This window comes from Metabacillus sp. B2-18, assembly GCF_021117275.1.
Taxonomy (GTDB): domain Bacteria; phylum Bacillota; class Bacilli; order Bacillales; family Bacillaceae; genus Metabacillus.
This window is the reverse complement of record NZ_CP088246.1, coordinates 57,672-115,342: the sequence shown is the minus strand read 5'-3', so window position 1 is coordinate 115,342 and position 57,671 is coordinate 57,672. Positions and strand designations below refer to the sequence as shown.

Annotated in this window: 49 protein-coding genes and 3 pseudogenes (1 of these 52 only partly in view); 31 read left to right on the top strand and 21 right to left on the bottom strand. The window is 32.3% G+C overall.

Annotation, left to right across the window (positions count from 1 at the left end):
- The 3 genes in view from LPC09_RS26170 to LPC09_RS26160 are tightly spaced (at most 2 nt apart) and all read left to right on the top strand, a layout consistent with a single transcriptional unit that may run on beyond the window.
- A protein-coding gene (locus LPC09_RS26170) for a FeoA family protein (RefSeq protein ID WP_098799026.1) crosses the window boundary here: on the top strand, positions 1–210 show its 3' portion. The gene continues 33 nt to the left of window position 1, outside the view; the window shows 210 of its 243 coding nt (coding positions 34–243); its start codon lies beyond the left edge, outside the window; its stop codon occupies positions 208–210.
- 1 nt (position 211) lies between these two features.
- Positions 212–928: a FeoB small GTPase domain-containing protein gene (locus LPC09_RS26165; protein WP_098799027.1), complete on the top strand. Its 717-nt coding sequence runs from the start codon at positions 212–214 to the stop codon at positions 926–928.
- A 2-nt stretch (positions 929–930) separates the two neighbouring features.
- Complete coding sequence (locus LPC09_RS26160) at positions 931–2,304, top strand: nucleoside recognition domain-containing protein (protein WP_098799028.1); 1,374 nt, start codon at positions 931–933, stop codon at positions 2,302–2,304.
- 67 nt (positions 2,305–2,371) lie between these two features.
- On the opposite strand, the pseudogene LPC09_RS26155 reads toward LPC09_RS26160, so the two are convergent.
- Positions 2,372–3,416 (bottom strand): annotated as a pseudogene (locus tag LPC09_RS26155) (flavin-containing monooxygenase).
- A 189-nt stretch (positions 3,417–3,605) separates the two neighbouring features.
- Between LPC09_RS26155 and LPC09_RS26150 the strand changes: the two are divergent.
- On the top strand, positions 3,606–4,526 hold the full coding sequence (locus LPC09_RS26150) for a cation diffusion facilitator family transporter (protein WP_098799029.1): 921 nt from the start codon (positions 3,606–3,608) through the stop codon (positions 4,524–4,526).
- A 28-nt stretch (positions 4,527–4,554) separates the two neighbouring features.
- Here the strand turns inward: LPC09_RS26150 and LPC09_RS26145 are convergent, their stop codons facing one another.
- A complete protein-coding gene (locus tag LPC09_RS26145; RefSeq protein ID WP_098799030.1) occupies positions 4,555–4,878 on the bottom strand; it encodes an ArsR/SmtB family transcription factor in 324 nt (107 codons plus the stop codon).
- A gap of 197 nt (positions 4,879–5,075) precedes the next feature.
- Between LPC09_RS26145 and LPC09_RS26140 the strand changes: the two genes are divergently transcribed.
- From LPC09_RS26140 to LPC09_RS26125, 4 genes are all read left to right on the top strand, one after another.
- The gene (locus tag LPC09_RS26140) at positions 5,076–5,636 is read left to right on the top strand and encodes a copper resistance CopC family protein (protein WP_098799031.1); all 561 of its coding nucleotides are present in this window, start codon (positions 5,076–5,078) and stop codon (positions 5,634–5,636) included.
- A 3-nt stretch (positions 5,637–5,639) separates the two neighbouring features.
- On the top strand, positions 5,640–6,719 hold the full coding sequence (locus tag LPC09_RS26135; RefSeq protein ID WP_098799032.1) for a copper resistance D family protein: 1,080 nt from the start codon (positions 5,640–5,642) through the stop codon (positions 6,717–6,719).
- Between the two features lie 70 nt (positions 6,720–6,789).
- On the top strand, positions 6,790–6,990 hold the full coding sequence (locus tag LPC09_RS26130) for a hypothetical protein (protein WP_098799033.1): 201 nt from the start codon (positions 6,790–6,792) through the stop codon (positions 6,988–6,990).
- A gap of 228 nt (positions 6,991–7,218) precedes the next feature.
- Positions 7,219–8,067, top strand: a complete 849-nt coding sequence (locus LPC09_RS26125; RefSeq protein WP_212138017.1) for a cation diffusion facilitator family transporter — start codon at positions 7,219–7,221, stop codon at positions 8,065–8,067.
- 17 nt (positions 8,068–8,084) lie between these two features.
- Here the strand turns inward: LPC09_RS26125 and LPC09_RS26120 are convergent, their stop codons facing one another.
- Positions 8,085–8,927 carry a COX15/CtaA family protein gene (locus tag LPC09_RS26120; protein WP_176551197.1) on the bottom strand — a complete coding sequence of 281 codons (843 nt, stop codon included), beginning with the start codon at positions 8,925–8,927 and terminating at the stop codon, positions 8,085–8,087.
- Positions 8,928–9,545: 618 nt separating this feature from the next.
- Between LPC09_RS26120 and LPC09_RS26115 the strand changes: the two genes are divergently transcribed.
- Positions 9,546–11,495 (top strand): lipoteichoic acid synthase, encoded by a 1,950-nt coding sequence (locus LPC09_RS26115; RefSeq protein ID WP_098799040.1) that lies wholly within the window; start codon positions 9,546–9,548, stop codon positions 11,493–11,495.
- A gap of 592 nt (positions 11,496–12,087) precedes the next feature.
- Here the strand turns inward: LPC09_RS26115 and yjcZ are convergent.
- Complete coding sequence (gene yjcZ / locus LPC09_RS26110) at positions 12,088–12,228, bottom strand: sporulation protein YjcZ (RefSeq protein WP_098799035.1); 141 nt, start codon at positions 12,226–12,228, stop codon at positions 12,088–12,090.
- A 105-nt stretch (positions 12,229–12,333) separates the two neighbouring features.
- On the bottom strand, positions 12,334–12,969 hold the full coding sequence (locus tag LPC09_RS26105) for a hypothetical protein (protein WP_098799036.1): 636 nt from the start codon (positions 12,967–12,969) through the stop codon (positions 12,334–12,336).
- Between the two features lie 748 nt (positions 12,970–13,717).
- On the opposite strand from LPC09_RS26105, the gene LPC09_RS26100 reads away from it, so the two are divergent.
- The 13 genes and pseudogenes from LPC09_RS26100 (at position 13,718) to LPC09_RS26040 (ending at position 29,074) form a co-directional block, all read left to right on the top strand.
- Positions 13,718–14,428 carry a ZIP family metal transporter gene (locus tag LPC09_RS26100; protein ID WP_098799037.1) on the top strand — a complete coding sequence of 237 codons (711 nt, stop codon included), beginning with the start codon at positions 13,718–13,720 and terminating at the stop codon, positions 14,426–14,428.
- Between the two features lie 627 nt (positions 14,429–15,055).
- On the top strand, positions 15,056–15,235 hold the full coding sequence (locus tag LPC09_RS26095) for a hypothetical protein (protein WP_098799038.1): 180 nt from the start codon (positions 15,056–15,058) through the stop codon (positions 15,233–15,235).
- Between the two features lie 1,262 nt (positions 15,236–16,497).
- Positions 16,498–16,677 carry a hypothetical protein gene (locus LPC09_RS26090; protein ID WP_098799779.1) on the top strand — a complete coding sequence of 60 codons (180 nt, stop codon included), beginning with the start codon at positions 16,498–16,500 and terminating at the stop codon, positions 16,675–16,677.
- A gap of 191 nt (positions 16,678–16,868) precedes the next feature.
- A complete protein-coding gene (locus LPC09_RS26085) occupies positions 16,869–17,078 on the top strand; it encodes a hypothetical protein (protein ID WP_098799778.1) in 210 nt (69 codons plus the stop codon).
- A 76-nt stretch (positions 17,079–17,154) separates the two neighbouring features.
- Positions 17,155–18,066 carry a YIEGIA family protein gene (locus LPC09_RS26080; RefSeq protein ID WP_098799777.1) on the top strand — a complete coding sequence of 304 codons (912 nt, stop codon included), beginning with the start codon at positions 17,155–17,157 and terminating at the stop codon, positions 18,064–18,066.
- A gap of 1 nt (position 18,067) precedes the next feature.
- The gene (locus tag LPC09_RS26075) at positions 18,068–18,274 is read left to right on the top strand and encodes a capping complex subunit for YIEGIA (RefSeq protein ID WP_098799776.1); all 207 of its coding nucleotides are present in this window, start codon (positions 18,068–18,070) and stop codon (positions 18,272–18,274) included.
- A gap of 44 nt (positions 18,275–18,318) precedes the next feature.
- Positions 18,319–18,471 (top strand): hypothetical protein, encoded by a 153-nt coding sequence (locus LPC09_RS26070; RefSeq protein WP_176551260.1) that lies wholly within the window; start codon positions 18,319–18,321, stop codon positions 18,469–18,471.
- Positions 18,472–19,341: 870 nt separating this feature from the next.
- Positions 19,342–20,751: an IS21 family transposase gene (istA, locus tag LPC09_RS26065; protein WP_231309851.1), complete on the top strand. Its 1,410-nt coding sequence runs from the start codon at positions 19,342–19,344 to the stop codon at positions 20,749–20,751.
- Positions 20,751–21,479 carry an IS21-like element helper ATPase IstB gene (istB, locus tag LPC09_RS26060; protein WP_176551080.1) on the top strand — a complete coding sequence of 243 codons (729 nt, stop codon included), beginning with the start codon at positions 20,751–20,753 and terminating at the stop codon, positions 21,477–21,479. Before istA (LPC09_RS26065) ends, istB (LPC09_RS26060) begins: the two co-directional genes overlap by 1 nt.
- Positions 21,480–22,567: 1,088 nt before the next feature.
- Positions 22,568–24,019, top strand: a complete 1,452-nt coding sequence (locus LPC09_RS26055; protein ID WP_212138016.1) for an IS1182 family transposase — start codon at positions 22,568–22,570, stop codon at positions 24,017–24,019.
- Between the two features lie 721 nt (positions 24,020–24,740).
- A complete protein-coding gene (locus LPC09_RS27455; RefSeq protein ID WP_212138015.1) occupies positions 24,741–25,952 on the top strand; it encodes a murein hydrolase activator EnvC family protein in 1,212 nt (403 codons plus the stop codon).
- Positions 25,953–27,519: 1,567 nt separating this feature from the next.
- Positions 27,520–27,930: pseudogene (locus LPC09_RS26045) on the top strand (BlaI/MecI/CopY family transcriptional regulator).
- 292 nt (positions 27,931–28,222) lie between these two features.
- The gene (locus LPC09_RS26040) at positions 28,223–29,074 is read left to right on the top strand and encodes a cytochrome c oxidase assembly protein (RefSeq protein ID WP_098796535.1); all 852 of its coding nucleotides are present in this window, start codon (positions 28,223–28,225) and stop codon (positions 29,072–29,074) included.
- Between the two features lie 715 nt (positions 29,075–29,789).
- Here the strand turns inward: LPC09_RS26040 and LPC09_RS26035 are convergent.
- From LPC09_RS26035 to LPC09_RS26015, 5 genes and pseudogenes are all read right to left on the bottom strand, one after another.
- Complete coding sequence (locus tag LPC09_RS26035) at positions 29,790–29,978, bottom strand: hypothetical protein (protein WP_098796534.1); 189 nt, start codon at positions 29,976–29,978, stop codon at positions 29,790–29,792.
- Positions 29,956–30,539: pseudogene (locus LPC09_RS26030) on the bottom strand (Na+/H+ antiporter NhaC family protein). The gene LPC09_RS26035 and the pseudogene LPC09_RS26030 overlap by 23 nt, the downstream one beginning before the upstream one ends.
- A 183-nt stretch (positions 30,540–30,722) precedes the next feature.
- Positions 30,723–30,869 carry a hypothetical protein gene (locus tag LPC09_RS26025; protein ID WP_176551032.1) on the bottom strand — a complete coding sequence of 49 codons (147 nt, stop codon included), beginning with the start codon at positions 30,867–30,869 and terminating at the stop codon, positions 30,723–30,725.
- A complete protein-coding gene (locus LPC09_RS26020) occupies positions 30,866–31,006 on the bottom strand; it encodes a hypothetical protein (RefSeq protein WP_176551031.1) in 141 nt (46 codons plus the stop codon). The genes LPC09_RS26025 and LPC09_RS26020 overlap by 4 nt, the downstream gene beginning before the upstream one ends.
- Positions 31,007–31,151: 145 nt before the next feature.
- On the bottom strand, positions 31,152–31,886 hold the full coding sequence (locus LPC09_RS26015; protein WP_098796532.1) for a YwmB family TATA-box binding protein: 735 nt from the start codon (positions 31,884–31,886) through the stop codon (positions 31,152–31,154).
- A gap of 379 nt (positions 31,887–32,265) precedes the next feature.
- Here LPC09_RS26015 and LPC09_RS27710 point away from each other — a divergent pair, with 379 nt between their 5' ends.
- A complete protein-coding gene (locus LPC09_RS27710; protein WP_098796531.1) occupies positions 32,266–32,538 on the top strand; it encodes a hypothetical protein in 273 nt (90 codons plus the stop codon).
- Positions 32,539–32,584: 46 nt separating this feature from the next.
- On the opposite strand, the gene istB (LPC09_RS26010) is transcribed toward LPC09_RS27710, so the two are convergent.
- Complete coding sequence (gene istB, locus LPC09_RS26010; protein WP_098799614.1) at positions 32,585–33,349, bottom strand: IS21-like element helper ATPase IstB; 765 nt, start codon at positions 33,347–33,349, stop codon at positions 32,585–32,587.
- Position 33,350: 1 nt separating this feature from the next.
- Entirely contained in the window at positions 33,351–34,913 is a 1,563-nt protein-coding gene (istA, locus tag LPC09_RS26005; protein WP_098799615.1) for an IS21 family transposase, read from the bottom strand.
- A 562-nt stretch (positions 34,914–35,475) separates the two neighbouring features.
- On the opposite strand from istA (LPC09_RS26005), the gene LPC09_RS26000 reads away from it, so the two are divergent.
- Together LPC09_RS26000 and LPC09_RS25995 are read left to right on the top strand one after the other, a co-directional pair.
- The gene (locus tag LPC09_RS26000) at positions 35,476–37,572 is read left to right on the top strand and encodes a heavy metal translocating P-type ATPase (RefSeq protein WP_098796530.1); all 2,097 of its coding nucleotides are present in this window, start codon (positions 35,476–35,478) and stop codon (positions 37,570–37,572) included.
- Positions 37,573–38,250: 678 nt separating this feature from the next.
- A complete protein-coding gene (locus tag LPC09_RS25995) occupies positions 38,251–39,123 on the top strand; it encodes a cation diffusion facilitator family transporter (protein WP_098796529.1) in 873 nt (290 codons plus the stop codon).
- A gap of 918 nt (positions 39,124–40,041) precedes the next feature.
- On the opposite strand, the gene LPC09_RS25990 is transcribed toward LPC09_RS25995, so the two are convergent.
- Together LPC09_RS25990 and LPC09_RS25985 are read right to left on the bottom strand one after the other, a co-directional pair.
- Positions 40,042–42,672 (bottom strand): heavy metal translocating P-type ATPase, encoded by a 2,631-nt coding sequence (locus LPC09_RS25990; protein WP_098796528.1) that lies wholly within the window; start codon positions 42,670–42,672, stop codon positions 40,042–40,044.
- Between the two features lie 5 nt (positions 42,673–42,677).
- A complete protein-coding gene (locus LPC09_RS25985) occupies positions 42,678–43,016 on the bottom strand; it encodes an ArsR/SmtB family transcription factor (RefSeq protein WP_098796527.1) in 339 nt (112 codons plus the stop codon).
- A gap of 1,471 nt (positions 43,017–44,487) precedes the next feature.
- Here LPC09_RS25985 and resB point away from each other — a divergent pair.
- Together resB and ccsB are read left to right on the top strand one after the other, a co-directional pair.
- Positions 44,488–46,122, top strand: coding sequence for a cytochrome c biogenesis protein ResB (gene resB / locus LPC09_RS25980; protein WP_098796526.1), 1,635 nt, complete (start codon positions 44,488–44,490; stop codon positions 46,120–46,122).
- 13 nt (positions 46,123–46,135) lie between these two features.
- Complete coding sequence (gene ccsB / locus LPC09_RS25975) at positions 46,136–47,311, top strand: c-type cytochrome biogenesis protein CcsB (protein WP_231309850.1); 1,176 nt, start codon at positions 46,136–46,138, stop codon at positions 47,309–47,311.
- Between the two features lie 164 nt (positions 47,312–47,475).
- On the opposite strand, the gene LPC09_RS25970 is transcribed toward ccsB, so the two are convergent.
- Complete coding sequence (locus LPC09_RS25970; RefSeq protein WP_082138369.1) at positions 47,476–47,856, bottom strand: ArsR/SmtB family transcription factor; 381 nt, start codon at positions 47,854–47,856, stop codon at positions 47,476–47,478.
- Positions 47,857–48,076: 220 nt separating this feature from the next.
- On the opposite strand from LPC09_RS25970, the gene LPC09_RS25965 reads away from it, so the two are divergent.
- The 4 genes from LPC09_RS25965 to LPC09_RS25950 all read left to right on the top strand — a co-directional run bounded on the left by LPC09_RS25965 (position 48,077) and on the right by LPC09_RS25950 (position 51,195).
- Entirely contained in the window at positions 48,077–48,310 is a 234-nt protein-coding gene (locus LPC09_RS25965) for a hypothetical protein (RefSeq protein WP_231309849.1), read from the top strand.
- Complete coding sequence (locus LPC09_RS25960; protein WP_231309848.1) at positions 48,291–48,740, top strand: class I SAM-dependent methyltransferase; 450 nt, start codon at positions 48,291–48,293, stop codon at positions 48,738–48,740. Before LPC09_RS25965 ends, LPC09_RS25960 begins: the two co-directional genes overlap by 20 nt.
- A 127-nt stretch (positions 48,741–48,867) precedes the next feature.
- A complete protein-coding gene (locus LPC09_RS25955) occupies positions 48,868–50,244 on the top strand; it encodes a phenylacetate--CoA ligase family protein (protein WP_098796763.1) in 1,377 nt (458 codons plus the stop codon).
- Positions 50,245–50,634: 390 nt separating this feature from the next.
- Entirely contained in the window at positions 50,635–51,195 is a 561-nt protein-coding gene (locus LPC09_RS25950) for a recombinase family protein (RefSeq protein ID WP_098796766.1), read from the top strand.
- Positions 51,196–51,438: 243 nt separating this feature from the next.
- On the opposite strand, the gene LPC09_RS25945 is transcribed toward LPC09_RS25950, so the two are convergent.
- The 6 genes from LPC09_RS25945 to LPC09_RS25920 form a co-directional block, all read right to left on the bottom strand.
- Positions 51,439–51,792 (bottom strand): hypothetical protein, encoded by a 354-nt coding sequence (locus LPC09_RS25945; protein WP_098796769.1) that lies wholly within the window; start codon positions 51,790–51,792, stop codon positions 51,439–51,441.
- A 356-nt stretch (positions 51,793–52,148) separates the two neighbouring features.
- Positions 52,149–53,297 carry a tyrosine recombinase XerS gene (gene xerS, locus LPC09_RS25940; RefSeq protein ID WP_396653920.1) on the bottom strand — a complete coding sequence of 383 codons (1,149 nt, stop codon included), beginning with the start codon at positions 53,295–53,297 and terminating at the stop codon, positions 52,149–52,151.
- Between the two features lie 83 nt (positions 53,298–53,380).
- The gene (hepT, locus tag LPC09_RS25935; RefSeq protein WP_098796774.1) at positions 53,381–53,785 is read right to left on the bottom strand and encodes a type VII toxin-antitoxin system HepT family RNase toxin; all 405 of its coding nucleotides are present in this window, start codon (positions 53,783–53,785) and stop codon (positions 53,381–53,383) included.
- A gap of 89 nt (positions 53,786–53,874) precedes the next feature.
- Entirely contained in the window at positions 53,875–54,609 is a 735-nt protein-coding gene (locus LPC09_RS25930) for a Fic family protein (protein ID WP_098796777.1), read from the bottom strand.
- 49 nt (positions 54,610–54,658) lie between these two features.
- Positions 54,659–54,805 carry a hypothetical protein gene (locus LPC09_RS25925; protein ID WP_231309847.1) on the bottom strand — a complete coding sequence of 49 codons (147 nt, stop codon included), beginning with the start codon at positions 54,803–54,805 and terminating at the stop codon, positions 54,659–54,661.
- A gap of 443 nt (positions 54,806–55,248) precedes the next feature.
- A complete protein-coding gene (locus LPC09_RS25920) occupies positions 55,249–57,291 on the bottom strand; it encodes a tetratricopeptide repeat protein (protein ID WP_098796780.1) in 2,043 nt (680 codons plus the stop codon).
- Positions 57,292–57,671 lie beyond the last annotated feature (380 nt).

The window sequence follows — 57,671 nt, the reverse complement described above, 5'->3', positions numbered from 1 at the left end:
GGGAAAAAAGGAAACTTTATTAAAATCACTTCGTTATTACTGGAAGGTGTTATGAGAAGGCGTTTATTAGATTTAGGGTTTGTCCCAGGGGCTATAGTTGAAGTGGTTAGAAAAAGTCCATTAGGTGATCCGATCGCATTTCGTGTTAGTCAAACAACGGTTGCTTTAAGAAAAGAGGAAAGTATGAAAATTAAAGGAGAGTTGATGTAGAATGGCTAATTCATATCGAATTGCTTTGGCTGGAAATCCTAATACTGGAAAGAGTACATTGTTTAATGCCTTAACTGGTCTAAGACAACATACAGGTAACTGGGCTGGTAAAACTGTTTCATTAGCTGAGGGAACAGTAAGACATAAAGATAAGACTTACAAAATGATTGATTTACCTGGAACTTATTCACTCTTTTCAAATTCAACTGATGAGGAAGTAGCTCGTAATTATATTGTATTTGAAAAACCCGATGTAACACTAGTCGTGCTAGATGCTACATCTTTAGAACGTAACTTTAATTTAGCGTTGCAAGTGTTAGAAATGACAACCAATGTGGTGATTTGTATTAACTTGATCGATGAAGCAGAGAAGAAAGGTATTAAAATAAATGAGCTTCTTTTAACAAAGCGACTTGGAGTTCCTGTTATCAAAATATCTGCTCGTAATAAGACTGGTTTCCCAATGCTTTTAGATACTCTTGATCGAATCGTCACTAGAAAAATTGAGTGTAATCCTGTACAGACATCTTATAACGAAGAGATTGAAGAGAAAATAAGTAAATTAGAATCAAAAGTTCGCAATTTAGTAGAAGACCAAATTTCATCTAGATGGTTAGCTCTAAGGTTATTGGACGGAGACGAAGCACTTCTTAATGAGTTAAATAAAAGAATGGAGTTAAATGGTGTAACGAACGAGAAGAGGGTAAAGGAGGCATAATAATGAATATTAAAGAGCTATATATAGAGGCTCAAGAATTATCAACACCAGAATTAAGAGATGAAATTGTTTCTAATTTATATAAAAGAAGCCATCAATTGTGTAACGAAGGTGTTTCCTATACAAAAACAAAAGGGGATGTTAGAACAGAAAAATTAGACTCCATTTTTACATCTCCGATTTGGGGTTTCCCAATAATGCTCATCATGTTAGGGGCTGTTTTTTACTTAACCATTGCTGGAGCCAATATACCATCCTCCCTGCTTGCTGAATTTTTTGGGTGGATAGAAGGATATCTAACAACATTTTTTCAGGCTATTCAAGCACCAGATTGGTTACACGGACTTCTCGTTTTAGGATTGTATCGGGGTTCTACATGGGTAATAAGTGTTATGCTTCCACCTATGGCGATTTTTTTTCCAACTTTTGCACTTTTAGAAAATTATGGTTACCTTCCGAGAGTCGCTTTTAATATGGACCGTTTATTTAAACATGTTGGTGCTCATGGTAAGCAATCGTTGACAATGGCTATGGGGTTTGGGTGTAATGCAGCGGCTGTAATGTCTTCTAGAATCATTGAGTCTCCGAGAGAAAGAATGCTTGCGATTCTGACAAATAATTTTGTTCCATGTAATGGAAGATGGGGTACCTTAATTGTATTAGCATCATTATTCATGGCAGCTAGTTTTACTGGAGGACTAAAATCTCTTGTCACGACAGGAGTCATTGTCGGTATTGTTATGTTTGGGATTGTCGTGACATTTTTTGTATCTTGGGTTTTATCAAAAACAGCACTAAAGGGTGTTCCAACGCATTACACTTTAGAATTGCCTTCATATCGTCGACCAAAGTTTTTTGATACTGTGATTCGGGCTTCTTTAACAAAATCATGGACTGTTTTAGTTAGAGCAGTTAAAGTTGCTGCCCCAGCAGCAGTATTAACATGGATCATTGCAAATATTTACATTGGAGATACTAGTATTTTAATGCATATGGTTGGCGTCTTTGATCCATTTGGTCAAATGTTGGGACTTGATGGTTACATTATATTAGCGTTTGTTCTTGGCTTACCTGCTAATGAAATCGTATTACCAATTTTACTAATGGGTTATCTTTCAACTGGTTCATTAACAGAAGTGGATAGTTTGGTGGATTTAAAACAAATTTTTGTTGATCAAGGTTGGACGTGGATAACTGCGTTAAACATGATGTTATTTTCACTACTTCATTATCCATGCGGTACAACATTATTAAATATTTATAAAGAAACAAAGAGTAAAAAATGGACATTACTTGCATTCTTAATTCCAACAGTGTTAGCCATATTAGTTCCATTTATTGTTTTTCAAATAGCACAGTTATTAGGTTGGGTTTAATAACAAATAGAAAAAAACTTTGAAGAGCAGTGAATTCATAAAATTTCACTGCTTTTCAACATATTCGTTACTTATTTATTAATATTTGTTTCATTAAATATTCAGCATCTGTTCCAACTCCTTGAAGGAGAGCAGAACCTCTTCTATACTGCCAAGGAAGTCTTAAAAAAAATAAACCAGCTATTGATGTAACACCTCTTTGATGTATTGGTTTCCCCTTATTATCAAAAATGTTAGGGGTTTTTATCCAATCATAATGTGATCTAAAACCAGTTGACCAAATAACATTTGCCACCTTTATTTTACTATTGTCTTCAAAAACTATTTGATCTTCCATTACAGCATTTGCTCTCGGCTTCAAACTAATTTTACCATTCTTTAGTAAAGACCTTAATTCAAAACCAAAAATGGGATCAGGTTGATGTTTTAGCATATTTCCTAATTTGCTATTTGTGTTTACACTTAATATGCCTAATTTATCAAACCACCAAAAAATACTATTACCACCAAAATTCTGTGGTAGGAACTTTAATTTATGTCCAACTGATAAATATACAGGTTTTTCTTTTGATAGTTCGACAGCGATCTGTGAACCTGAATTTCCTCCACCTACAACCAATACTGGTCCTTGTTTTAATTGTCTAGGGTTTTTATAGTTTGATGAATGGATTTGGAGCACATTCTTAGATAAAGAACTAGAGAACTCTGGAATGAACGGATGTTGAAAAGGTCCTGTTGCAATAACTATTTGATTAGCTTTATATTCTTTACGATTTGTTTCTATCAAAAAAATGTTATTCTCTCTTTCTACCTTCGTAATGTGCGTTATCTAATTGAACTGGGAGAGAAAAGGTTTTAGTATATCTTGATAAATAATCAGCGATATGATCTTTGGTGGGGTAGTGGGCTTGAATACCTTCCAGCTTCAATCCGGGTAAGGAACTATACACATTTGGAGTAAATAAAGTTAAGGAATCATAACGATTTCTCCAAACTTCTCCAATCGCATTCCCTTTGTCTAAGATAAGAAATTTTAAATTCGTTTGTTTTAAATAATATCCCATTGTTAATCCTGACTGACCTGCTCCAATAATGATCACATCATATATCATCATTTATTCTCCCCTTAAATAAAATAACTACTATTTTGATTTCCAAATTATAGCATAAACCCTTTATTTTTAGATAAAGGGACTAATAATATTTAATAAGTTTTGAAAAAATAAAAATAATGTTGCACTCATTAATCGCATCTGTAATAATATATATGTACATATATTCATATAAAAGGAGAGGGTTTTATGGGACACTCACATAGTCATGGTCACGGACATCATGGTCATCACCATCATACAAGCAATAAAACAGCTTTAAAATGGTCTTTTCTTATTATCACTACTTATATGATTGTTGAAGTAATTGGTGGGATAATGACAAATAGCTTGGCATTACTTTCCGATGCGGGTCATATGTTAAGTGATGCTGCTGCTCTGGGATTAAGTTTTTTAGCCATAACGTTCGGGGAAAAAGGAGCTTCACTTTCAAAAACTTTTGGGTATAAACGCTTTGAGATACTGGCTGCATTCATTAACGGAATTACACTCCTACTCATATCTCTTTATATATTTTGGGAAGCATATCAACGGATTCTAAATCCTCCAGAAGTTGTGAGTATGGGAATGCTAATCGTCTCTTCCATAGGGTTGGTTGTTAATATTGTGGCAGCTTTTATACTGATGAAGGGTGACAAGGATGAGAATTTAAATGTACGCAGTGCTTTCTTACATGTACTTGGAGACATGCTAGGATCGGTGGGGGCTATTGTAGCTGCGTTACTTATTATGTTTTTTGGATGGAACCTAGCAGATCCAATTGCAAGTATCATTGTAGCTGTACTTATTATCATTAGTGGATGGAGAGTTACAAAGGATGCATTTCATATATTAATGGAAGGTGTACCAGCAAATATTAATGTTGATAAAGTAAAAGATACATTATTGAAGATGGAAGAAGTCAACGATATTCATGATTTACACATTTGGTCAATTACATCTGATTTCCCAACATTAAGTTGTCATTTAGTCGTAGGTCCAGGAATTAGTCATCAAGAGCTCCTTGTAAAAGCCAAACAAATTTTGCATGATCAATTTCACTTGCACCATACAACGATCCAAATAGATGTTGAAGGATATCAATGTTCAGAGGGAGATCATTGTAATTAAAAATAACCGAGCCCTTTTAGGGTTCGGTTTAAATATGTCTTGCATGATCTATGGTCTGTTTTAAGACATGAATAACATGCTCATCATCGTGATAGTAGAACATAGTCGTGCCTTCTCTCCTGAATTTAACAAGTCGAACATTTTTTAAGAAACGAAGCTGGTGTGATACAGTTGATTGCAGTAATGATAACTTATCAGCAATTTCATTAACAGAATGTTCTCCCTCAAATAATAAATTAAGGATTCGAAGACGGGTTGGATCAGAGAGTGCCTTAAACGTTTGAGAAACAATAAATAATGTTTCTTCATCTAAATCAAAGTCTGGACTGGATTTCATATCATCTTCATTCATGAATTTAGCTCCTTATATTTTATATAGGCTATTATAGAAAAGATCTATGACATTAACAATAAATTTACGAATCATAAAAAAAGTTAAAGTTTATAAAATTGTAAGATTATATAACCTAAATAATAAGACAACAATTATATGATTAGTAAGAGTCTTTTTACGGTTACAAAATAGAAACAAGGAGATGTGAAAAAAACATGAAAAATATACTCTTTCTGTTCATGAGCTTTTTATTATTAATACCAAATTTAACATCAGCACATACAGCTCTTTCATCGTCTAATCCAAAAGAAGGCGAGACCATTTCAGGACCCTTAAACGAAATTACTCTAAACTTTGAGACTGAAATTGAACCTATTAGTACAATGAGTGTATTGAAGGGGGAAGAAGAAATTTCATTTCAACAAGTTGAAGTAACAGAACGCCAAATGATTGGTACATTATCAGCATCATTAGATAATGGATCATACGTAATTAATTGGAAAATCGTAGGTAAAGATGGTCATACAATTACTGGAGAAGTACCATTTAACGTTCAAAAAGTAGTAGAAGAAGAAGTACAAGAACAACCGACTGAGAACCAAGAGACTTTGGAGAAGCAAGAAGAATCCATAAAGGAAGAAGTTGATCAGTCTGAAAATGAATTACAAGAAACAAAGAATAAGCAATCAAATGGACTTTCTACAACACTCATAATTGCAGTTCTTGGATTGATATTAATCATTGGATTTACTTTAGTTTTTAGAAAGAAGAAATAAAAAATGAATTTTATTATTCCAATTACTGAATTATTTACGTATATATTATTCTCTATATTAGTGGGACATGTGGCTTTACAATTTATTCATAAAGATAAAAAGCCAACTACTAAATTTCCAAAATCAGCTTTACTCTTATCAACATTAGGAATTATCGTTTTTACATTTGGACCTGTATTACAGGTCATCCTCTACTTCGCAGATAGTGTGGGTTTAGGATTAACAACTTTTTCAGTTATTACGGATTTTCAAGTAGGTAATGCATGGATTTTTATAGGGTTCGTTTCAACGCTACTGTATATGACGATTCTTTTAGAAGGATCAAAGTTTCTTCAAGCAATTTGGTTACTTTTAATGATACTTGCAGTCGGTTATGCAAGTCATGTAGCATCATTAAACTTCTGGTATGGATTTATTTCTCATTCAATCCATTTTCTAATGGTAACGCTCTGGGTAGGAATATTAATTCATGTCGGTTGGTTTTCTAAAGACAAAAAAAATTGGTCCTCCTTTTTAAAATGGTTTACTCCATTAGCATATGGAATACTAATTTTTATCTTTGTTAGTGGATTAATATTGATGGTGAATGTTGTGGAATTAAAAGAATATGTTAATGCTTGGGTACTTCCATATGGGCAAATGCTTTTGTTAAAACATATTAGTATCATTCCTATTCTTATTTTTGCATTTATTAATAGCATCTTACTAAATAAATCAAAAAGTAACTCTGGATATGATCCGAGAACTTGGGTGAAAGCAGAAACAATCCTATTACTAATTACGTTCTTTTTTACTAGTGTATTAGGAAACTTATCACCTCCACACGATGTAAATTTTACTGTGAAATCAGAAGGAGCTGCTTCTTGGGTAGAATGGATACTTGGAAGAGAAATAGCTTCTCCACTCCAAACTGAGTTCTTAGCATCTATTCAAGGAATTGTATTAGTCGTCATGAGTATTTTATTCCTTGTACTAATCATTATTAGTTTTATTAAAAATGTGAAGCCGATTGTTTCTATTCTGTTCGCTACTTGTTTTATTTTAGCTATGTACTTTGGTCTTATGATGAATATAAATTTTTAATTACTATGCTGTATATCGATCAATAAAATAACTTGAGATTTCTTTTTGGCTTAAGGGGGAGTGATATTACATGAAACTTTTTAAAATAGTTATTCCAACGACAGTTGTAGTATTCGTATCGGCACTTTGGATACTTGAAAAGGATCATTCAACTGTTCCATTGTATATCCGTATATTAATTTCATTAGGTGGGGCACTATTGTCTGGCATTTTGACCTATTTTCTGATGAGACAGGATGCAGGTGACGTGGACCAAAATGCTAATAATTGAAGAAATACTGACTGATAGGGTCCCCTCTGAAAAGCCACTGAGTATTCAGTGGCTTTTGTCATTTATTATGGATTAATAGGAATTCCTAGCATGAGTTTAGTTTAATAGTTGTCGAATGTTTGAATCCTTTCCGATTAGGATAAAAGTTAAGAGAGATATTGTTATCGAAGATGGGCTATTTATTCAATTTAGTAAATTTATTTAATAATGAAAATAGGAGGTGTTAAATTGCCGAAAAAACATACTTCAACTCAGAACACAAAACTAGCCTTCTTTCTTAACTTAGCTTTTACAATCATTGAATATATTGGTGGATTTTTAACTAATAGTATGGCAATTCTATCTGATGCTACCCACGATTTGGGTGATAGTATATCATTGGGAACCTCTTGGTATCTTCAACGGATATCCAATAAAGAAAGTGATGGAAAATACAGCTTCGGATATAAGAGGTTTTCTACATTAGGGGCTTTAATAAGCGGAATCGTATTAACAATTGGGTCAATTATTATTTTGATTAAATCAGTTCCCAGGCTCTTTAACCCAACACATCCTGATGCTCAAGGTATGCTTTGGTTAGCATTATTAGGTGTTGCAATGAATGGCTTTGCAGCATGGAAATTGTATAAGGGAGATTCAATGAATGAAAGTGTTCTATCTTGGCATCTTCTAGAGGATTTACTTGGGTGGGTTGGAGTCCTTATAATCAGTATCGTTCTCATGTTTAAAGATATTCATATTCTAGATCCTATTTTATCCATTGTGATTTCCACTTTTGTATTAATTAATGTTATTCGTAAATTAATGAAAACAATGAAAGTTTTTCTGAATGCGGTACCAGATGGGATTAATCTAGAATCAATACAGAAGAAGATGATGGAGGTAGATAGAGTTAAAAAGGTTTCCCATCTCCACATATGGTCAATTGATGGGGAAGTTAATGCAATGTCAGTTCATCTTTATCTGAGTGAAAATATGTGCAGTAAGGAAAATGAGGAATTAAAGAATCAAATAAGGGATAGTGTATCTGACCTAAAGGTTACACATTCTATAATCGAAACTCATCTATTAAAGTGAGTAGAAAGGCTATTTACTCACTTTTTCATTTGATTAAAAAAACATATAGCTGTCATGTAACTAAGGAGTGCTAAAGTCAAAATTGTTAAAATCATGTGAACTGAAGAAGTGAAGGGACTTATCTGTTCTGATTTGGATATGAACCCACCTATTGTTGTAAGGAAGGTTAAAGAAATTAAGAGTGTTGCCTTCTTTTTAAAAACTTCCCATTTAAAAGTAAGAAAGACAGCATAACTTATGTAAAATAAAATAAGCAACCCTAAAATCCCATGTATGAAATAAGTAAGGTAAGAAAGATTGAATCTGTTCGTACTAATTTGAAAAATCTGTTGGCTAAGTTCAAAATGTTTAAACAAAGCACCAATTAAGATTTCAACTAAAAGAAAGAAGAATCCTTTTATTAATGGCTGTCTGATCACGTTAGTTTTCTTATCAAAGGATGATACATTTAAACCAACATGAAGAAAGATTAGTGAAATTAATAAGAACAAACTAAACATGACATCAAGTGTTGTAAAACCAGTTGGAGTTCCAAATAAAACATTCAATCCTCCAATCAATGACTGGATAAACAACAAAGATAATGTGAATAGAGAGAAGAGACGGATTGTCCTATTCTTTGATTTTTTCCATGCAATTATGAAGTTAATAAGGATAATAAATCCAAGTAACATTGTGAATAAGCGATGTGAATATTCGATAATAATATGATAATTAGTAATGTCAGGAATGAGTTGTCCATTGCAGAATGGATAATCTGTACCACAAGCATCTCCTGAATTAGTAGCAACGACTAAATTTCCTAATATTAGGGCTGCGATTGTAATAAAAATAGTGAATAGGGAGAATGTATTTTTCATAGCTGTCCTTTCGGTGTTAATGTATTTACATATGTTCATATATTAACAAAGATTGTTATTATGTTCTATAAAAATATAGAAATTTACCTCGTCTTATTAAAATATATCTAAAAGAATTAGATGCTTTACTTGTTCAAAAAATGACAATTTGGTGAAGGATTATTAATATTTGTTGAATGTCATATGATTATATGTTCAGATTTATTATAGAGTGCTATGGAGGTAAAAAATAATGATGAACATGTTTATAGTTACAAGTGGAACTATCTTTGTTATTTTAATTGCATATGTTTTGTTTCTGTTTTTATCTTACAGAAAAGGAAACCATAAATCTTCAAATAAGAAACAGTAATTTATACACTTTATCGTTTTTGATTGTATTAATAAACAAAAAGGGAGTTGTTCAAAAGTGCTATCTACTGTAATTGTTTATCTTGTATTATCTTTGTTATCTTTAGGAGTAATTTATATCTTCAAGAAAAAATCTGATAAAGAATTAAAGCAGCTTGACGAAAAATATAAAAACTAAACACTGTAATAAAAACATTAAAATATTTTCCAACTTACAGTTCAAAAATAAAAGGTTCAGTAATAATATTGTAAGAGGGTAGGTATGTGATGAGTAACTTGCGTCAAAAGAATCTAGATGTCTTTAATCATTTCTGGGGTTTTTTGTTTTTAGCTGTATTTTTTCTCTGGATAAAAACATTTATTATTCAATTAACACAGTTTGACTTAGGATTAGAAAATACAATTCAGCAGTTTTTATTATTTCTGAATCCATTAGGGTCTTCCATATTTTTATTAGGATTTTCTTTCTTATTTAAAGGGAGAAAAAAGTATTTAGGGCTTATTATCATTGATTTTCTGTTAACAATTCTTTTATATGCAAATACCTTATATTACCGTTTCTTTAATGACTTTATCACTTTACCTACGTTAATGCAGACACAGAATTTTGGGGATGTAAGTAGCAGTGTCCCTACATTAATAAAGCCATACGATATTCTATACTTTATTGATATTTTAGCTTTAATCATATTACTCTCTCTTCGCTTTGTAAAAATTGAAAAACGAGTAACAAGTAAACGGAAGGTTGCTGTTTTATATTCAGCTGCTCTAGTAATATCGATGATTAATTTAGTATTAGCTGAATCGGATCGACCACAATTACTAACAAGAGGATTTGACAGAAACTATATTGTGAAGTATTTGGGTATGTATAATTATACTCTCTATGATGCAGTCCAAAGTACAAAGGCATCGGCACAAAGAGTTTTAGCAGATAGTGACGAATTGACCGAAGTAATAAATTTTACAAAAGCGAATTATGCTGAACCAAATCCGAAATATTTTGGGGCAGGAAAAGGTATGAATGTAATCTACCTACACCTTGAGTCGATGCAAAACTTCCTGATTGACTACAAACTTAATGGTGAAGAAGTAACACCGTTCTTAAATTCATTAACTAATGAAGAAAATACTCTTTATTTTGATAATTTTTTTCACCAAACTGCTCAAGGTAAAACATCTGATGCAGAATTTATGGTGGAGAACTCTTTATATGGACTACCACAAGGTTCAGCTTTTACCACAAAAGGTTTAAATACGTACCAGGCTGCACCAGCTATTTTAGGTCAGCAAGGCTATACATCAGCTGTATTCCACCCGAATTCCGGGACCTTTTGGAACCGAAATGAAATATATAAATCGTTAGGATACAACAATTTTTTTGATGAAAGCTACTATCAAATAAAAGACGAAAACAAAGCAGATTACGGTTTAGAGGACAAGCCATTTTTTGACCAGTCAATTCAGTTCTTGGAATCATTACCTCAGCCATTCTATACAAAATTTATAACAGTATCACATCATTATCCTTATAATATGGATCAAGAAGAAGCTACAATCGCACCTCATACAACTGGTGATAGGTCAGTAGATAATTATTTTCAAACAGCTCGTTATGCAGATGAAGCATTAAAACAATTCTTTACGTATTTGAAGAAGTCTGGCTTATATGATAATTCCATCATTATTATGTATGGAGATCATTACGGTATTTCCCAAAATCACAATAAAGCGATGGAGAAAGTGATTGGAAAAGAAGTAACACCATTAGAAGGTGCAGGTTTACAAAGAGTACCATTATTTATACGTGTTCCTGGTATAGAGGGTGGTGTTCGTCATCAATATGGCGGACAAATTGATCTTCTTCCAACACTACTTCATTTATTGGGAATTGATACCAAAGAATATGTCCATTTTGGTACAGATCTATTATCTGAACAGCATAAACAAATTGTTCCTTTCCGAAATGGTGATTTCGTAAGTCCGTCCATCACTTTTGTTGATGGGAAATATTATGATTCTAATACTGGTACGGAACTAAAAGAGGCCCAGATCGATGAGGCTAAAAAGGTTCGAGAAAGTGTGGAGAACAAATTGTTATTATCAGATAAAGTAGTTAATGGGGATTTATTACGATTCCATATACCTGAAAATTTTACTCCTGTGGATCGATCAAAATATAATTATAACTACTATTCAAATAAAGCATTAGAATAGTAAAATATTTATTCATAAAGGCTTCTGAGGAACTTTTCCTTTGACAGCCTTTATTTAGTTTTTACCTTAGTGAGAGAGGGATAGATGCCAACATATCACTTGCTAAGTACGGTGCAACAATGGGAAGCGACTTGTGAACATATGATTTAGTATGTTAATAAATCAAGAGCATCAATATGAAAGGGAACAAATTCAACTCTCTTGAGGGATTGTGCAGAGATGTATACGTAAATGTTTAAATATTTAACTAGATGTACACATTCTAGCCAATTCACTTTCTCAATATTGTGCTTTTGGCTCTCAATTTTATTGACGACATGCATAACTTCCAGACGCATAATCACAACAATCAGCCCAAACTTGCTTAAATTGTACAAAAGAGTACCAAAAGTATTCTATCTAAAACAGTCTAGATATTGTATGAACATATCTTATGAGGGAAGATAAAGGATCTATATCAAGAATACCAGGGCATCATAAACTAAAAGTTTCTAACAAAGAGTTTTTAAAAAACTTTAATAGTACTTAATAAATTGAGAAACTTAAAACAAGTAAGGACACATCATTTAAGATAGTCCTTACTTGTTCAGGATTAACTAAACAAAGCAGCCCCAACAATTATTAATAAAATGAATAGAACACCTATTAGAGCGAATGCTCCACCGCTGCCAAAGCCACCATATCCTGCACCGTAGCCACCAAAGCCACCGTAATTACCATAACCAAAACCCATATGAATTCTCCTTTCCTTTCATTAGCAGGGTTAGTAATATCCTATTATGATGAAGTGGAAGTTGATTGGATTCATGTCTAACTTAAGTAAAAGTAGGGTATAGGATTACTTTTCATTTTTCAGAAAAAGGTCTTTCCCAGTATTTAGATAAGTAAGGGCTTTATCCATACTAAGTATCTCTTTTGGATTGACAACAGTAGTTTTCATTTCAATTTTTTCCTTTAAACGTATATTTTTTATAATTCGATTACTGTTATTATTTACACCGTTATCCGTACTACCTGTATAGTTAGACAAGTCTTCTTGATTTAAAAATTGTAATTTATATTCCTTAATTAGTTTGTTGGCAGTATCTTTATCTTCAACATATATGCTGATTTCATCGTTAATAGATATCAAGGATGCGTTTATACCAATAGAAAGATTATTTTCTAGTATTTTAAAATCAAGAGGATTTTTATAATGATCGTGAAATAATAGTTCCTCGACATAACTAATATCTTCTATGAGATTAACTTTTTTATTAGGGTGTAATTCCTTATATTCTGCCTTTTTATTGTTTATCCATTTGTTAAATTCATTTATATCTCTAACGTCACCTATGTGTTTCTCGTTAATATATATATGATAAATAGAATGCAACTTAGAATCTTTAGTGTCAGTTGCATAAATTTTATTTTCAGTTATTATCAGAATGAAAATAACTAACAATAGACATTTTAAATAGCTTGTCCTAAACAAAACCGTCCCTCCGCAAATTTCGACATTATGTATATTTTAACATATTAAAATTATTCTATTGAACTAAATCTTACTTAACAAAACTGTAACAAAGTAAGTGTATATTAGTAACATGGTAAATGAAGTGGAAATAAATAACAAAACTCCACAAAGGTGATTTGTTGGTATTGTAAAAGTAAGTAATAATATTATTATATTTATATATAGATCTTACTTTTTTAATGTTGTAAGCCAATTGAGTTCTTATGATTTAATCTGTAAAGTTTAAGATATTGAAGAACAATTAATAAAAGGTAAAAATAAATTTTTGCGAAACAGACCAATTTAGTAATAATGTAATTCCTGATTCAATTGTTATACCTAGATCCTAAATTTTTGAAAATTCTAAAGGAGAAGAAGTGACACAGCTTAATGGGTTTTAGTAAGTAAGCTCCTGGTGAACTTCAAAAGCAAGAGGATACTCTCAATTGCCGTAAATACAGGTGATTCTTATGGTGGGATGGAAAGCTGAATAAATATAAATGATAAAATTAAGTGTTGTCTAATAACAAAGGTGAACTTTACTACTTTTGTTATTAGCTTGTTTATTATTGGGGAAATTAGTTTATAGATAAATTACGTTGTCAGTAGTAATTATAAATTTAAATTTTGTACGAATGATCATTTAATCACTTTAATATAATATTTTCAGGTACTGCTTTTTCTTTGTAAATCTTATTTTTTATTAAACCTACTAGGAGTGAATTTAATGGAGAATTCTTCATTTTTACTAAGTGGATATATATTTATAGGAACCACTTTTGGTGCACTATTGAGCTACTTAATTCTCAAGATAGAAGGAATTAAAATACAGTATTTGTATTTATTATGTGGTGGAATAATTATAGGAATACTTATATTTGATTTAATACCTCATTCAATAAGTGAATACCGCTTAATAAGCATTTTATTAGGTTTATTAGTTGGTGTAATTGGGTGTAATATTATCCATCAAATGCTACATAATATTACTTCACAATCTGATAGGTCGAGATTATCTATTTTATTTGCGATCATGTTGCACACAATTCCAATTGGGATAGCAATAGGTTCTTCATTAACATCAGATCTTATTACTACATCACTATTAATGACATTGCTTATTCATCAAATTCCTGAAGGAATAGTATTAATGGTATCTTTCCGAAGAACTGGGCGGAATTTTGTTAGTTTCTTAGCTACATGTCTTTTATTATCACTCCTATTTTTTGTTTCATCGTTTATTGGAAGTAAGATAGTATTTACATATAAATTAATGGGTATTCTACTAGGGGTGGCAATCGGTTTCTTAGGTTTTACTGCAATTAAAGAGTTTATTATCGATGCAAGGAAAGGAATAAGTAACATGCCGTTTGTTATTTTATCTGTATCAGGAGCAAGTTTAGTGTTGCTTTTACATCAATTGTTTAGTTTTCATTAGTAATAAAAAGTTTGAAGTGGATGAGTTAACCAAATTTCATAAACAATAATTGGGGATTTTATATAAAAACTGTGATAAATTATGACGGTTTATTTTTTTGTGAAAATTTCATAAATAGATAAGAGGTAAATTAAATGAGGTGGGTACTTTATCAAGAGTATTGAATTTCTTTTGTAGCAAACCTAGTAACTGAGTATTGCGAAGGAAGGGGTACTCCATTTATTTTTATTTTATATAAGGGTATTAGCTATTTTATAAGAAAATTCCGTTTTACAACATCTTATTTTCAACTTTGCTCTAGTATTTAAAATAATAAGATAATATTTATAAAGGCATAGTTTATATGCTTTATTCTATTTTCCTTCTCTTAGACGTTAAGATTATCTTCTCATTCCCCTTAATCTTTTAGCAATGGTTGGAACTAATTATAAATTGCTTTTAAGATTGGTGTAAACCTCCCGATGAATAAACACTTCTAGATGATATATACAGTACTAGAAAATGTATAATTCTTAAGAAGAATAACATAATATTAACGCATTCTAAATTAAGAAGATATATAAGGAGAGATTTATGATTCTCTTTTTACTTTGAATATCTCTGATTATTATCGGAAGTGTTTTGACAATGTCTACATCAAAATGGTTAATGGTAGAAGAGATTTTTAGTGAAAAAGACCGTTCGAAAAAGTTAGAACTAATCATAAATGAGATTTGTTTTCCGGATATGAGTTCAGTTGGTTACCTTTTACTTAGTATTGGCATGATTGGATTAGGTCTATTTTTAATATGTTATGTTGAGAGGTGAAAAACGACAAAAAAATCTGTAGGAATTCAGTCTTCCATCAAAAGTTTTTTAAAAAATTGAATTAGGAATTGTCCTACTTTACCTACTGTTAAAACGGAAAAGAATTATTTCAATATTAATCAAGAGGGCAGTTAAAATGATTATTGAGAAACAAATGCCTGTACCCAATTCAATGGGCGATTAAGAAATACGAGGTCCTTGAAAAAACGGCACTATTTTTCTCTTGAAAATTTCAAGAGGAAGAGTTGATCTGGACGGGTTCGGTTTAAGGTATCGTTCTAAAAGCTAGAATAATGAAAATGAATGGGAAGAGTGGGAGACCATCTATCTATCCATCGATTGATTTCCGTGTGAAAGTGAAAGACCCAGGAGTTTAAAAAGCTGTAAAGTAAGAAGTAAGGTTATATTTACTAATAAGTAATTACGGTAGTTCCTTTTTGTTTTCACTTATTTAACGATTCAAGCTAATAAATGTTAGTAGGTGAGATTAAAGAAGAACGGTGTCAGTGTATTTAAGTTCTTCTATATTTATTATTATTAAATGTAGGAACAGTATATGTAATTTAAAAGTTCGTCAAGATTCCACATCTAAACATTCATGAGATACAAGTTCTAAATTCTAAAAATAGTGAAGTTAAACCTTTTAGAATTTTGATGACTATGAAATGCATAATGAAAAGCTGTCCTAGGCAATACTATTGAGGTGAGTAATCTATTTGGGGTAATTCTAACATTTAAATATAACAAAGTCCTTAATATTCTATTTCATCAAAATCTTTGGGTTGAGGTGTTGGTTGCGTGTGTTTTAACTTTGGATTTGTTGAAATTTCATCAGATAATTCTGAAAATATTTAACTTGATTTTTGGGTGAGTATTCATTCTCTGTTCTATTGATGTTTTTGTCCATATTGGTTTCCCTCCATTTCCCTCATAGGGATAACAGTCTGTTGGTAAGGACTAATCCCCTGAACTTCTGCGACTAAATATCCATTTAGGTAAACATTAAATGTAGGTTTATTTGAGTGAATTTTCTATTAATTCACTCATGAAAGTTTAATTTTTGTTCAACCATGGATATACTCACTCCTCTCCTATTTCAATATGATTTATTTTCCCCAAAAACTGAAGTTAATATTTAAATTTTTACCGTTTAATAAGAGAATGTAATAATACACCCTCTCCTATTTCCACTATTTGGATTGAGTTCGTTTAAATAATATAACTTTTAAAGAACAATATTAAAGGGTATGGAGGTGGTATTAATGACTAAACAAAGTAATTTTCCTTTAGCTATGACTAACATGGGGGAACCATCAGAAATGAGTCCGATTAAGGAAATTACTTATGAGGATACGGGGTCACCTATTATTGAAGTTACTCAACCTCTTACATCAAAGGAACCGCTTGAAATTAGAAAACCTTCATCGGTAACCTTGATTTGATTTAAATATATAAAGAAGGTAAAACGTATCTTATTTTACCTTCTTTATATATTTCTTACCCCATCCCTTTATTGGTGCTTTGTAACTAAAAGTGTTAGGAAAAGGAAAAGTTTATTTAATTAATTTTTTTAGCGAGAAGAAGAGACCACTCACTTCATATAGCTTAAATTATTAAGAAGGAGATGTATGACGTGGAGAAATACTTAATCTATAAGAATGGAAACCAGATTGATGAAGTAATAGAGTCCGTTGATGGAACCTTAATAGATGTTTTAGGTAAATGGTTAAATGAAAAGGAATTTAAAGGGACATATAAGATGATTGAACAAACAGAAAAAAAGCCTTGTTGTGCCGAAATCAATGATAACCTTTACTTTTCAATTGGATACGTTGAACTTTAGTGGAAAAGAAGATTTTTAATTAGTAAACGATTTTAATGAGAAGTAAATCTAAAATTCTAATTTTAGGAGTGAAAATATGAAGGACGGTGTTATTTCCTCAGAGCAAATTGCACTTATTGTTACTGCAATAATTATTGGAACGCTTGCTCGTGTTCTTACAATAAAAGAAGACTACCGGCAATATCCTAGTTATCCAAATGGATATTTAATTCATTTAATTACAGGATTTGTTGCCGCAGCTTTAGGAGCCGTAGCCATTCCAGCCTTAATGACTAAAAATTTTGTTGCAGTTACTTTTTTAACACTTGCTATTCAGCAGTTTCGAGACGTGCGCAAAACGGAACGAGAGAGTTTAAAAGACCTTGAAAATACTGAATACGCTTATCGAGGCGATGCTTATATAGATGGTATTTCAAAAACATTTGAAGCACGCAACTATTTTGCTCTTATTGTATCTTTTGCAACCGGACTAACTATTCAATTAGTAAATACAAATTCAATATGGATAAATATTATATGTGGAACTATTGTTGGTTTCATAGTTCTCTTTGTACTAAAACGATTTTCAAAGGGGAAGACAGTTGGAGATATTGCGAATGTAAAAGAAGGAAAGGTCGAAATAAAGGGGTCTGAATTATTTGTTGATGGGATATATGTATCGAACCAACTTGGGACTGAAAATGCCCGAAAGTTATTTGAAAAAGAGGGTCTCGCAGTTGTTATCTATCCTCGTGAAGAACATTTTCGTATAACTCTTGATAATTATGGACAGAGGCAGGCTATTTTATTTGAAACTACAAGGTCAGTAGGAGTTAAGAGGTACCATTTCACAAGAAAAGAATACGAAGAAGGACGGGTAGTGATTACGCTAGTTCCTATTATAAATGATATCAATAAACTTGTTGAAACAGTTAAGAACACCCCTTTGCTTGAAAGTGCAAAGAAAAGCCACTCAGTTATGCAAACAAATTTAGCAGGGAGGAAGTAAAATGGGACGTGAATCAACACAAAAACCAAATTATGAGATTCTAGCGTTTATTACTACTGACAAAGAAAAAGTAATAGGTGGTAAGCCACTGTCATTATTTGCAAAAGATGAAAAAGAGGCAGAATCTTTAACGGTAGATATCGCCAAAGCAATGAAGGCAGATGTAGTTCAAATGAAATCAGGTGACTACTTGGTCATCAGGTTATAAGATCTAGATCTTTTAATTAGTAAATCCTATAGGAGATAACGGAAATGAATGATAATTCTTGGAGAATTAAATCTTACCATAAAGGTAAATATACAGTAAGTGTTCGACAAAATTTTGAAAATGATCGTATTGATGAAGGAGATTGTCCAAAGGATGAAGTCAAAAATAATAAGTGTCATAACAATAAGTTAAAATAAATAAGGTGTATTCTGAATTCTCAAATATATTTATTTAATTATGTAGCGGACTGGATTATAAAAGGCTCAAACAGATTACCTAGTTCTGTAATATACAATATTTTTTACAGGTGAGCATATTTGGACATCTTCATTTAAGCAAGCATTTTTTTTAGCTGCGTTGTTAGAGGAATTTTTTAAATGGTTTCTATAAACATGTTGAATTTAATCAACACTAGTATATATAGGACAGCTGTATTTCTTGGATTTGTAAAGCTGGAAAACATCTTCTAATAATTGTTTGCTAACGGTATTGAAAAAGCTGTATTGCCCGTGTCTAACACTGTCTTTTTGGGTTATATGGGCTATATTTATGAAAAGGATAACTTTCCGTTAATGGAGAAAAATGGTATTTACTCGTTATTATTTTCTATCATTTTACAAGGTTCTATAGCTTTGGAGAATTCGATATTTTTTATCACTCTTAGCATTTTGTCAGTAACTTTTATTGATTTTTTATACTGTTTCAATATCTGGCGGAGAAGGTTCTGCATGTTTTGGCATTAAATATTTTTATTTTCTTCAAATGATACCCCCATATAATTCTGTTCAGGTACAACCTATCAAAAATGATGTTAGTATAAATCCCATTCTTCCTGTAATGAAAAAGTTCACTTCAAATTAAGTGAACCATATTATATAATATTATTCAATTTATATTGTACTAATAATATAGCTGTGTATTGCAAAATAGAAGTGCAGAGCTTTGCAAAGTAAAAATGCAGAGTTCCGCACTTATTTAATAGGTGCAAAAAAAAAGACTTGCCAGCCACCCCAAGTCCCTCTACTGTAATGGTGTCGAATCAATACAGAGTGGAGGAACATGAAAGGATGCTAGCAATGTCTGATATTAATTGTATCAAACACCTAAGAAACAAAAAAGGCTTATCTATAACAAAGATAAAGGAAACATTAGGGATTAATTGGAGAACTGCCAAGAAATATGCTGACGAGGATCAGTTACCAGATTCTAAGATTAAACAATCAAATGGAATGATGTATACAGATAAATGGGGAGAAATAGTTTCAGATTGGCTATTCGAAGATAGCAAATTAAAGAAAAAGTTACGCCGAACCAAGAAGCAAATATTTAATGAACTACTGGGGTTATGCTTCAAAGGCTCTTATCGTACGGTCTGTTACTTTATATCTGACTGGGAGAATAGTCATAACGAAGAAATAGATAAAGGACATGACCGATTGGAACATCCTCCTAGTGAAGCACAAGTAGACTTCGGGGTAATGGAGGTTGTTAAAGATGGGGAGTTTATCGATACACATGTTTTAGTTATGTCGTACCCGCATAGTAATGCCGCATTCGCTGCCCCATTACCATCTGAAAATCAAGAATGTTTTCTTCAAGGATTGAAACTCTTATTCACTCAATCTGGGGGAGTTCCTAGGAGAATTAGAATTGACAATTTAACTCCGGCTGTTAAAAAAGTAAGATCAAAAACTGAAGAGGCAAAATTAACTGATGCCTTTATCCAATTTCAAAATCACTATGGATTTGAAGTTCAGGTGTGTAACCCACGCAGTGGTCATGAAAAAGGTAGTGTGGAAAACAAAGTAGGTTATATTCGATATAACTTCTTTACAACATCTCCAGTCATGAATAGTTTTGAAGATTTAACGGAAACACTTCGTAAACAGCTCCAAAATGATAGACAAAGACTTCACTATGAAAAAGAAGTAATGATTGAGGACCTCTGGAATATAGAGAAGGACTTTTTACTGGAGTTGCCAACGGAAGATTATCCAATCTTTAAAGAAGTTGAAGCAAAGGTGAATAAGTTTAATGAAGCCAAGATTGATAGCACATTAATACATATTCCTAAAGCATCAAATTATCCATTTATATATTTCGTATTATATTGGGATAAATTTAAAGCTGTTTCCCCCGACGGGGAAATTTTATTAGAAGATTTTAGATCGTACATGAACAAAAAACGGGCTATTCCGTGGGTATCTATCTTCAAAGATTGGATTCGAAAACCAAGAGTAGTACCTTATTCAAGGTATCAAAAATACCTACCGGGTCGAGTTAATGATTACTTAATGGTTGATGATTTAGTGGTTCGTAAAGAAAGATTATTAGAATTAGTTAACTTACTTGTAACACATGATATGAAGAGAATTAATGAGGAATTTTATGATTTAATTTCTGGGAAGAATGAGAATCCCTTTGGGCTAGATTGGTCGGAATATGATTCTTTGGCACCACTAGAAAGGGGTGAGTAATGATGAGCGACACTATCCGTTCAATGTGTAAGTCATTAAGGTTAGCCTATGTTTCGGAAATTTACGAAACAATTCCATTTGACTCTCCGACACAGTATTTAGAAGCGTTATTTAAGGAAGAGTTTCGTTTACGTGATAAAGCAAAGGTACAGCGCCTTATAAAAAACGCCAAATTCTTAGATTCTAAGAGTTTAAGCAATTATGAATGGAACGAGAGAATCCGATTTCCAACACAAATTGATAAAGATGGTTTAATGAGCCTAGACTTTATCAAGCAAAAGCAGAATGTCGTATTAATTGGATCACCAGGGACTGGAAAGTCCCATTTAGCAACAGGATTAGGAAGAAAAGCATGTGAAGTGGGATATGAGGTGAGATTCTATCGTGTTTCTCTCCTCATTGAACAATTAGAACAGGCGTTAAAACAGGATAAACTGGCTTCCTTTAGAAAAAGGTTTGAAAAGGTAGATTTAATTATTTTGGACGAAATGGGCTATCTACCGTTCAGTAAGGAAGGATCAGAACTATTGTTTCAACTAATTGCAGAATGGTATGAACAGAAAAGCTTAATTATTACTTCGAATCTTGAATTTAGTCAATGGAACCGTATATTTATTGACTCAAGATTAACAGCTGCTTTAGTAGATCGTTTAATTCACCACGCACACGTCCTAACGTTCAATGGTGGAAGTTATAGACTATCAAACGCACTGTCTAAGGCTAGATAGGTATTGAAATCGGGTGGCAAAACTCTGCAAAAAGTCTTGCGCGACTCTGCATTTTTTTCTTGCAAAATACAATAGCAATTAGCACTCACTTTAGCATATTTGTGAACACCGTCAAATAATTATTATACCCCAGTTATTTTGTATGTAATTTATTTGTTATCTCATATATTAAACCTAAAGAAACATTGATATAACAACAAAAGAGGGAAGCTAATTCTTATGCGAATTGTCTCTCAAAGTATTTTCTCGCCTGCAACAGAACCCGTTAATAAAAACGGTACCTTTTTTTAATAAGAGAACGAAGGAATGGCGAAAGATTAGGGTAGGTAAGGTGTCTTTAATGAATTGGTTGGTTTATGGGTGCTCTCAAATTATGGATAAAGGTATGCTCACAACATTCCATTGTTGGCTTTACTTGATAAGATAAAATAGAAAACGATGTTTAAAAGAATTTGATGATGCAAAACTCGAACTGTTAGATAGCAATTAGGTTTAAAAGATACGAAATTCAATTTGAATATGGTAAGATAGTTTAAGTTTACTGAATATGATAGATATTTAGATTGGAAATTCGTTCTAGTATCAGGTTGGGGAATCTTGGTAATTTACATTCCTATATTTGTATGGGGGGAGCCGAATTGGATTTTAAGTCGGAAACGTCTCATGATATTGAAATAGTTATAAAAAAGAAGATTACATTTAGAACAGTGCTAAATATATATGGAATATTGGTCATTTTTGCATTAATATTATCAATCTTTACAGTCCCAATTTCAATTAATGAAAATATACAATTTCTTTACAATGAAGACTTAATAATGGAAACCAAAAAGATAAAGGAATTTATATTATTTATTTTTAGTATAGGAGTGATTTACTTCTTGCTAGTTAATATATTTTATAAATATAAGAATTGATAATCTATTCAACTTTATCAAACTAGTTAAAAAGCCAATATAAAAAACGCTTTGGATTTTGGAGGCCACTGAAAAAGTCCAAGAAAAAGGTAGAAAGATTCACTTAGGTGAACCTTTCTACCTTTTTTACTTTATAATTAAAATTATAAATATAAGTGGGTGGTTTTTCCAATGATACAAAAACAACAAACAATGATGTTTAGTCCATATGTGGCTCTTTATGATATTGTCGTTCCTCAGGATAATATGTTACGCAGAATTAAGGATCTGGTCGACTTTTCTTTTATTTACGAAGAATTAAAGGATAAATATTGTCTAGATAATGGGCGGAATGCGATAGACCCTATTCGTATGTTTAAATATTTGTTTTTGAAAACCATTCATGATGTTTCAGATGTTGATATTGTCGAGCGTTCAAAATATGATATGTCCTTCAAATATTTTTTGGATATGGCTCCGGAGGAAGCCGTTATTGATTCAAGTTCTTTGACTAAGTTTCGTAAACTTAGGCTAAAAGACATGAACTTATTAGACATGCTTATCAATAAGACGGTGGAGATTGCCATTGAGAAAGAGATTATTAAAAGCAATTCTATTATTGTAGATGCAACCCATACAAAGGCGCGATATAATCAAATGACTCCAAAAGAAATACTTATGGAGCGCTCCAAAAATCTTAGGAAAACCATTTATAAAATTAACGAGAGTATGAAGATGAAATTCCCCGTAAAGCCAAACAATGATGTACTTGAAGATGAGATTACTTATTCCCAAAAGCTCATTGAAGTAATTGAAAAGGAAGAGAGCCTTTTAGAGTATCCAAAAGTTAAGGAACATCTTAATCTCCTGAAAGAAACCGTTGCAGATGATATCGAACAGCTCCAGTCCATGAAAGACCTAGATGCCAAAGTCGGACACAAAGCAGCTGACTCATCATTCTTTGGCTATAAAACTCATCTGGCGATGAGTGAAGAGCGAATTATTACAGCCGCAACGATTACAACCGGAGAAAAAAATGATGGAAAAGAGCTGCAGACACTTATTGAGAAAAGTATAGATGCAGGAATGGAAATTGAAACGATAATTGGAGATACTGCGTATTCCGAGAAAGACAACATTCAATATAGTAAGGAAAATGGAATCAAACTGGTCTCAAAATTAAATCCTTTAATAACTCAGGGTACCCGAAAAAAAGAGGATGAATTCGGATTCAATAAGGATGCGGGCATGTATGTCTGCAAGGCAGGACATATGGCTGTACGGAAAGCTAGGCAAGGTAAAAAAGGAGTAGGTAAAAACCAAGTTGATACCTACTATTTTAATGTTGAAAAATGCAAAAGATGTCCTTTCAGAGAAGGGTGCTACAAAGAGGGAGCCAAAAGTAAAACATATTCTGTTTCCCTTAAGTCAGATCAACATTCATCCCAAGCACAATTCCAGAAAAGTGTATATTTTCAGGAAAAGTCTAAAGAACGTTATAAAATTGAAGCGAAAAATAGTGAGTTAAAACACAGACACGGGTATAATGTGGCAAAATCCTCGGGTCTAATTAGCATGGAATTACAAGGTGCCATGGCTATATTTACGGTAAATATTAAAAGAATACTAAAGCTACTAGGGTAAAATTAGAGAAAAACATGTGGCGAATTCAAAGAAAAAACCGACTTTTTTTCCTTTTTTAGGAATTAAAGTCGGCTCTTTTTAAATCCACATGAATAATCTTTAAAATCGTCAGATTTTCAGTGGCCTCGGATTTTGAAGCGTTTTTTTGTTTGCCTAATTTACCTTTTATTTATTTTTTCAGTTTAACTTATCTTATTATAAATAGTTATGCCATCTTACACAGTTAAGTCACGTTTTCTTCGCATTATTTAAACTATATAAAGTAGTGTTAATTAAAGTCTAATATGTAGATTGAAGTAAAATACTTTAGCGAATCCTTCCACAGAAGGCCTTCACACCTAACTTAATCATAAAAATTGAATTTAAGAGAATACCTTTGGTGATTAGATAAATAAGATTTTTGTAAGATCCAACTATAATAAGACCTGTTGTGAACGATTATTTAAGCGGTATTTTCATTGTAGAAAAAAACAAGTATCCATTTCAGTGATATGAAATAAAAATGTAATATTTTTATCGCAGAATTTGTCAGATTTTAATGATATAATGGCTACTAGCTTACCAGACTACCCCAATATTTGTTTAGTAAACTTTTTGAAATCATGTTCAACGGATTAATTGGACTATACTAAGTATTTAATATACTTAGTAATATTGTTACTGCAATGCACTTTTTGTTTGCTAATTTTCTAAAGTAATGTACATAAGGGAGGAAGACAGCGTGAGTAAGAAGATACTGTCTCTTGGATTGGTTGCTTTATTAGGGACAAGCACCTTGGTAATTCCTACAAATAGTAATACTGTTTTTGCAAACACTGAATTGGAGCAGAAAAAGGAAAATATCCATAAAAAGCGTTCTGGTGTCGATTCAAGTATTCAAAAAAAAAGAAGTGAAATTTCAAACTTGGAGCAAAAACAGAAGAGTCTTGACTCGGAAATCAAACTTCTAGATTCGAAAATGACCGAGACAAACGAACAACTTCGACAAAGTCAGGGGAAGATAGAAGAAACTAAGGAAAAAATAGATGAGTTAAATAAGCAAATTAGGGAAGTAGAGGAGCGTATAGAAGAACGTAATCGTCTTTTAAAAGACCGTGTACGCTCAATACAAGAGAGTGGTGGAGTAGTTAGCTATTTAGATGTCCTACTAGGTTCACAAGACTTTAGTGATTTTGTAAGTCGTGTCAGTGCAGTAACAACAATTGTTAATGCGGATAAAGAAATTATTCAAGAGCATAAAGAAGATATTAAACTTCTTGAGGAAAGTGAAGTTAAACTGAATAATGAACTTAATAAATTAGCAGCAGCTATAACTGAGCTTCAATCTTTGAAACAACAATTGAAGTCACAAGTTGCAGAAAAAAGTATAATAATGGAGCAAGTGAAGAATGATCAAATAGTAGCAGAAAAAGAATTATATAAGTTAGAAGACGAGGTGGATTTTCTTAAAGAGCAAGAAGCAACCATTAAAATAGAAATGAAACGTCAGCAGGGATTAAAAGATACAACTACAACAGCTTCAAACAGATCAACTACTCCCTCAACAAATGGTAGTTTTATGTGGCCAGCAAAAGGGACTTTCACTTCTGGATATGGTGCTCGTTGGGGAAGATTACATGCTGGGGTTGACTTGGCAAATAGTGCAGATAATGTTCCCATAGTTGCATCTGCCGATGGAACAGTTATTCGTTCATATTACTCTAGTAGCTATGGAAATGTCGTCTTCATTTCTCACAATATTAATGGAAAAATATTCACCACTTTATATGCCCATATGGATTCCAGATTAGTAAGTAGTGGACAATCTGTAAGTAAGGGTCAACAAATTGGATATATGGGAAACACTGGTCGATCAACAGGAAAACATTTGCATTTTGAAATTCACGACGGAGCCTGGAAAAACCCAATTAATCCAATGAAATATTTACCTTAAAATATCTTTTATAGTTTATTTAGGAGCTTTAGCTTGTAGACAAAGTCTGATTTCAGGCAAGTCAACAAGCTTTTTTTAAGTAAATTAAGCAAGTGATACCGTATTGAGACATGTTTAAACAACTTCCTTAATTTATTTCTTCTTATTTCATTGAATTTAATGTGATTAGAAATCATTATTGAAGTCAACAGAAGAATTCTATAAAATTACGCGGAATCTAGGGGTTATCAATCCCAACTAATTGAAGAGATAAAAGAATGTCAAATTAGCCTATGGAAGTGAATACTAAATTGACAAAAAATTAAGGGGGGTCAGTTTGTAAGTAAATACAAAAGCGATGGTTCAAAAAGGAAAGATATAAAAATCGAATATTTGGTCTAATCTTTAATATTGTGAATAATAATTTCGTTCATTATTAGAACATACCTCTCTCTTTTGAATCGCTAGAATAAAAAGCCTTATTCTATTTTAAGTGCAAATTTAGCAATGCAATTTTAGGTGATAATTGACGACCTATGTATTAAACTCAGTATCACAATGGAACTTAAATTTGTACTTAACGATCCCTAAAAAAGGGCTTTTTTGAGTCTCTGTTGTTCATAACAAATTGTGAATTTGAAAGGTTCTCCCTCATTTTAAAAATGAATATTAGGTGACAGATACTTGAATTTTATTGATTTAAATATGATTATGTGTTCATATTTATTTTATAATGTTTCAATGGAGGTTTAATTATGATCAAAATTTGATAATCCTAACTATTTATATAAACTTCTTAATCCTAGCTCATAGACGGAGAAAAACCGGTCATTCTGAAAAAGGTACACTTCTAATTTTGGCCTTTACTATTATTTTTTTGTTTGTGAATTTAAAAATATGGAGAAATGATAATAATGCTATACAAGCAACAAGGTTGTTATTAATCTAATACTTTAATCAGGATTTAAAAAAGCTATTTCTACTGAAAAAAACGTTATTTGTTCCCAGTTGCTATGTGGTATCAAGATTTTCCATGTATCCGTTAACAAAAAGTATGAGAGGAAAATTATATATTCGTAAAAGAGATAAACTCCTAAATAGATGAATAAAAAGATCCTGAAATTATATTAGTTAAAATATATATAAGAATAGCATACCATGTAGGTACTGTGTTAATATTTCATGGCTTTATTACAATTCTTTTCTTTAGATGTAAAAGTGATGGTAATATAAGGGCTGGTATATAATGAAAAAAGTTTCATTTTTATTTATTTTTGTTAATTTCTACACTATTGTAAGACATCAAATATTTTTTTTGAATTATACTGTCATATGGCTTCCCTATTTTCTAATTAGTATTACTTTCTTTTTAATTATATTTTTTTATAAAAAAGAAAAAACGTTATTATGTATTGGCGGACTACTAATTAGTATTAGTTCTTTAGTAGTCTATTCTTATCATTTTTATTTATTGAACTAGGAAAAAAAAGGGGACTTTTCAAAAGTTGTTAATTTCTATTTTCTTGTTGAAATTATAATTACTTTGTCTAGTGTATTATTTTTGGCAGCAATAGGTAGGTGAGAATAAGTGAACATAAACACGTTTAATTTTAATGAGGTGGGATTAAATCGGTTTTTTGGCCCTTTAGAATCAAAAATTATGGACACTCTTTGGGAAGGTTCTGAGATGAGTATAAAAGATGTTCAACAAAGGCTTGAAGTAGAAAAAACAAATAAATTTTAATACAGTTTCAACCGTTATGAATCGCTTGGTGAAAATAGGAGTACTCAAAAAAAGAGTTCAAGGAAGAATGTCAGTATTTAAGCCTACCAAAACAAAAGAACAATTCCTTGAAGAGCCATCTATAAAAATAGTGGAAAATATAATGGATGAGTTTGGAGAGTTAATTATTAACCATATTTAGACTCATTAGAAGATATAGACCAAAGTTTACTGTGTAAACTTGAACAAAGAATTGCCGAATTAAAAAATCATTAGTTGCTTTTAAAAGATTATTTTATTACGAGATAAATTAAATCATTCAAAAGGAAATTACAAAACTTTAAATACTCCTTTTCATTATCTTAAAAAAAATGTAATTCATCATATGTTTGTGATCTTTAAGATTTTGTTTCAATTACCATTTCTAAATTTTAAGTGATTTGATAAATTGTCAAAATTTTAGTCTCTTATTTTAAAACTTACTTTTAATTTTGAGTTTTTATTTTTTATAAAAGAATAATATTGAGTACTTTTTTAAAAATTTATGATAAAGGAGTTGTAACATAGAATGTCTAATATGGAACACACAGGACAAGTGAATTTCCTAACAGGCTGGAACCCGTTTTTATTTCTGATTCTTTTAGTGTTAGCGGGTTGTTATTTATACATTACAGGACAAGGTAGAAAAAAATGGGATGAGTCATATCCGGTCAATAGGACCAAAAAGTTTTCCTTTCTTTTTGGAGTATTTCTATTTTTTCTTGCAAAGGGGACACCCTTAAATCAACTTGGACATTCTTTATTTCTAATTCATATGGCACAGCAATCAATTATTTATTTAGCTGTTCCTCCTTTGGTATTGGTAGGTTTACCATCGTGGTTAGTTAGCTCAGTGCTAAAAATAGATCTATTACGAAAGGGTGTTACATTTTTTACCAAACCTTTAATTGCGATTTTTTTATTTAATGTTTTGTTCTCTTTCTATCATATTCCATTTATTTTTGATGCTATTATGTCTAATATGTTATGGATGAATTTGTCGATTTTAATCTTGTTTCCTATTGCTTTTTTAATGTGGTGGCCAGTTCTATCACCAATACATGGTATGAATGAGTTAAAGCCATTGCATAAAATAGCATATTTATTTGGAATGGGTATCTTGCTAACACCAGCGTGTGCTTTAATTATTTTTTCAAAGGATATTTTATATCAATCATATATTGATTTACCTAGACTTTATGGAGTATCTCTTCTTGATGATCAGCAATCTGGAGGCATTGTTATGAAGGTCATGCAGGAGGTAATTTATGGTTTCGTATTAACAAGAGTTTTCTTTAAATGGGTTCGAGAGGAAAAGATTAGAACTATAGAAGAGGACAAAGTGAGGTTAGAACGTTTAAAACAAATTGAAAAGCTATAATACTTGGTTAATGTGGTGATTAATTTATAAGAGGATAGTAACTACATAAAAGAAAAAATTCTATTGTCATTAAAGTGGTAAGATCTATTGAAGATCTGTAATCGAAATACATATGTTCTTACATGAATGATTTCTTAACACAATTCATGATTAATACTAGTTCTTTTTCGTAGATATTAAAAACAATGTGGAGAAAAAATGATACCAATAATTGTTCTATTTGCTTGTATAGGTTTAATTCTAAATCTTATAGGTATACGCATTTTAATTAGAGATGTCAGACAAACGATGAAAAAAATATAATGAAAAATAGTTACTTGGGGAAAGAATAAATACTTACTTCAATATGTATAAAGTTTGTTATCATACATCCTTTTTATCTTGTAACTCATATAGCTGTTTGTACATCAGAGTTTGTTTATGTCTACCATTCACAATTCACAGTTTTATAGGAGGTTCTTTTTGGTGAAGATGAGAAAAGCTGTAGTGTTTTTTACATTGGTAATTATTTCGGCAATATTAGCGGTTATTGGAACGTATTAGGTTGTATATTCACTATGATTTCCAATGTTTTTCCTAATAAGCTTAACAATTAAAACTCGGAAACTAATGAGTAGTTTAGAAAATATGGATAATTATTAATAAATAAAGCCAGCATAGATAGTGTGATATGCTGGTTTTATTACGTTATCTGATATATTACAAAATTCAGGTACTATTTTATAGACCAACCGATTTGCATCTTAAGTCTAGTCAAAAATGAGTTTTTATCTTGTAGGACATTGGAAAATAATACAGCAATTACAAATAATATAGATGAGATTCCTACCGCCTTAATCGATGGCGCAATTTTGGCTTTAGCGTAGTTTACAACAGGTAAATCAAAAAACGATGCAGTCGTCACCGTGGTTTCTCCTAAGGGGGAGGTGAATTCTCCAAATGAAACCAGCCGCAAATACTGTTCCCACCGTTAAAGGTAATGAAGCTCCCGTTGCTTGGGCTAACGATACTGCTAAAGGCATGAGTAATCTCCATGTACCACAAGATGAACCTATAAAATAACCAATAAAGACCCGAGCAAAAAAATTGTTACTGGAACTAAGGTTTTTGGTATAAATTTTCCTGCCGTTCCTGTAATAAATTTAGAAAAACCAAGGTCATCTGCCAAATCTGCTAGCGCCCAAACAAGAACTAATAATATAATTGCCATCATTAACTGGTTTCCACCGTGAAACATTAGCTCTGAAATCTTTTCTTTATGAAAGAGGTATAAGATTAAGGCAAAAATAACGGTGGCAAAAAAAGCAATTAACATGGCTTGAGTTGCATCTGCTTGTTGTACGGCATCTATAAATGAAATTGCTCCCTTACTAAGTCCATCTTGCCAAATGAGATAAAAGTGCTGGTTAAAAGTAAGAGTAGGGGAATTATAAGATTTAAATCTTTTGGTTGAAATTTTTTCCAATTCACTTTCAATACTATCTCTATGTACCTATTCCCCTTGGCATAAGCAAGTTTTGACCTCGTCACGTCAATATTATTCTTCACGGACTTCATAACTGGTTCAGTAGTCATAACTCTAAATTCACAATCCATAAAAGAAACAAGAACAGTTGCCCATGTAACGATCAAAGCACTTTTCTCAGTTTTAATACGCTTTTTTTACTACATTCGCAAATTCTTTAATGCCTCCAGTAACATGCATCATGCCAACAAGTCCACCAAAAACGAAAAGGAAAACGATAATAAGAAGATTTCCCCTGTCTACAAGGGCGCTAAAGATATAATCGCTCATTTTCTTTTAAAAACCCCTGGTTGGAATGAATATGAACCAACGAAAAGTCCCAATGTTAAGCCTACTAACACCTGACGGGTCAACATAGCTACAACTAAAGCAACGATAAACGGAATGATTGAAAACCAATTTTCCATTATATTACTCCTTTTTTATTGATAGACCTTCATTAATATTTTCAAAAAGATAAACATGAATTCAAAAAATACTGAACTAATGTACACTCCAAGTAACAGTATTAAACTTTAAGGTACGGCGGTTATTGGCCTTAAAAAGTAGTTATTAATATTCAGAAGTTATAATAGGGGTACCAATAGTCACTTTTATATTTTCATTAGAGTCATTTGAGTTTCTGTATACAATATGTAAGTTCATAAATTGATTATTTCCAAGAGGAAGTTTTGTGTTCCAACGATCAGTGTATGCAGATACTGATACGAAGTTTTTTTCGTTAAGACTTTGTAGCTTTTCACCGGAGAAACTCTTTAATAGGTTTGTAGCTTCTTCATATATAGGTTCATTTATCCTCGTAGTACCTTCAATCGTATAATACACAGAACCGTTCTCTATCTTTGACTTATATAGAGTTGAGATATTAGACCACTTTTTTTTGTCCCAGTTACTACCTTTTATATCGTAAGTAATACTTAAATTGTATTTATCTTTCAGAGGGAAGTATATAATAAGGATTTTTTCATTGATATCCAAATTTGATGATTCTCTTTCGCCAATAATTTTATAATGGCCTTCCTTAAATTGCGTTTTTGTCCATTTGAATTCTCTTTCTACACTTTTGATTTCCTTTATTCTTTTGTTTATATCAATTGTATTGGTATATTCTGTGATAGGTTCTTTTATATACATAGACCATTTATCTATTTCTATATTATGCTGTTTAGCAATCTCTGTTATTTGCATTAATTCATTATTATAATTTAAAAACGCTTTAGCTTCTTTTATAAAAACCGATATTACAAAAATACTACATAACAAAAATACAAGATTTGATTTTTTCATTGTTCTCAACTCCTCACTAAGAGGATAACCAATGAAAATAATAAATATACGTAGGTTTAATAGATTCTTAGATTTAAAGAACAGGTGTTTCACAAAATATAATGTTTCTTAATAAGAGGAGGGGGTAAATGAAAATAATGTAAGCGATATGAAAAACGAAAGTTAGTGAGTAATCAATGTTAATCAATTACGGAAATAGAAACACGAGAAGTATGACTAGTACATATAACTGTACTTATTGTGCCTTTGTGTTCATTTTTAAGCATACAGAAGTGATAAAAAAACAAAAAAATAAAAGGTTTGAAGAAAATGATAAAAAAAGTCAGATGCGTAATTCTGTTAATTCAATATAAAATGATCTTCTAGTCAAAACCACCCATTGGTTTTCCTATATAAATATACAATAAAAGAAAAAGGATGGCTAAAAGGAATAAATAATCCCTATTATAAACAAAAGGTCTTTATTAATCGAAACCTTTATTATCCATTTACAAAAGAAGAAGTAGAAAATCTTCATGTTAAAATAAAGTTGATAGAACCAAGAAAAGAGTGGAAAACCCCTGAACAAGTGCCTAGAATAGTCAGCAAGTTGTCTGTTCTATTTAAGGATGAACTTTTATTTGAGGTTCCTATTTATTATGATAATGGATAATGAAAGTAGGTGTGACCGTCAAGTAGAATGACACAATTTTTGCTCATTAATTTGAAACACTTTGTTCCCCAAATATGGTAGAACGATGCTTCATACGATAACTATCTTCATTTAAATGAATAATCTCTACTCGATGCAGAATTCTATCTAGAATAGCTGTTGTTATAGCTTGATCTCCTAATAATTCTCCCCATTCTTTTGGAGCCTTGTTAGAAGTTAGAATAATGGACGATTGGTTATATAAATCGTTTATTAAATGGAAAAACATATTTGCTTCTTGTTGATCCATTGCCATGAACATCAAGTCATCTATGATAACTAAATCTGCTTCTCTAATTCTCTTCATTCTTGCTTTAGATTTGCGCGTGAATTCTTCCGTTTTCAGATTATGAACTAGGTCTCCCATTGAAGTAAAAATAGCTTTGTATCCTTGGTTTATTGCCTCTATACCTAGCCCGACCGCCAGGTGCGTTTTGCCTACACCAGGCGGTCCTAGTAATATTAAATTGTATAACTGTTCAACCCAAGTTAAGTCTCTTAATCTATTTAATTGTTTATTACTTAAAGACTTCTGTTCTTTCAAATTGAATTCCTCGAGTGTTTTACTAAAAGGAAAGGTAGCCCACTTTAAGCGATTATTTAATTGCTTTTCCTCTCTTCGAGCTTGCTCATAGGTTGTTACATCTAATAAAAATTGAGTGAATGATTGGTCCTTTTGCTCAGCTTCTCTGATCAAATGGGGTAGGTGTTTGGCAGTTTCAACGAGTCTTAATGCTTTCATTATGTCTTGTATTTGTTGAAGTTGACTCATCTTATTTTACCTCCATTAACACCGTGTAAGAATCTACTTTTCTTTTGTGTGCATCTGTTTCTAAAACCCATTCAGACAGCTTGTTCAAAGGTTTGATTTCTATTTTGTTTTCTATAACTGTTTCATTTATCTGGCGTTGACGTTTCACATATGCAACGATATCGCTAAAATCTGTTGCACTAAATAGTTTCCTTTTTACGCACTCTGCTAACGCCTTGGTTAGTACTTCGCTATTGCTTTCTTTTGCTTCACGCAAGATAATTTGCAGTTGGTCTTTAATGTAACGAGGATTTTTCTCTCTAACCTTCTCTAAATATTGATAGGCTCGTTCTTTATCTTCAAATTCCTCGGCCACTGTGCTAATATATGCTTCGACTCCTTTTGTACGGTCTCTACTATGTTTTCTATCTTTTACTAATTGGCCTTTGCCATTTGGAATCATATGTTTTGCAATGATTTCGCCAGTATCAGGGATATAAATAATCAGTTCTTTATTCTCCGTTTCCTTGATACATACTTTATCCAATTTGTTGTATGTGCCAAGTGGAAGAGAGTACCGATTTGAACCGAAACGAATTGTATTGTCCTTATGGACACACCTTGCTATACTTGTATCATAGTTATTTTGAATATCTATTTTTTTGGAGACCGGCTTTAAGTGTTGCTTTTCGAGGAGAAACACTTCAAACGGTCTTTTTTTTGTTGTGTTGTGTACCTTAAAGTTCCCAGTTCTGTTTAGCCATTCCCAACCTTGTTCGTTCCAGGAATCAATGTTATGGAATACTCTATGTTTGGCAAAGTTTTGTTTTATGAATCCTACAACATTTTCTATTCTTCCTTTACTTTCTGGGTCAGCTTTGCGACAAACACGAAGGTTCAAACCCCTAGATTCCCTATAATTTTGAAACTCTTTTGTTAAAATTAAATCTCCACCATTTTCACTAACTACAATTAAACTATCTTGATCATACACAATCTCATTGGTCATTCCACCGTACCACTTGAATGCATTCTCATGCGCTCTAATTACATCCTGTGTTGTAAAAGGTCTATCCAACCACTCTTTATATTTTTGTCTAGAGTGGGAGAGGACAAAGGCTATAAAGGTTAGCTTAATCTCCTTATTATCAGCTGTCTGTTGCCTTGTATGTCCGAAGTCTACCTGCATTTGTTCGCCCATCGGGGGATCGGGGATTGCCTCATACATTCGAGGAGACGTTTCTTTTTTTATCTGGTATTCTTCTCTAAGATCCTTTACATAACTTCTAACTGTACTCTCCCCAATATTTATATCTTCATATTTCTCCAGAAGCCAATCATACACTTGTGCAGCTGACATATCCGGATGCATCCTCAACCAAGATAGTATCAGCTCTTTATTGGGATCTAGTATTCTCTTTTTATTCTTAAGAGATTCTACCCAATCAGCCATCTCCGAAGGTGATTTCTTCAAATGTCTGTAAACTGTTGACCTTGAAATCCCTAACTTTTCAGCTATTTTAGTTTGACTAAATCCTTGTTTTAATAATTGTCTTATTTCCATGTACATTTCCCACTTATCCACCTTTTCTGACCCCCACTGTAAGTAATGAAACTATTATTCATTTTACAGGGGAGGAGTAATATTCATTGCTGGTATATTTGGGTAAATAAGTGTTTCATCAAATCAAGCAAAACTTGTATACTTTATTCTAGCAGTCACAGTAGGGTATGAAGCGGAAATAATGGCAGCAAATGCATACCTGGGAGGTCTGACAAACATGTTAGCACGCTACACTAGGTAAACCTATGCTTATTATAGATAAATAATCTATGTGAACAATACGTTCTCTTTAAGTAGGTGCTTTACTAAGTTCTCCTGAAGACCCCTAGGATTCACCATTTCTCCTTTTAAGGTAGGTACCATTGTGTATATTCTGTTTGACACAAACGGAATATTTTTTTATTATTAATTTATAATACATGAACACATTATCATATATTGGATTAGAACTGGTTAGGGTGATAATAATCTGAAATACCTTAATTTATATCTATTCTGATAGTAAACCTTGAATAATTAATGGTCATAACATAGTCATCAGGTAGAAAACTATAATGAACAAGGCTGGTAAGGAGGAACTTTAATGTCCGAACATAAACTAAAAGGTCTCTCTTGTGGAAACTGTGCAAGGGAAATGGAGGATGAAATAAATAAATTGGAGGGTGGCCAAGGCTCAAGAATTCTATACAATAGCAGCAAACTTATTTTAAATGATCAAGTTGATATCCAAAAAGTTGAGAAAATATTATCCTCTGATGGAGCGGTTATCTTAAGAGAAAACCATCATGAAAACTCAAGTTCTGGTCATAATCACGGTCATGATCATTCCCACACAAATAGTAAGCGTATGATAATGTTACTTGCCTCGTCAACATTTATTTTCTTAGCAGCTATTTATGCCGATACCCAACTTGATAATATCGTGCCTATTATCATGTATTTGGTTGCTGCAGCTGCCAGTGGATATCCTACCTTTATAAAAGGTGCAAAAAATCTTTTCAAATTAAAATTTAATATTGATACATTAATGACGATTGCCTTAGTAGGTGCATTCTCAATTGGAGAATGGAAAGAAGGAACGTTAGTAGCTATTCTATTTGGAGTAAATGAACTACTTGAAGGATTAGGAATGGAAAAAGCTAGAAAATCAATGGAAGAACTACTAAAGGTAGCTCCTAAAGAAGCGACCTTGATCGATAATGGTCAAGAGCGAATCGTGGCAATTGATACGCTTAAAGAAGGTAACTTGGTCCTTGTTAAATCTGGACAAAAGATTCCTTCGGATGGGATCGTTGAATCAGGTAAAAGTTCAGTAAATGAAGCAGCTATTACCGGAGAATCAATGCCGGTTGAAAAAGAAACGAATGAAAAAGTTTTTGGTGGAAGCATTAATAATGAAGGTGTTTTAAAAGTAAGAATAACGAAAGAATATAAGGATTCTTCTTTGGCTAAGATACTACATTTGGTAGAAGAAGCTCAAGAAACAAAAACACCTACAGAACAATTTATAAATCGTTTTGCAAAATATTATACACCAATTATCATGGTGATTTCAGCATTAGTAATGCTAGTACCACCACTTTTATTTAATGGGGACTGGGGATCATGGTTCTACCAGGGTTTAGCTGTTCTGATTGTAGGCTGTCCATGTGCCTTAATTTTATCTTCCCCGATTGCAATTGTTTCTGGTATAGCTCACAATGCCAAGAACGGAATCCTTGTGAAGGGTGGAGTTTTTCTTGAACAACTTGGGAAAATTGATACGATAGCATTTGATAAGACTGGTACCTTAACGAAAGGTCATCCTTATGTAGAAAAAACGGTTGTATATGACGAAGGGGAATTTTTTCATATTGCAGGATCTATAGAGAAGTCTTCTTCTCATCCGATAGCAAATGCCATAATGGATAAGTTAAGTGATTTAAATGTTTCTTATACTGATCCAGAAGAAATCAATACTATTTCTGGGCAAGGTGTAGCAGCAGTCATTAATGGGGTTGAATATAAAGTAGGTAATGAAAAAAGTATTAACTTTATTCTCCCTGCTGAAGTATCAGAAAATATTAGTTCACTAAAAAATGATGGGTATACACTTGTGATAGTTGCAAATAATGAAAAAGTGTTAGGGTTATTTGGGATTATAGATGAAATTAGACAAGAAAGTAAGGATATTATAGGAGAACTTTATTTAGCAGGAATTAAAAATACTGTTATGTTAACAGGGGACCATACCAAGACTGCAGAAAAAGTAGCAAAGCAAATAGGCCTAACAAAATATTATGCGAGTCTTTTACCTGATGAAAAAGTTACTAAAATAAAAGAACTAACTAAAAGTGGTAAAGTTGCTATGATAGGAGATGGTATTAATGATGCTCCCGCCCTAGCAACAGCTGATCTGGGGATTGCAATGGGGAAAGGGACAGATAGTGCGATTGAAACGGCTGATATTGTATTAATGCAGGATCATCTAGGGAAACTTCCATCCGCAGTAAGAATTGCAAAAAAGGTTAATAAAATTATTAAATTAAATATAACATTAGCCTTAGGACTCAAACTAATTGCTTTACTGTTAACGATTCCAGGTCTGCTTACATTATGGATTGCAATTCTTTCAGATATGGGTGCAACAATATTAGTAACCTTAATAAGCCTAACGATAATGATTGAAGATAGGAAGTAATTGAAGACTTTCATATGAGTATTAAGGTTTTTAATTTTTATCTGTAATATTAATAAAAGGTTAGTGGGACATCTAGATTGAAAGTTCCACTAACCTTTTTATTTTACTAACGAAAAAGACATAAGAATGATCACGGTGTTTATGACGTCCATGTCTATGTGGAGCCTAACTAATTAAATGATCTTCCATGCTTTTATTTATAAATAAAGCGTTGCTTGAAAAACGTGTCTGTGGAGTATTTACAAACCATAGTAATAATATGACAGTTCTGTATATGTTATAAAGAAAACGGTGACCGGGGGTAAAATGTAGTGTTTATTTAGAAAATGACACTCAATTAATTCTCTATTGTTAAAAAAGGGAAGTGCTTGATCTAAGACTGATGATAAATATAAGAAATTTTTAAAATAGCTGTCTATTTAGTAACAGGTTCGGTTTTCAAGTGCAAAATTTAAAAATGCAGTAAAATAGGTAGTTTAGATATGAAGTGCAATTAGACTACCTATAAAGTTAAAAAGTATTTAACAACGCAATGTCCCACATATTACTGACATTGCATATGTCATGAATTTTTGAAATTTAATTTGAATTTAATTATACTTTATAAAAATACCTGAATAAGTTAATTACTATATATAGCCTGTATAATTTTTAATGAAGCCTTAATAGGGGGATAACATGATCGATAATAATTTAAAGAAAGCTGAAAGAGGCGTATGGATAAGTATTTTAGCTTATATCATTCTGTCAGGAATTAAATTAATCGCAGGTTATACTGGGAATTCAAACGCATTAAAAGCTGATGGGTTAAACAATTTAACGGATATTATAGCATCAGCAACTGTTTTAATTGGTTTAAGGTTTGCACAAAAGCCTGCGGATGAGAATCATAAATATGGTCATACAAAAGCAGAAACAATCTCCTCACTAATAGCTGCTATAATTATTTTTATGGTGGGACTACAGGTTGTTATAGAAGCTTTTAACAATTATTTCTCACCCACAGATAATAAACCAGAATTATTTACTGGATTTATCGCTTTATTGAGTGCTGTATTTATGTACTTAGTATATAGATACAACAGAAAATTGTCCATAGAGCATGAAAGTAAGGCACTTTATGCAACTGCTCAGGATAACCGTTCAGATGCTTTAGTTAGTTTCGGTGCATTTATTGGAATTGTTGGGGCATATTTAGGGTGGGTCTTTCTAGATTCTGTTACAGCTGCAATAGTTGGTTTTATTATTTGTCATACTGCTTGGGACATTTTTAAGGAAGCAGTTCATGAGCTAACAGACGGCTACGATGCTGAGAAGCTAAAAGAGATAGAAGAACTAATTAAAAATACACCTGGAGTAAAGTTCGTTAAGGATATAAAGGCTCGGGTATACGGTAGTCAAACTACTGTAGATGCAATTGTCTACGTTAAATCAACTCTCACAGTTATTGAAAGCCATAATATAAGCGACAAAATTGAACAAAACCTTCGAGACAGGTACAATATAAAAAGCGTACACATACATATTGAGCCATATTATTATAAAAACTAGGAAAGTATTCAAAGTCCTATAAATTGAGTTATAATGTTATATATAAGTAATGTTGATATTTTAGAAAATAATATAAAATCTATTAAGAAAATATATGAAATATTTTAAAAAGTTAAATAACCTTTTGAAATCTAATTATGTATTTTTAATTTACTATAAATGGGAATAGAGGGGGGATTGTCGCCAATAATTTGATTTATTTGACTTAATTATTCAAGAGATAAACGGCCTAAATCGTATTATTTAGGCTAGCTAGTTTTTTCTAGTTAAAGCTTCTGCACAACATAGACATACCTTAGCACATTGTTTTGCACTTTCGCTAATACATTCATAGAGTCCTGCACTAGACATACAAACATCCCCACAAGCTTCACAAAGCTCACCACAAAACTGACTGCCTTTTTGTGCAAAACTTGAGACAATTGTAAAATAATAAAGACAATCTCTTAGTGAACCGAATGAGCTTCTTTAATATTGGTTCCCAACTCGTATAAATATGTCTTTTTGTATACCCCATGCACATTTAAAGCAAACAGCTTCTTGGTAAATTAAAATTTTAACTTTAATCTTGTTTTTCAAAATAAAAAGATGAATGCATATTGTTCTTTGAACTCAACACATTCCTTTAACTCCCAAAAACGCTCCAATAATCAACAAAAGTAAAACATTAATATCTTATTTATAGTCAAATAAAAACCTCCAGCTACTTCAGAATTAGTTGTGCCTCAAGTACCTTATTTTCTCTAAAAATAACCAACAACCATCTTAGTAAATTGATATGAAGTAAATTAAGTTATTGGACAATGATAATAAATGAATATATCCCCAGAAAATCACTTTTCTTAAACAAAAATTAGAAACCTTTAATTTGTATGGTATCTCATTATAAAAAAGATAGGGATTACACTCCCTATCTGGTTATTTCTGTCTTAATAGTCTCATGCTATTTAAAATAACAATCAAAGCTGCTCCTGTATCACTTAGAACCGCCATCCATAGAGTGAGGTACCCAGGGAAGATTAAAAGTAACGCAATAAACTTTGTAAGAAGAGAAAACCATACATTTTGCTTAATAATCGTCAAGGCTTTTCTACTTAGTCGAATCGTATGAGGGAGTTTTTCTAAATTATCGGCCATTAACACAATATCAGCTGTTTCCATGGCAGTATCCGTACCGGCTCCCCCCATAGCTATCCCTAAGTCTGCTGTTGCGAGGGCTGGTGCATCATTAATACCATCACCAACCATGGCTACACGTTTTCCTTCTTGTTGAAGTTTTTGTACAGCCGTTACTTTATCTTCAGGTAACAATTCTGCAAAATAACGATCAACTCCCGTTTGTGAAGCGATTTTTTTCGCAGTTCCTTCATTGTCTCCGGTTAACATCACCATTTCTTTTACGCCAACTTGTTTCAATTTCTCAATGGCTTTAACAGTGATATTTCGAATTGCATCTGAAACGGCAATGACTCCTAAAACTTCTGAACGAGTACCAACAAGAACAAGAGTATTTCCTTCTTGCTGTAATCGTTTAATTTCTTCTTCAATCCCCGTAAGAGATAAATTGAAATCATAGTATAATTTAGGGTTTCCAGCAAAATATTCGGTACCGTTTATAGTCGCTTGGGCACCTTTACCTACGATTGCTCTAAAGGAATCACCTTTCATCACTTGTATATCTTTTTCATCTGCATAAGCTGTTATCGCTTTTGCAATAGGGTGATTCGAATGTTCCTCAATAGTACGGGCAATGGCAAGTAATTCATTTTCACTCCCCTTTAGAGGAATAATTTGTGAAACCCTTGGTTTACCTTCGGTTAAGGTTCCCGTCTTATCGAATGCAATGGCATTAATAGCTCCTGCTTTCTCTAAGAATGTACCACCTTTGATTAAAACACCATTTTTTGCTGCATTTCCAATTGCTGAAACGATAGCTACAGGGGTTGATATCACTAAGGCACATGGACAAGCGACAACCAATAGCGCTAATCCTTTATAAGCCCACTCAGCCCATGTTCCGAAACCTAATAATGGGGGTACTATCATTATGAGTAACGCTAATGCAAAGACAATTGGCGTATAGACGCTTGCAAAACGGTCAACAAAGGCTTGTGTAGGAGCTTTCTTTTCTTGTGCTTCTTCTACAAGGTGAATAATCTTAGCAATAGCTGTATCTTCAACTAATTTCGTTACTTTTACCTCTAGTGAACCACTTTCGTTTACCGTACCGGCAAATACCGAATCACCAACTTCTTTATCAACGGGAATAGACTCACCTGTAATTGGAGCCTGATTAACACTTGAAACACCAGCAATAATATCTCCATCTAACGGAATCTTCTCTCCCGGTTTAACGATGATGATATCATCTACTGATATCTCTTCTACAGGCTTTCTTATCAATTGATCTCCTAGTTTCATCAAGGCTTCAGAAGGTGCAAGATCCATTAAACTACGAATTGATTCTCTTGTTCGCTCAATCGATTTATTTTGGAGTGTATTACCTAATGCAAATAACCATACCACAGTAGCACCTTCAAACCATTCTCCAATAAGTGCTGCTCCAATGGCCGCAACTGACATTAAAACATTCATATCTAACGAAAGACTTTTTATCGCATAAAAGGCACTTCTTGCTGGCTTGTATCCACCAATAACAATAGTTGCTGCGTATAATAGTGTAATTAGCATTGGTGAAACATCAGCATAGGATCCAAAAAAGCCAAATGCTAACAGAAGACCGGAAATGGTCGTTAATGGTGCACCTTTATTACTTTCTTTTTCAGTTGAATTGTTCTTTAAGGTTGGGGATGCTTTGAAACCAGCCCTTTCAACTTCTTTAATAATCTCATTATTATTCGATTCATGAATTATCTGCATTTTTCCAGTTGAAAAGTTTACACTAACTTCTTTAACTGCTGGATTCTTTCTAAGGTGTTTTTCGATTGTTGCTGCGCAAGCACCGCAATCCATTCCTTCTACTTTAAAAATTTGAACGTTATTATTTTTTCGTTGATTTATTTCAGTCTGAAACCCTAACTTTTCTACTTGTTTTTCAATTTTATCGCCTAGAGAAGGGAGGCTAGTTTCTACCTGCATTTTTCCTGCACTATAATTTACTTTAACATTTTCGATTCCCTCAATTTTTGAAAGACTTTTCTCAATCGTTACTGCGCATGACGGGCAATCCATTCCTTTGACTTGGTATTCAAGTTTCTCTAACGATTTTGCAGTTGTAGAAGGTTGTGGATTTTCCTCTGTAGAATAGCATTCTTTATCACTACAGCACGTAGAAGTCTTCATAACTTCGTATTCCTGAATATCAGGTCCTTTTTCATTATTTGGACATTGGTCATCTTTACAACAAGATGACTGAACCACTTCTTCTTTTTCAGCCGATGTAGTTCCATTAATTTCACAAGATCCATCTTTGTAGCATGAATCCTTTTTAGGATTTTCTAAGGTAAGAGGGATGGTAACTTCTTTTGTTTCTGAACATCCATTATCTGAACAACAAATTTTTGATTTTGTAATTTCTTCTTCAGCCATTTCTCTCACCCTTCATCTGATATCCGTGCTGGATTAATTTCACATTGCTCTATATCCTGTTCTACAATGCTCAAGACTTCATCAAACATATTTAACAATTGTTTCATTTTATTATTTCTTAACGAATAGTACATGTATTTACCTTGCTGACGACCAACGATAATACCGCACCCTTTTAAACATGCTAAGTGCTGAGAAACATTAGATTGATTTCCATTAATCTCTTCAACAATTTCGGAAACGGTTTTTTCCTTATCTTTTATGCATTCCAAAATTAGAAGCCTTGTTTTATCAGCAAAACCCCGAATAAATTTGGTTTTCAAATTTATATCAACAGTAGCCATCCTGTACTGCACCTCCATCAAATTAGTTATTAGTAATATAATACTGTGTATTATATATATTAGTGAATACTAATTTGTAAGTCAATCATTGAATTCTTTTTATTCTAAAAAATAACAGTTGAATAATTCATATCTTGTAAATCATGAATACATTATTTTATCCTTAACTTAAGAATCCGTGGAAAATTAAGGGGATAACAAAAAAGAATGTTGCTAGGTAAAAACTTTCTTGGGTCATGATCATACACTTTATTTTGATATTTCCTTACACATTAATTTTTACGCCACATTACAAGTTTCGGAAGGAATTGAAGCTTTAGCTTTAATGTTGAATAGATATCAAAAACTAAAGGAGATACATACGATAATTTAAATATACGTCGCCTTTTCGCATGTAATAGGAGATATGCTAGCTTTATAGGAGCTTTTGATACACCACATATTTGGGAAATCCTAAGCCCTAATGTTAAGTGTTTTGTTGCCTATTTTGTTTTTTATAAGTGCATGGAATGGAAGTAAACGAAGGGCTCATTCAATATAAATTGAAGCGATTCGATATAGTTAATATAAAAGGAAAGTTATTAATTTGAATATAGGTTTAACCGTTATTAATAATATGTATATTTAGGTAATTACTTTTGATTACCTAGCGCATAGCTATAGGTTGAGGATGTAAATCTGAAAAAAGGGGAATATCATTGGCATTAGGATTAAATGTTAACAAAGTGTGTCGGGATAAATGATTGAAAGAGAAAAGTATATATTTTCATTTGACATATATATTAGCAAAGGCTAATATCAAGTGTATATTACCCTTACTTAATTATACCTTTTACAAAGGAATTGAAAGGAGATTTTGATAAAAGTAGAATCCAATTGTAGATCTTACGGGATAGATTCTAATTGTAAAAGTAATTCGTAGTGTAAATCAATCATGAATCATAACAGATGTATATTCTATCGGGACATCGCTTTATTCAAAATCATCCTTCTGAGTTGAATTTTTAGTTAGAATAATAAAAATTTTGAATGCTAGTTGATAGATCTTATAGCGAGCAGGGGATTTTAAAACTTCTCTGCTCCTTTTTGTACGCAATGCATTAATCAGAATTAAAAGCTCTAGATTAAATGTTGTGTTCTAGTACAATTCTGAGAAATAAAAAATGTACTATATCCATCCACTATTTTCCTCGAGTTAACTAGAAATAAGGAGGAAGTGAGATAAGTGCATCTTGAATTCTTTTGTTTAAGGATTACAATGTTAGCTACTGTACTACATAAGTTTTGGCAAGCCCATAGAACATTTAGGTGTGGAAAGCCATTACAGCTGTCTTTCTCACGGGTGGATTTTTGCTAAAAGATTACGATTTCTATTCTTTTACAGCTCGGTATTTTTTAGTATGAAGCGTTACTGTGTATTGCTAGTGTTCTTGCCATTGAATAAAGTAATAAATCGTTAGGAGTTTTTGTGATGAAACATGTAGAATGTGAATGTGGTCATGCCAATCCACATGGAACAGTACTTTGTGAATCATGTGGGAAACAATTTCAGGAGGATACACCAAACAAATCATTTGATATGTGTTATGAAGGAAGTGCAAGGCGGTCACAAACGTATAAAAAGTCAGTTGTCGATAAAATTTGGAACTTTTTCTCATCCGTTAAAGTAGGGGTTTGGATAATTGTTCTTCTTTTAATTGCTTCCGCAATTGGAACAATTTTTCCTCAAGAGATGTATATTCCCCCAACTGTTGTCCCACAAGAGTTTTATAAAGATGAATATGGATTTCTTGGACAAATGTATTATGAATTAGGTTTTCACAATCTGTATGGTTCATGGTGGTATTTTTTATTAATAGCATCTCTTGGAGTTTCACTTGTAATCGCAAGTTTGGATCGGTTTATTCCATTGTATCGCGCTTTAAAAAAACAAGGGATTACACGTCATGAAAGCTTCATGCGCAGACAACGCCTCTTTAGTGAAACAAATGTGGAAGAGAATATTGATGAACAGCTAGATTCCGTAATATCCAAATTGGAGAAAAAACGTTACCGTGTTCGTAAAGAAAATGGAAATATTCTAGCCGAGAAAGATCGGTTTTCACGATGGGGCCCTTATGTAAACCATATCGGACTTATTATCTTCCTAATTGGGGGGATGCTGAGATTTGTTCCAGGAATGTACGTAGATGAAATGCTTTGGATTCGTGACGGTGAAACAGCTATTATTCCAGGAACCAATGGAAAATACTATTTAAGCAGTGACAAGTTTATTATGGAAACCTATCAAAAAGAACAAGAAGATAAAGTTTTCGCAAATACTCTTTCACGAGTTGGAGATGGAAGTATCGTCAAAAACTTTCAAACAAATGTTACTTTGTATGAGCGAAAAGGTGAAATAATTCACGGGGCAGAACCTGAACTTAAGAAAATAAAAGATGAACAAATCAGAGTTAATTACCCCTTAAAACATGATTCATATGCTTTTTATCAAACGTCTTATAAATTAAATGAGCTAAATAAGTTTATTTTTAGTTTAGTAGATAAAGTGACAGAAAAAAGTTTTGGTCAGATAACAGTAGATTTGCTGGAACCAAAGAAGGAGTATGATTTAGGTAATGGGTATAGAGTTAAAATTACAACTTATTTACCTAACTTTTATTTTAATAATGAAGGTATACCTGATACAAAAAACCGAGTTCCCGACAATCCAGCATTTGTATTTAACATGATATCCCCTGAGAATCCACAAGGTGAAAAAAGCTTTGTTGCCATTCAAAAAACAATTGAACCAGACGGGGAAAATCAATTAAAAATGAAATTTGAAGGTGTAGAAACGAAAAACCTGTCAGCCCTTACAGTTCGGAAAGATCATACGTTATGGTTTCTTGGTCTAGGAGGAGCTATTTTCATGATTGGAGTTATTCAAGGTATGTATTGGAATCATAGGCGTATATGGATTAGACGGAATGGTGAAAGCATATTAATTGCGGGACATACAAATAAAAATTGGTACGGAATTCGAAATGAAATGAACAGTTTTTTAAAAGAAACCTGCATTCAAGAACTAACCGATCAAACAAACGAGAAAGTCCAAAATTCGTAAAGGAGGAGAAGATGTGGTATCTCTTAGCAGTAACTTACTGTATGCAGCATTCTTACTATATCTAATTGCAACATTTCTATTTGGAGGAGCCATTCGAGATAAGAGAAAGCAATACGAAAAGCCAAGCAAATGGGCGAAATTCGCAATAACTGTCACCATTTTAGGCTTTATCACTCATCTCGGTTATTTTGTCACAAGATGGATTGCTTCTGGACATGCACCGGTAAGCAATATGTTCGAGTTTATAACGGCATTTTCTATGATGTTTGTATTAGCATTCATCATCCTTTATTTTTTATATAAAGTAGCCATTTTAGGTTTGTTCACTTTACCAATTACATTATTAATTATTGCTTATGCAAGCATGTTCCCAACAGACATTTCTCCTTTAATACCAGCATTGCAAACGGATTGGCTTGCCATCCATGTAACAACAACGGCACTAGGTTCGGCAATTTTAGCCAGTAGTTTCATTGCAGGTGTCATTTATTTACTTCGTTCTGTTGATCAGACGAAACGCTCAAAGGAAACTTTTTGGCTAGAGGTTGTCATGTACACGATTGTGGCAACACTTGCTTTTGTAATTATTACAAGTGTTTTCAGAGGAATGGAGTATGAAGCCGTCTATAAATGGGTTGATAAAAATGATCAAGAGGTTGAAATGACATATAATCTACCTTCAATTGTAGGACCGAATCAAGGTGAATTACTTACAAAAGGTAAAATGGAAGCTCTTGTTGAGGTACCAGCGATCATTGCAGCAGGAAAATTAAACACAGTCATTTGGTCTGTTGTTACTGGTTTATTTTTATACGGGATTCTAAGGCTGATTTTAAGAAAAAGAATTGCTGCAGCGCTTCAGCCATTAACAAAGAATATCAAACTTGATTTGGTTGATGAAATTGGATACAGATCGGTTGCAATAGGTTTTCCGGTATTCACTTTGGGTGCTCTCATTTTTGCGATGATTTGGGCTCAAATTGCGTGGACGCGTTTCTGGGGATGGGATCCTAAGGAGGTATGGGCCTTAATTACATGGTTATTTTATGCTGCTTATTTACACCTCCGCCTATCGAAAGGTTGGCATGGTGAAAAATCAGCATGGCTCGGAGTAATAGGTTTTGGAATTATTATTTTCAACCTAATTTTCGTTAATCTAATTATTGCTGGTCTACACTCTTATGCATAAAGAAATAAATTCTTTTAAAGCTAACTAAAAGTTTATGTGATAAATCTAAATTCATTTTTATCTATGTTATTGGAGGGGAATAATCTTGTAGATCCCCTCCACTTATGTAAATTGAAAGTATTTTTGAAAATGTATTTTAAACATATCCGAATTTCTATTCTTATTCAACTCTCCTTATGATGAAAAGAAAGTAGAACCATCGATTTAAAAATTTCATCATCGATATAGTAAAATGCTAATTTACCTTCCTTTCTATAGTTAGCTACACCTGAGCGTTTTAAAAACCTCAAATGATACGAAGCTGTAGCTATAGAGGACTGAATAATATTAGCCACATCACATACACAAAGTTCCCCTTCTATAGCTAATGAAAGAATAATCTTTAATCGTGTCTCATCAGCAAGAAGTTTAAATTTTTTTGATAGATGAAGTGTACTTTTAGAACTTAACAAATCTTGTAACCTTGATACTTTTATAGGGTCATAACAATAGATCTCACATTCATCTTTTAGAGTATCTTTTATATTTTTATCAACTAATGACAATTTTCCCACCTCATTAAAAATATGTGACTAGCTTATAATGAGCAAGCTTTAATGTCAACATTCAAATATTTACTTGAATAAACAAGCGAAGCGTTTCATATTCTTTTATGTCACAAATCGTAAGATACACGTGTTACTTTATATTAGCTCTTAACAAAAGTCGTTTATAAGTAATCCAAAAATCATCATAAGTTATTATAAATGAAGGGATGCATGTTTAATGGATAAAAACAAGAAAGGTGATTATATCCCTGCACTAAAATATCATTGGATGACTCGATTTTATGATCCGTTAATTCAATGGGGAATGCAAGAAAAAAAGTTTAAAACGCATTTAGTTAAGCAAGCAAACCTCCAACCAAAGGAAACGATAATGGATTTTAGCTTGCGGTACAGGTACGCTGGCACTTTTAATACAGCAATCACAACCTGGTGTGCAAGTAATTGGGGTTGATGCTGATCCTAAAATATTATCAATTGCTAAGGAGAAAATTAAAGAAACTCAAGTTAATAATATTACCTTTGAGGAAGGGTTTTCTGATAAACTTCCCTTTTCCAATAATCTATTTCATCACATATTTACAAGTTTATTTATTCATCATTTAACTCTAGAAATTAAAAAGAAAACATTTGAAGAAGTTTATCGGACACTCAAATCTGGTGGCCAATTACATATTATTGATTTTGAAAAGCCACAAAATTGGTTGATGCGTGTTGCATTTTTTCCTATTCAATTTTTAGATGGGTTTGAAACAACTTCAAATCATGTTAAAGGAATTATCCCTAACCTATTAAAAGAAACAGGATTTGTTTTAATTGAAGAAACTGGACAATTTTCAACTATCATGGGCACACTAAGGGCATATAAAGCTTTAAAGCCATAAGCTGTTTGATTTTTTATCAGACTTCTTTCATATTTAGTACCTGTAATTTTCAAATTTCCATTTTATTGTAAAAAGTAAATAGTTCTGACAATAAAATTTTAAAAACAGAGAGATGGGAATGACATACATGGAGAATATTTCACCTTTAAAAGCAGTTATGGATATCTGGAAGGTTAAACGAGGTAAACCAGAAGACATTCCCTCTCGGCAACAATCTCGTTTAGCTGAACTTATTAGTTTTGCACGATCAAACGCTCCATATTACGCACAAAAATACAGCGAGTTGCCCGAACAGATTACAAGCTTACAACAAATCCCACCAGTCACGAAATCAGAACTCATGGCTAATTTTAATGATTGGGTGACTGACCCAGAAGTAACCATCGAAAGTGTGAAAGAATTTGTATCAGATATGTCATTAGTTGGACAACTTTTTTTAGGACGCTATATGGTATCGACCACTTCAGGGTCAACCGGGGTACCCGGAATCTTTATTCAGGATAAAGGTTCAGATACGATCATGAAAACATTGATGGCGATTCGCGGAACAACAAAATTGAAATGGAGTGACATATTGAAAGTGGCAGCCAAAGGCGGACGAAATGCGGCGGTATGCTCTACAGCTGGGCATTTTACAGCATTCTCCACTGCTGAACGCCTACGTTTAAAACAGACAAACGGAAAAATAAGAGCTTTTTCTATCCAATCTCCCCTATCCAAGCTTGTCAAAGAATTGAATGAGTATCAACCAGCTTTAATTGGAGGGTATGCCACAGCGATGGAAATTCTAGCAGAAGAACAAAAAGCAGGTCGGTTAAATATTCAGCCTGTAGCGATCCTTTTGGGGGGAGAAAAGTTATATCCAAATGTTCGTGAGAAACTAGGATCCGTTTTCCAAGCTCGCGTTCTAGATCTTTACGGCGGTACAGAAGCAACAGCCATGACTTTCGAATGTGAAGAAGGTCAGTTTCATGTAAATACAGATTGGATTATATTTGAACCAGTAGATGAATATTACCAACCTGTGCCACCAGGGAAGCAATCTCATTCGGTTCTAATTACAAATCTAGCCAACAGAATACAGCCTCTTATTCGTTATGAACTAACTGACCGTGTTATCATGTCCCCAGAACCATGCAAATGCGGGAGACCATTCCCGGTCGTTCAAGTCGAAGGGAGAAAGGATGACATTTTCAAATTCTCTAGCTCCAACGGTCAAATCGTTCATGTTCTGCCCTTGGCTCTCAAAACCATTGTGGAGGAAATACTAGGCGTAAGGCGTTTTCAACTAATTCAAACGGCACCAGATAAATTAACAGTACGTTTAGAAGTGGACGAGGGTAATCTTAGAGATCAAGTTTGGGAAAATGTTAGAGAAGCTCTATTAGATTACTTTGCTACCCAGGGACTAACTAACCTTTCAATAGAAAAATCGGAAGAATTGCCACAAAGGCACCTTAAAAGTGGAAAGTACCAGCATGTTTTGATTGATTATCTTAAATAAAACAAATATTAAATAACATTGACGTATATTCTGTACGCTAAGAGATTTCAAATTTGCTTAAAGTATTAAATTCACGTTTTTGCTCTGGACATATAAAGACAAGGCTAATTCACCTTAGTGTTGGAGAAATCAGTCTTATCTTTTCTATTTATTATATAAATCCCAAATAGTACATAAAATAAATATCATAAACATTATTACTTTTAATAATAAGCTTTTTTTGTACTACACGTAACAAAAACGAACATTTTTGTTACGTGTAGTGATGATCAACTTTTAGTCTAGCTAACTCGTTTAATGAGCGTAACAAAAATATGTAACAATATTATTCGTAACAATATTTATCACGAATGGATTTTGGTACAATATTTGATAGAGGAGAGGATGAACATGAAGTTTGGCTATATGCGTGTTTCTACATTTGATCAAAATTTGGATCGCCAAAAGAAACAACTTGAAGAATTTGGGTGTGATCGCATTTTCTTTGAAAAAGTAACCGGTACAAAACGAGAGCGACCGGAGTTGAATCGTATGTTGGAATTTTTGCGAATGAACGATACGGTTGTTGTGACGGATCTGACTCGTCTATCCCGTTCTACGAAAGACCTTATTGAAATTACAGAACTCATCTCACAAAAGGGAGCGCATTTAAAAAGTTTAAAGGAATCCTGGCTTGATACAACAACAGCACATGGGAAAATGTTGTTTACTATCTTTGCAGGTATTGCTCAATTTGAGAGAGATTTAACTTCTGAACGGACAAAAGAAGGGATTCTGGCTGCAAGGAAACGAGGAAAATATCCTGGAAGACCGAAAACCGATGAGGAAAAGGTTAAGTATGCCTTGTATCTTATGGACCAAGGGTTGAGTCGTACTGATGCTGCCGAGAAGGCTGGTATTTCTCGCATGACTTTGTATCGTAAGATGCAAAATAACAATAAAATCGAGTAGCAACCATCGGACAAAGGAATTCTGTCGATCATTTCTCAGATTTACTTTGCCCCTGGTTGCACGAACGCTGGTACTGCCCCAAAGAGCCAAACCCTTGATATCAATGGGTTTGGCTCTTTGACTTACTTCGTATAGTTGACATTATGTTAACTAGTTTTGTATAGAGTATTCATCTGATAAAATAATTCCAGAAATCCCTAGTGTTAAAAAGGGCCAACCTAAATATAAGATTGGCTCTTGTCATTATTTTTTGACTTCTTCATGCTCATATTTTATTAATTTCATTTGTTTAAGTACTTTAGGAAGATTAGTTTCGTTTACTCGTGAAGGTTCAACAGCAAGATATAAAGTGACTTTACCACGAATAGTTCCATCTTTATCCGTAGGAAGTATTGTTGTTTTTAATACATAACTAAATTGCTCTTCTACATCTTTTAGATTTGTTGAAGTCCTTATGTAAACAGGTTTATTACCTTCTGGCATGGAATAACCATTGATTTTCTCATCTTCATAATAATTCTTAATATGGTTCATTATATCTTTATGGTAAAGGTCTAACATGAAATTTCCGAATAATTGGTTATTTGCTTCAACCATTGATGGAAACTCAATATCTTTCACTTTTTTGTTTTTAGTTTTATATTTCTTTTATGTTGTTTTTTAATACACCATATTTATAAAAGTTATGGCTTACTTCCCAAAAATAGAATAGAGTAATCTTCCGCAATAGAATAAGCTTATCTTGAATTTAAAGGTCAATGCTTTTTTACAATAAGGTAATTACGATAATATATCTGGTTTCAAAAAATAAATACACCATCAATGAAACTACTATATTTTATGAAATTACCATATTTTAAAAAGGCCTTATCTTATCTATATAATTTATAATAAAGACAATTGAAGAGCTTAATTATCTGTATCTCGAAAGGATTACCAATCCCCTTTCTAGTTTAAAAAATATCCTTATCAGCGTCTTTTAAACGTTTCCTACGCTCAGATAACGCTTCGGCGGCTTTACGAGCTTTCTCTTGACTGGTATGAACATATAATAATGCCGTAGTTTCAGAAGTGTGTCCAAGCTGCTCCATAACGAGGGAGAGGTCCTTAGTTTCGTCCATTAGATTAGTCGCATATGTATGACGTAATTTATGAGGAGACATGCTGCGTTTTCCTTTATTAAACGCTTTAGTATATTTTCGTACTAGATCTTGAATTGTTCTAACTGTAGCAGGGGAGAAACCTTTATTATATTTTGAGAGAAACAAGTATTCATGCTCTGCATTAGTACCCTTATATCGCTTATTCCTTATATGTAAATATGCCTCTATATCTTCCATAACCTCTGCAAAGACAGTCACAATATCTTTCTTATCACCTTTTCTCATAACAGATATTGTACTCTTTTCAAAGTTAAGATCTCTAATTCTAATTTCAGCAATCTCGTTTACACGTATACCGCTACCTAGAAGAAGGGAGAGGATGGCGTAATCTCTTTCTTTATCTCTTAAAAAATAGGATAGTTGACGATTAGAAAGCCCTTTCTCATAATCATTTTTAACATAATATAGGAAATCAATATCAGAATCGTCCTGAAAGATAGCATCTGCCATTTTATTACTTCGGGAATTTAATGATTCTTTTTCTTTTATGACAGGTATTTTTTGCATAACATTACGATGAAATAGTGGCTCACCATCGTTACCCTCATATTGAGTCGTTAGGTATTTAAAAAGAGAACGTAAAGCTGATTTCTTCCTGTTAATGATAGACTTTGAACGAGTTTTCTTTTCATGCTTAGAAACATTATATTCTTCTTCTTCCAACTTCCTAAAGTATGCTTTCGCTAACTCAAGGGGGAGGGTAGCTAAAATATCATGATGAATGTCGTTTAAATGATCTGCTTCTGAGATTCCTTCCTGTATTAACCATTTAAAAAAATCTTGATAATCTAATAAATAATTTAATAGGGTGGAGGGAGACCGCTTGTTGTCCTCCATAGCAAATATATAATCCTTAACATATTCTGGCATTTGAGAGTATAATGCTTTATATTTTTCTTTGTGTTTTTGATGTTGTCTGGTATTGGCCAATAAAGACATCCTTTCTAATTGGAAATTATGTAGAATTTCGTGTAAAATACAATTTTTACGAGTAGTTGTTTACATAATAAATTTATTGTTAATTAATATAATAGTAGTGATCTTGTATATTCCATAAAGTCTATCAAATGATCTTCAACTAATCTTTGTAAGGTAGATAAATTGGTTTCTTGAAAATCGTAAACAGCAATATTTCTAAAACCCACTAAAAACTTCATTTTTTGAACGATTGAAGAGGGGAGAATATAGGCTGTTTCTAATAATGTAAAAGCATCTAGACTATTTTGCGGCAAACCAATTTTCTTTTCAATAACAATATGCATCGCCAAATCAATACTTGCTTCACACGCACGTTGCAAGTTAAGGATGATAGAGTCTTGCTTAGTGATATTTTGTAGATTTTCGGGATTATTGTCATATTCTTCTTTGACTCGTTTAACACAACGTTCAATAACGTTGATTTTATTTAGAATTACATCATTCTTCATTTAAGATTGACTCACTTTCTAGAACATAGTTACAATTAATTTAATCATTGGAATATAAAGTCATTTAATATAAGGCACATTACGGTGTTTCAGTTTTTGCTAATTGCGCTTAAATATAAATCCAGAGAATCTTCTACTTCTTCAGCAACCAATTGGATAAAATCAGAATAATCCTCTTTTGTATGTGATAAATCAAGTGCCTCATAATATGCTAATCGATTTTTTACTTTTATAACAACTGGTGGATACCCATCCTTCATCAGCTCTAAATTTAACAATAAGCGTGATGTTCTTCCATTTCCATCGATAAATGGATGAATACCAACAAAAATAGCGTGTAACATTGCACCACGTACGACTGGATGAAGTTTAACTCCTTCGTCATGATACCAATTCATCATTTGCATCATTTTTTCAGAAATCAAGTAATGTGCTGGAGGAGTATGTTGTGCACCCGATATGAATACTTGTTGATCACGATAAACCCCAGCATATTCATCATCAATTCCTTTAAGTACTAGCCGATGCAAATTTTTAATTTGCCATTCAGATAAGGGATCACTTTTATGTACAATATCCTCAACATACTGAATAGCATCACGATGGTTTATAACTTCTAGGTGTTCTCGCATAGTTTTTCCACCTACAGTTATTCCTTCTAACACTATTTTCGTTTCATTAATAGTGAGTGTATTACCTTCAATTGCATTTGAATTATAAGTCCATTCAAGCAACATCTTTTCTCTGAGGCCTTTTAATGTGTATTTTGGTAATGGCCGTGCTGTATCTAATGCGGCCTTTTTACGATTGATTTCATCAAACATTGATTATCATCCTTTACATGAACATAATTTTGATAAATTTAAATTATTCTTATTGCTCATCTGGATAGTAAAGGTATTTACGAAGAACAATATCTCGATGCTTTAAGGATTCACCATTAAAACGAAGCCATATTTCATCATCTGCCATTACTCCATGTGTTTTACGAACGATTCCCCAACGGTTATAAATTTTCAACCCGAGGACATTTAATAATTCATCGGTATTGGCCCTAGTAGGGGGAAATACACGCCATTTTAGCCATCTTTCTAGTTCTTCTTTAGTTATGGATCCCTTAGGGTTAGGGGGAAATTGTTTATTAAACCCTTCAATGTAATTAATAACGTATGGTCTGTCACTTCCAGGTGGTTTTAGAACTACTTTTGCAATAAATCATCAAAAAACATTACATCAAACTTCATATAACCGATCAATTTTATCACCTTAAATTTTCTAACATATTTCAAATTCATTTCGGAAAAACTTTCATAAATTGACTTAATTTTATTATAGCAAACATTTGTTTTGTTTTCTATATTCAACTATTCGTAAAATTAGTATTTTACACGAAGTTTGTATAAAAGGAGGAAGATTGTATATAACAATCCTCTTCCTTTTTATGTGAATAATTATGTTGATTTTCAGTGTTCTTTTGTAAATAAAGAAATATTAATATCTTTTAATCCATCGATAACAAACACTTCTTTTGATTCAAAACATTCTAAGTGAATCCGGAATTGTCCGCACTTTTCTAGATTATCCAAAAATGATTCTAACCCACCAGATTTTTCATTTGTAATTCCTGTTATGTGATATTTATTATTAAATGTAATTTCAATTAGTACGTATTTTTCACGTTCTGTCAGGTTTACATCAATGTTATTGTCCATATCAATATACAATTGTTGGTCAAAAAATTGAAATAAGTCGACTGATTTTTTTATTTGTTCAAGTACACTTTTGAATTGTTGTTGATTCTCATATACTTTACCTATAGCTGGATATAAAGCAGATCCAGTATGATCTGAAAGCTCTAAAGCGCCGAGAAAAATAAAATCATTTCTTTTTTGTATTGAAACGGGTAAGCAGGTTTCTTTAACATAAATATTTAATTGATTTTCTCCTGCAAGTTCAATTGTAGTAAGTGATGTTCCATTCTTACCTATATCAATAATACCAACTTTCTTTCCAACAGTATCATTAGAATTGAAAAATTGATCATAATAATGGTAAAAGAAGTTCTTAAAATGAATAATTCCTTCAGAAAGGCATCCTTTCTCAACAAAACTAAGGGAAATTCCGAGGAGGGCTTGATAATTTGCTTTATCCCTTAACAAACATTCTTCAAAATAATGTATTGCATCGTCGTATAACCCTAGAAATCTATATAATTCCCCCTTACGAGCATATGCCTGGTACATATTAGGTTCTATGAGAATTGCTTGATTGACATGATATAAGGACATTTCTAGGTCCATATTTTCAAAATAACAAATACTGATATTTAAGTGAGCTGAAGAAAAACTATTGTTTAATTCAAGACATAATTTATAATTATTAATAGCATTTTGATTATCATTATTAAGCCAAAAGATATGAGCTAAATTGTAATATAATTCAGGGGTTCTTTTGATGGTTAGTGCATATTCTAATTGTTGAACTGCTTCAGTATACCTTTTAAGCGCTCCTAAGGATGTCCCTTTTATGAAATTCGCTGCATAATTTAATGAATTTATTGATAACACACTATTACTATATTTAACAGCTTCTTCAAATTTTTTACACATTTCGTTAAGAGCAGCGCATTGAAGAAATATTTCTTCCTTCGGATAGAATGTCACTAAACTTTTATAGATATCCAGCGCTTCTTTATACTCTCCTTTTTTAATTAACTCATCTGTAAAATTCAGTTTATCTTCTAAAGGTTTTAAGATAGCTTCCTGGGTATCCCCTAAAACTGAAAGTATTTGAGAAGAATTTATTACTTGATTTTGGTAAATTTCTTTTATTATCTTACTAGCTACTGATTGAACTGAATGAACTTGAATTAATCTATCTATATCATTTAAACCAATGTGTCCTCTTTTACTTCTTAAAGTTTGTAACTCTACTTTTAAACTATTTAGAAACTGGTTAATATTAATTGAAATCTGTTGGTTTTCAGCCCATGTCCAAACAGTTGCTAAAAGAATAGCATCAATGGTTTGTTCTGGAAAACATTTATATTCACTATTTATAAAAATATCTTTTTCCTGTTCCAATCCTAAACTAAATATTTTTTCATGAAATTCTAAGGCGATATTTTGTTTAAACGTTTCATCAAAATCTGACTCTATTACGTTGCGATATTGATCTCTTAATTTTATTAACTGATCCAGTTCTTGATTAAAATTTGAGCCAACAATCATTAAGCCATTACTTGGTTCAAGAAATGATTCTTTGAATATTTTCTTCAAATCAGATATAGTTAAATTTTTTTTCTTTACCTGAACAGAAATAAAAGTATTTTCTTGATGAATTACAAAGTCATTAATTGTTTCAATACTTAAGCTTTTTACAGTGTTGCCCCTATTTATGTATTCAAAGAAGCAAATTATTGCAGAAATATCTTGATAGATTAATCCCGAAGAATTATAAGCACCTCCGGATAATTTCTTTCCAAAGTATGGTGGTTTTTCATTCATATTTAGATCACCCTATTAAAAAAATTATTTAATACTTCAAAGAATTAAATTTAAAAAACATCTAATTTGTTTTAGTTTTTTGAGATTAGATATTAGCCACACCCTGCTATACCTTCTTAGCATCACTAATTGCATTAATTTTCTCTTCAACAAGCTTAATCATATATTCATTTATATATATCTGATTCCTTCTCTTCCAATCTGAAATGAAAAAATTAAAAGTCGTGATAAAATACATAGAAAGAAATATACCAACTATAATTAGAGCTATAATTTGATTAGTGATATAAGTTAATAATGGGGACCCATATTCGAATTTACCAGTTTGAGGAGATAATTGAGAGTTGAATAAATAACATAAATTGCCGTTACTAATCATA

Bases quoted from the DNA above. Each gene is read 5' to 3' on its own strand.
- LPC09_RS25965 (WP_231309849.1), top strand. From the start codon at position 48,077: ATGGATAAAAACAAGAAAGGTGATTATATCCCTGCACTAAAATATCAT.
- LPC09_RS25945 (WP_098796769.1), bottom strand. From the start codon at position 51,792: ATGGTTGAAGCAAATAACCAATTATTCGGAAATTTCATGTTAGACCTT.
- yjcZ (WP_098799035.1), bottom strand. From the start codon at position 12,228: ATGGGTTTTGGTTATGGTAATTACGGTGGCTTTGGTGGCTACGGTGCA.
- LPC09_RS26100 (WP_098799037.1), top strand. From the start codon at position 13,718: ATGGAGAATTCTTCATTTTTACTAAGTGGATATATATTTATAGGAACC.
- LPC09_RS26130 (WP_098799033.1), top strand. From the start codon at position 6,790: ATGAAACTTTTTAAAATAGTTATTCCAACGACAGTTGTAGTATTCGTA.
- LPC09_RS26020 (WP_176551031.1), bottom strand. From the start codon at position 31,006: ATGGAAAATTGGTTTTCAATCATTCCGTTTATCGTTGCTTTAGTTGTA.
- LPC09_RS26115 (WP_098799040.1), top strand. From the start codon at position 9,546: ATGAGTAACTTGCGTCAAAAGAATCTAGATGTCTTTAATCATTTCTGG.
- resB (WP_098796526.1), top strand. From the start codon at position 44,488: ATGAAACATGTAGAATGTGAATGTGGTCATGCCAATCCACATGGAACA.
- LPC09_RS26055 (WP_212138016.1), top strand. From the start codon at position 22,568: ATGATACAAAAACAACAAACAATGATGTTTAGTCCATATGTGGCTCTT.
- hepT (WP_098796774.1), bottom strand. From the start codon at position 53,785: ATGAAGAATGATGTAATTCTAAATAAAATCAACGTTATTGAACGTTGT.
- LPC09_RS26145 (WP_098799030.1), bottom strand. From the start codon at position 4,878: ATGAATGAAGATGATATGAAATCCAGTCCAGACTTTGATTTAGATGAA.
- LPC09_RS26075 (WP_098799776.1), top strand. From the start codon at position 18,068: ATGGGACGTGAATCAACACAAAAACCAAATTATGAGATTCTAGCGTTT.
- istB (WP_098799614.1), bottom strand. From the start codon at position 33,349: ATGAGTCAACTTCAACAAATACAAGACATAATGAAAGCATTAAGACTC.
- xerS (WP_396653920.1), bottom strand. From the start codon at position 53,297: ATGTCTTTATTGGCCAATACCAGACAACATCAAAAACACAAAGAAAAA.
- istA (WP_231309851.1), top strand. From the start codon at position 19,342: ATGCTAGCAATGTCTGATATTAATTGTATCAAACACCTAAGAAACAAA.
- LPC09_RS26165 (WP_098799027.1), top strand. From the start codon at position 212: ATGGCTAATTCATATCGAATTGCTTTGGCTGGAAATCCTAATACTGGA.
- istB (WP_176551080.1), top strand. From the start codon at position 20,751: ATGATGAGCGACACTATCCGTTCAATGTGTAAGTCATTAAGGTTAGCC.
- LPC09_RS25920 (WP_098796780.1), bottom strand. From the start codon at position 57,291: ATGAATGAAAAACCACCATACTTTGGAAAGAAATTATCCGGAGGTGCT.
- LPC09_RS26160 (WP_098799028.1), top strand. From the start codon at position 931: ATGAATATTAAAGAGCTATATATAGAGGCTCAAGAATTATCAACACCA.
- LPC09_RS26135 (WP_098799032.1), top strand. From the start codon at position 5,640: ATGAATTTTATTATTCCAATTACTGAATTATTTACGTATATATTATTC.
- LPC09_RS25995 (WP_098796529.1), top strand. From the start codon at position 38,251: ATGATCGATAATAATTTAAAGAAAGCTGAAAGAGGCGTATGGATAAGT.
- LPC09_RS26025 (WP_176551032.1), bottom strand. From the start codon at position 30,869: ATGAGCGATTATATCTTTAGCGCCCTTGTAGACAGGGGAAATCTTCTT.
- LPC09_RS25985 (WP_098796527.1), bottom strand. From the start codon at position 43,016: ATGGCTACTGTTGATATAAATTTGAAAACCAAATTTATTCGGGGTTTT.
- LPC09_RS26150 (WP_098799029.1), top strand. From the start codon at position 3,606: ATGGGACACTCACATAGTCATGGTCACGGACATCATGGTCATCACCAT.
- LPC09_RS25990 (WP_098796528.1), bottom strand. From the start codon at position 42,672: ATGGCTGAAGAAGAAATTACAAAATCAAAAATTTGTTGTTCAGATAAT.
- LPC09_RS26140 (WP_098799031.1), top strand. From the start codon at position 5,076: ATGAAAAATATACTCTTTCTGTTCATGAGCTTTTTATTATTAATACCA.
- LPC09_RS26040 (WP_098796535.1), top strand. From the start codon at position 28,223: ATGTCTAATATGGAACACACAGGACAAGTGAATTTCCTAACAGGCTGG.
- LPC09_RS26090 (WP_098799779.1), top strand. From the start codon at position 16,498: ATGACTAAACAAAGTAATTTTCCTTTAGCTATGACTAACATGGGGGAA.
- LPC09_RS25930 (WP_098796777.1), bottom strand. From the start codon at position 54,609: ATGTTTGATGAAATCAATCGTAAAAAGGCCGCATTAGATACAGCACGG.
- LPC09_RS26000 (WP_098796530.1), top strand. From the start codon at position 35,476: ATGTCCGAACATAAACTAAAAGGTCTCTCTTGTGGAAACTGTGCAAGG.
- LPC09_RS26070 (WP_176551260.1), top strand. From the start codon at position 18,319: ATGAATGATAATTCTTGGAGAATTAAATCTTACCATAAAGGTAAATAT.
- LPC09_RS25950 (WP_098796766.1), top strand. From the start codon at position 50,635: ATGAAGTTTGGCTATATGCGTGTTTCTACATTTGATCAAAATTTGGAT.
- LPC09_RS26080 (WP_098799777.1), top strand. From the start codon at position 17,155: ATGAAGGACGGTGTTATTTCCTCAGAGCAAATTGCACTTATTGTTACT.
- LPC09_RS26095 (WP_098799038.1), top strand. From the start codon at position 15,056: ATGTCTACATCAAAATGGTTAATGGTAGAAGAGATTTTTAGTGAAAAA.
- LPC09_RS26015 (WP_098796532.1), bottom strand. From the start codon at position 31,886: ATGAAAAAATCAAATCTTGTATTTTTGTTATGTAGTATTTTTGTAATA.
- LPC09_RS26120 (WP_176551197.1), bottom strand. From the start codon at position 8,927: ATGAAAAATACATTCTCCCTATTCACTATTTTTATTACAATCGCAGCC.
- LPC09_RS25955 (WP_098796763.1), top strand. From the start codon at position 48,868: ATGGAGAATATTTCACCTTTAAAAGCAGTTATGGATATCTGGAAGGTT.